At 36.5% G+C, this 57671-nt stretch carries 53 protein-coding genes, 2 pseudogenes and 1 riboswitch (2 of these 56 running past the window's edge); of the genes and pseudogenes, 17 read left to right on the top strand and 38 right to left on the bottom strand.

Annotated elements, in window-relative coordinates; genetic code table 11:
- On the bottom strand, positions 1-823 hold the 5' portion of the coding sequence (locus tag CWO92_RS00835; protein ID WP_101352291.1) for a dipeptidase. 107 nt of this gene lie to the left of the window's left edge; only the first 823 of its 930 coding nucleotides appear in the window; the start codon lies at positions 821-823; its stop codon lies off the left edge, out of view.
- A 5-nt stretch (positions 824-828) separates the two neighbouring features.
- Complete coding sequence (locus CWO92_RS00830) at positions 829-1545, bottom strand: gamma-glutamyl-gamma-aminobutyrate hydrolase family protein (protein ID WP_101352290.1); 717 nt, start codon at positions 1543-1545, stop codon at positions 829-831.
- A 269-nt stretch (positions 1546-1814) separates the two neighbouring features.
- On the opposite strand from CWO92_RS00830, the gene corA reads away from it, so the two are divergent.
- Both corA and CWO92_RS00820 read left to right on the top strand, forming a co-directional pair.
- The gene (corA, locus tag CWO92_RS00825) at positions 1815-2768 is read left to right on the top strand and encodes a magnesium/cobalt transporter CorA (protein WP_101352289.1); all 954 of its coding nucleotides are present in this window, start codon (positions 1815-1817) and stop codon (positions 2766-2768) included.
- Between the two features lie 70 nt (positions 2769-2838).
- On the top strand, positions 2839-3510 hold the full coding sequence (locus tag CWO92_RS00820; protein ID WP_101352288.1) for an SGNH/GDSL hydrolase family protein: 672 nt from the start codon (positions 2839-2841) through the stop codon (positions 3508-3510).
- Positions 3511-3710: 200 nt separating this feature from the next.
- Here CWO92_RS00820 and CWO92_RS00815 read toward each other — a convergent pair whose 3' ends face one another.
- Positions 3711-4616, bottom strand: a complete 906-nt coding sequence (locus tag CWO92_RS00815; RefSeq protein WP_101352287.1) for a cation diffusion facilitator family transporter — start codon at positions 4614-4616, stop codon at positions 3711-3713.
- Positions 4617-4972: 356 nt separating this feature from the next.
- The gene (locus CWO92_RS00810; protein WP_158175792.1) at positions 4973-5545 is read right to left on the bottom strand and encodes a GNAT family N-acetyltransferase; all 573 of its coding nucleotides are present in this window, start codon (positions 5543-5545) and stop codon (positions 4973-4975) included.
- A gap of 226 nt (positions 5546-5771) precedes the next feature.
- On the opposite strand from CWO92_RS00810, the gene CWO92_RS00805 reads away from it, so the two are divergent.
- From CWO92_RS00805 to CWO92_RS00795, 3 genes are all read left to right on the top strand, one after another.
- On the top strand, positions 5772-7847 hold the full coding sequence (locus CWO92_RS00805; protein ID WP_101352285.1) for a carbon starvation CstA family protein: 2076 nt from the start codon (positions 5772-5774) through the stop codon (positions 7845-7847).
- 5 nt (positions 7848-7852) lie between these two features.
- Positions 7853-8047, top strand: coding sequence for a YbdD/YjiX family protein (locus tag CWO92_RS00800; RefSeq protein ID WP_101352284.1), 195 nt, complete (start codon positions 7853-7855; stop codon positions 8045-8047).
- 515 nt (positions 8048-8562) lie between these two features.
- Complete coding sequence (locus tag CWO92_RS00795) at positions 8563-9549, top strand: acyltransferase family protein (protein WP_101352283.1); 987 nt, start codon at positions 8563-8565, stop codon at positions 9547-9549.
- 114 nt (positions 9550-9663) lie between these two features.
- Here CWO92_RS00795 and CWO92_RS00790 read toward each other — a convergent pair whose 3' ends face one another.
- A complete protein-coding gene (locus tag CWO92_RS00790; protein ID WP_101352282.1) occupies positions 9664-10266 on the bottom strand; it encodes a cell wall hydrolase in 603 nt (200 codons plus the stop codon).
- Positions 10267-10748: 482 nt separating this feature from the next.
- Between CWO92_RS00790 and CWO92_RS25905 the strand changes: the two genes are divergently transcribed.
- Entirely contained in the window at positions 10749-11141 is a 393-nt protein-coding gene (locus tag CWO92_RS25905) for a DUF3231 family protein (protein WP_233269784.1), read from the top strand.
- 69 nt (positions 11142-11210) lie between these two features.
- Positions 11211-11756 carry a DUF3231 family protein gene (locus CWO92_RS25900; RefSeq protein ID WP_233269783.1) on the top strand — a complete coding sequence of 182 codons (546 nt, stop codon included), beginning with the start codon at positions 11211-11213 and terminating at the stop codon, positions 11754-11756.
- Between the two features lie 317 nt (positions 11757-12073).
- On the opposite strand, the gene crcB (CWO92_RS00780) is transcribed toward CWO92_RS25900, so the two are convergent.
- From crcB (CWO92_RS00780) to CWO92_RS00765, 4 genes and pseudogenes are all read right to left on the bottom strand, one after another.
- Entirely contained in the window at positions 12074-12436 is a 363-nt protein-coding gene (gene crcB / locus CWO92_RS00780; RefSeq protein ID WP_101352281.1) for a fluoride efflux transporter CrcB, read from the bottom strand.
- Positions 12430-12825, bottom strand: a complete 396-nt coding sequence (gene crcB, locus CWO92_RS00775) for a fluoride efflux transporter CrcB (protein WP_101352280.1) — start codon at positions 12823-12825, stop codon at positions 12430-12432. The genes crcB (CWO92_RS00780) and crcB (CWO92_RS00775) overlap by 7 nt, the downstream gene beginning before the upstream one ends.
- Positions 12826-12882: 57 nt before the next feature.
- A riboswitch (Fluoride riboswitch) is annotated at positions 12883-12943 on the bottom strand.
- A gap of 95 nt (positions 12944-13038) precedes the next feature.
- Positions 13039-14517 (bottom strand): annotated as a pseudogene (locus CWO92_RS00770) (SulP family inorganic anion transporter).
- Positions 14518-15073: 556 nt separating this feature from the next.
- A complete protein-coding gene (locus tag CWO92_RS00765) occupies positions 15074-16024 on the bottom strand; it encodes a cation diffusion facilitator family transporter (protein ID WP_101352279.1) in 951 nt (316 codons plus the stop codon).
- A gap of 371 nt (positions 16025-16395) precedes the next feature.
- On the opposite strand from CWO92_RS00765, the gene CWO92_RS00760 reads away from it, so the two are divergent.
- Entirely contained in the window at positions 16396-17400 is a 1005-nt protein-coding gene (locus CWO92_RS00760) for a DUF3231 family protein (RefSeq protein ID WP_101352278.1), read from the top strand.
- A 165-nt stretch (positions 17401-17565) separates the two neighbouring features.
- Here the strand turns inward: CWO92_RS00760 and CWO92_RS26660 are convergent.
- From CWO92_RS26660 to CWO92_RS00740, 4 genes and pseudogenes are all read right to left on the bottom strand, one after another.
- Positions 17566-17759, bottom strand: a pseudogene (locus tag CWO92_RS26660) (DUF4083 domain-containing protein).
- A 220-nt stretch (positions 17760-17979) separates the two neighbouring features.
- Positions 17980-20397 carry a heavy metal translocating P-type ATPase gene (locus CWO92_RS00750; RefSeq protein ID WP_101352277.1) on the bottom strand — a complete coding sequence of 806 codons (2418 nt, stop codon included), beginning with the start codon at positions 20395-20397 and terminating at the stop codon, positions 17980-17982.
- 59 nt (positions 20398-20456) lie between these two features.
- Entirely contained in the window at positions 20457-20681 is a 225-nt protein-coding gene (copZ, locus tag CWO92_RS00745; RefSeq protein ID WP_101352276.1) for a copper chaperone CopZ, read from the bottom strand.
- Between the two features lie 14 nt (positions 20682-20695).
- Positions 20696-21022: a metal-sensitive transcriptional regulator gene (locus tag CWO92_RS00740; RefSeq protein ID WP_101352275.1), complete on the bottom strand. Its 327-nt coding sequence runs from the start codon at positions 21020-21022 to the stop codon at positions 20696-20698.
- Positions 21023-21269: 247 nt separating this feature from the next.
- Between CWO92_RS00740 and CWO92_RS00735 the strand changes: the two genes are divergently transcribed.
- Complete coding sequence (locus tag CWO92_RS00735; RefSeq protein WP_101352274.1) at positions 21270-22643, top strand: sensor histidine kinase; 1374 nt, start codon at positions 21270-21272, stop codon at positions 22641-22643.
- A complete protein-coding gene (locus tag CWO92_RS00730; protein WP_101352273.1) occupies positions 22640-23314 on the top strand; it encodes a response regulator transcription factor in 675 nt (224 codons plus the stop codon). The genes CWO92_RS00735 and CWO92_RS00730 overlap by 4 nt, the downstream gene beginning before the upstream one ends.
- A gap of 58 nt (positions 23315-23372) precedes the next feature.
- Here CWO92_RS00730 and CWO92_RS00725 read toward each other — a convergent pair whose 3' ends face one another.
- Together CWO92_RS00725 and CWO92_RS00720 are read right to left on the bottom strand one after the other, a co-directional pair.
- On the bottom strand, positions 23373-23942 hold the full coding sequence (locus CWO92_RS00725) for a YdhK family protein (protein ID WP_101352272.1): 570 nt from the start codon (positions 23940-23942) through the stop codon (positions 23373-23375).
- A 595-nt stretch (positions 23943-24537) separates the two neighbouring features.
- Entirely contained in the window at positions 24538-25953 is a 1416-nt protein-coding gene (locus CWO92_RS00720) for a SpoVR family protein (protein ID WP_101352271.1), read from the bottom strand.
- A 199-nt stretch (positions 25954-26152) separates the two neighbouring features.
- Here CWO92_RS00720 and CWO92_RS00715 point away from each other — a divergent pair, with 199 nt between their 5' ends.
- A complete protein-coding gene (locus CWO92_RS00715) occupies positions 26153-26431 on the top strand; it encodes a hypothetical protein (protein WP_101352270.1) in 279 nt (92 codons plus the stop codon).
- An 83-nt stretch (positions 26432-26514) separates the two neighbouring features.
- Here CWO92_RS00715 and CWO92_RS00710 read toward each other — a convergent pair whose 3' ends face one another.
- Positions 26515-27714, bottom strand: coding sequence for an MFS transporter (locus CWO92_RS00710; protein WP_101352269.1), 1200 nt, complete (start codon positions 27712-27714; stop codon positions 26515-26517).
- Between the two features lie 363 nt (positions 27715-28077).
- On the opposite strand from CWO92_RS00710, the gene CWO92_RS00705 reads away from it, so the two are divergent.
- Positions 28078-28338 (top strand): YhdB family protein, encoded by a 261-nt coding sequence (locus CWO92_RS00705; protein ID WP_101352268.1) that lies wholly within the window; start codon positions 28078-28080, stop codon positions 28336-28338.
- A 66-nt stretch (positions 28339-28404) separates the two neighbouring features.
- On the opposite strand, the gene CWO92_RS00700 is transcribed toward CWO92_RS00705, so the two are convergent.
- Together CWO92_RS00700 and CWO92_RS00695 are read right to left on the bottom strand one after the other, a co-directional pair.
- Positions 28405-30144 carry a phospho-sugar mutase gene (locus tag CWO92_RS00700; RefSeq protein ID WP_101352267.1) on the bottom strand — a complete coding sequence of 580 codons (1740 nt, stop codon included), beginning with the start codon at positions 30142-30144 and terminating at the stop codon, positions 28405-28407.
- A gap of 160 nt (positions 30145-30304) precedes the next feature.
- The gene (locus CWO92_RS00695; protein ID WP_101352266.1) at positions 30305-30709 is read right to left on the bottom strand and encodes a DUF5365 family protein; all 405 of its coding nucleotides are present in this window, start codon (positions 30707-30709) and stop codon (positions 30305-30307) included.
- A 161-nt stretch (positions 30710-30870) separates the two neighbouring features.
- Here CWO92_RS00695 and CWO92_RS00690 point away from each other — a divergent pair, with 161 nt between their 5' ends.
- Positions 30871-31797, top strand: coding sequence for an RluA family pseudouridine synthase (locus CWO92_RS00690; protein ID WP_367593478.1), 927 nt, complete (start codon positions 30871-30873; stop codon positions 31795-31797).
- A 574-nt stretch (positions 31798-32371) separates the two neighbouring features.
- Here the strand turns inward: CWO92_RS00690 and CWO92_RS00685 are convergent.
- The 4 genes from CWO92_RS00685 to wrbA form a co-directional block, all read right to left on the bottom strand.
- Positions 32372-33826, bottom strand: a complete 1455-nt coding sequence (locus tag CWO92_RS00685; RefSeq protein ID WP_101352265.1) for an NAD-dependent succinate-semialdehyde dehydrogenase — start codon at positions 33824-33826, stop codon at positions 32372-32374.
- A 42-nt stretch (positions 33827-33868) separates the two neighbouring features.
- Entirely contained in the window at positions 33869-35062 is a 1194-nt protein-coding gene (locus CWO92_RS00680) for an acyl-CoA dehydrogenase family protein (RefSeq protein ID WP_101352264.1), read from the bottom strand.
- 13 nt (positions 35063-35075) lie between these two features.
- Positions 35076-36263 carry a CaiB/BaiF CoA transferase family protein gene (locus tag CWO92_RS00675; protein ID WP_101352263.1) on the bottom strand — a complete coding sequence of 396 codons (1188 nt, stop codon included), beginning with the start codon at positions 36261-36263 and terminating at the stop codon, positions 35076-35078.
- Between the two features lie 190 nt (positions 36264-36453).
- Positions 36454-37065 (bottom strand): NAD(P)H:quinone oxidoreductase, encoded by a 612-nt coding sequence (gene wrbA / locus CWO92_RS00670; protein WP_101352262.1) that lies wholly within the window; start codon positions 37063-37065, stop codon positions 36454-36456.
- 336 nt (positions 37066-37401) lie between these two features.
- On the opposite strand from wrbA, the gene CWO92_RS00665 reads away from it, so the two are divergent.
- From CWO92_RS00665 to CWO92_RS00655, 3 genes are all read left to right on the top strand, one after another.
- Positions 37402-38022 carry a DUF47 domain-containing protein gene (locus CWO92_RS00665; protein ID WP_101352261.1) on the top strand — a complete coding sequence of 207 codons (621 nt, stop codon included), beginning with the start codon at positions 37402-37404 and terminating at the stop codon, positions 38020-38022.
- Between the two features lie 12 nt (positions 38023-38034).
- Positions 38035-39033: an inorganic phosphate transporter gene (locus CWO92_RS00660; RefSeq protein WP_101352260.1), complete on the top strand. Its 999-nt coding sequence runs from the start codon at positions 38035-38037 to the stop codon at positions 39031-39033.
- Between the two features lie 152 nt (positions 39034-39185).
- Entirely contained in the window at positions 39186-40484 is a 1299-nt protein-coding gene (locus CWO92_RS00655) for an NCS2 family permease (protein WP_101352259.1), read from the top strand.
- A 330-nt stretch (positions 40485-40814) separates the two neighbouring features.
- Here CWO92_RS00655 and CWO92_RS00650 read toward each other — a convergent pair whose 3' ends face one another.
- Positions 40815-41420: a TetR/AcrR family transcriptional regulator gene (locus CWO92_RS00650; RefSeq protein ID WP_101352258.1), complete on the bottom strand. Its 606-nt coding sequence runs from the start codon at positions 41418-41420 to the stop codon at positions 40815-40817.
- A 109-nt stretch (positions 41421-41529) separates the two neighbouring features.
- Here CWO92_RS00650 and CWO92_RS00645 point away from each other — a divergent pair, with 109 nt between their 5' ends.
- Complete coding sequence (locus tag CWO92_RS00645; protein WP_101352257.1) at positions 41530-42084, top strand: hypothetical protein; 555 nt, start codon at positions 41530-41532, stop codon at positions 42082-42084.
- 261 nt (positions 42085-42345) lie between these two features.
- Here CWO92_RS00645 and CWO92_RS00640 read toward each other — a convergent pair whose 3' ends face one another.
- The 15 genes from CWO92_RS00640 to CWO92_RS00570 form a co-directional block, all read right to left on the bottom strand.
- Positions 42346-43266, bottom strand: coding sequence for an iron-hydroxamate ABC transporter substrate-binding protein (locus CWO92_RS00640; protein ID WP_101352256.1), 921 nt, complete (start codon positions 43264-43266; stop codon positions 42346-42348).
- A gap of 339 nt (positions 43267-43605) precedes the next feature.
- Positions 43606-44790: a dihydrolipoamide acetyltransferase family protein gene (locus tag CWO92_RS00635; protein ID WP_101352255.1), complete on the bottom strand. Its 1185-nt coding sequence runs from the start codon at positions 44788-44790 to the stop codon at positions 43606-43608.
- Between the two features lie 14 nt (positions 44791-44804).
- Complete coding sequence (locus tag CWO92_RS00630) at positions 44805-45803, bottom strand: alpha-ketoacid dehydrogenase subunit beta (protein ID WP_101352254.1); 999 nt, start codon at positions 45801-45803, stop codon at positions 44805-44807.
- Entirely contained in the window at positions 45800-46867 is a 1068-nt protein-coding gene (gene pdhA, locus CWO92_RS00625; protein ID WP_101352253.1) for a pyruvate dehydrogenase (acetyl-transferring) E1 component subunit alpha, read from the bottom strand. The genes CWO92_RS00630 and pdhA overlap by 4 nt, the downstream gene beginning before the upstream one ends.
- Before the next feature lie 45 nt (positions 46868-46912).
- Positions 46913-48022 (bottom strand): Leu/Phe/Val dehydrogenase, encoded by a 1110-nt coding sequence (locus CWO92_RS00620; RefSeq protein ID WP_101352252.1) that lies wholly within the window; start codon positions 48020-48022, stop codon positions 46913-46915.
- Between the two features lie 86 nt (positions 48023-48108).
- Positions 48109-48504, bottom strand: a complete 396-nt coding sequence (locus CWO92_RS00615; RefSeq protein ID WP_101352251.1) for a thioesterase family protein — start codon at positions 48502-48504, stop codon at positions 48109-48111.
- A gap of 310 nt (positions 48505-48814) precedes the next feature.
- Positions 48815-49615 carry an ABC transporter ATP-binding protein gene (locus tag CWO92_RS00610; RefSeq protein ID WP_101352250.1) on the bottom strand — a complete coding sequence of 267 codons (801 nt, stop codon included), beginning with the start codon at positions 49613-49615 and terminating at the stop codon, positions 48815-48817.
- A complete protein-coding gene (locus tag CWO92_RS00605; protein ID WP_101352249.1) occupies positions 49593-50642 on the bottom strand; it encodes an ABC transporter permease in 1050 nt (349 codons plus the stop codon). Before CWO92_RS00605 ends, CWO92_RS00610 begins: the two co-directional genes overlap by 23 nt.
- Before the next feature lie 15 nt (positions 50643-50657).
- A complete protein-coding gene (locus tag CWO92_RS00600) occupies positions 50658-51659 on the bottom strand; it encodes an ABC transporter substrate-binding protein (RefSeq protein ID WP_101352248.1) in 1002 nt (333 codons plus the stop codon).
- A gap of 458 nt (positions 51660-52117) precedes the next feature.
- Complete coding sequence (locus tag CWO92_RS00595; protein ID WP_101352247.1) at positions 52118-53068, bottom strand: NAD(P)H-dependent flavin oxidoreductase; 951 nt, start codon at positions 53066-53068, stop codon at positions 52118-52120.
- Positions 53069-53096: 28 nt separating this feature from the next.
- Positions 53097-53984 (bottom strand): phenylacetic acid degradation operon negative regulatory protein PaaX, encoded by an 888-nt coding sequence (gene paaX, locus CWO92_RS00590; RefSeq protein WP_101352246.1) that lies wholly within the window; start codon positions 53982-53984, stop codon positions 53097-53099.
- A 377-nt stretch (positions 53985-54361) separates the two neighbouring features.
- On the bottom strand, positions 54362-55561 hold the full coding sequence (locus CWO92_RS00585) for an acetyl-CoA C-acyltransferase (RefSeq protein ID WP_101352245.1): 1200 nt from the start codon (positions 55559-55561) through the stop codon (positions 54362-54364).
- Complete coding sequence (locus tag CWO92_RS00580; protein WP_101352244.1) at positions 55561-56424, bottom strand: 3-hydroxyacyl-CoA dehydrogenase; 864 nt, start codon at positions 56422-56424, stop codon at positions 55561-55563. Before CWO92_RS00580 ends, CWO92_RS00585 begins: the two co-directional genes overlap by 1 nt.
- Positions 56425-56436: 12 nt before the next feature.
- Positions 56437-57210, bottom strand: a complete 774-nt coding sequence (locus tag CWO92_RS00575) for an enoyl-CoA hydratase-related protein (RefSeq protein WP_101352763.1) — start codon at positions 57208-57210, stop codon at positions 56437-56439.
- Between the two features lie 13 nt (positions 57211-57223).
- Positions 57224-57671 carry the 3' portion of an enoyl-CoA hydratase-related protein gene (locus tag CWO92_RS00570; protein WP_101352243.1) on the bottom strand. The gene runs 329 nt beyond the window's last position, so only the last 448 of its 777 coding nucleotides appear in the window; its start codon lies off the right edge, out of view; it ends in the stop codon at positions 57224-57226.

Raw genomic sequence — 57671 nt, 5'->3', positions numbered from 1 at the left:
CCTCCAAATTATGAATATATGTATCGATTCCATCAAAATCTGATCCTAAACCAATTTGATTTACACCGCCTAGGGAACAGAAATGATCTATATGCTTAATTAAATCAGAAATCGTTACATTTCTTCCCCCTTCTTTTACAAATGCTGGGCAAAATACGACGTGGATTAAACCACCACGGTCAAACATCGCCTTTGCTTGCTGGTCATATAAATTCCTTACATGTTCACATACGGCTCTTGAGTTTGAATGGCTTGCAATTGGAAAATCGGCATATTCCATGACATCCCAAAACGCATGTTCACAAAGATGGGAAACATCCGTAAACACTTTATGCTCATTATTAAATTGAACAATTTCTTTTCCTAAAGTTGTTAACCCCGCTCCCCTAGGTTCACCTGCTCCATCAGCGGCTAAGTTTGCATTATTCCAGGTTAATCCAACTGACCTGACACCTAATTGATACAATATGCTTAACTTATGCATGTCGTTTCCAATTGCATCAACTCCTTCAAGAGCGAGCATTGCCCCGATCTCTCCTGGTTTTAATTGATTAAAGTCCTCCCAATCTTTGATTTGTTTCATTTCAGGATTTTTGGCAAGCACTTCCTTATAAAAATAATCCACTTGGTCAAGTGCAGCCTGAAACTTTTGCTCCGCCTTCATATTAGGATGAATAAAGATTGCAAAACATTGGACCTTTACTCCCCCTTTTTGAAGGCGGATTTTATTAGTATCAAGTTCAGGTGCATCCGCATAATTTAATTTTCCTTTTCTATCAGCCAATTTCATTAATGCATCACAATGTAAATCAATGATATTCATGTCTATCACCTCATTTTATATTGTTTAGAAGCCTCTACAAAACTCTTGAATAAGCGCATAGATATATGATCGCCATTTAAGGATAGTGGTTCAGGATGCCATTGCACTCCTACCACAAATGAATGTGTAACACTTTCAATCGCTTCGATTACCCCATCGGATGCCTGAGCTGCAATCGTAAGCGGATGTGTAACATTTCTAACTGCCTGATGGTGAAATGAGTTTACCTTAAATTCCGATTGGCCAGCAATTTTCACCAATAGACTGCCAGGTTTTGCTTTTACATAATGGGATAGATGATATCTAGCAGCATGTTGTGAATGCTGGATTAAAGGCGTATCTATTTGATGATAAATATCCTGATACATATCACCACCAACAGCAATATTCAAAATTTGAATCCCTCGGCAAATCGCAAGAATAGCTTTATCCCTATCTAACATTTCTTGAATAAGAGCTATCTCTAAGCTATCGCGACCAGGTGAAATGCCGCCAAGATGAGGATGTGGCTCTTCTCCAAATAGTGTCGGATCAATATCACCACCTCCTGAAAGAACTAAACCATCAAGTCTATCCGCCAACTCACTAACATCTGCATCAATGCCAATAGGAAGAATAACTGGTATCCCACCAGCCTTAATGACTGCTTGAATATAATCATTAGCTAGATTATGCTTTGCATCCAACTCCACATTTGCTGTAATTCCTATCAGTGGTTTCACCAAAAGCCCTCCCTTTTTTAAAACGCGTGATGTCATTTCATTATATCGTAAAATAGCGGAACAAATAATAAAATGTTATGAATATTTTTGAAAATCATTTAAATTCCTTCCTAATTTTATAGAAGGTAAAAATGGAAAATAATACTTTCATTTTCTCAACGTATGCAAAGGATATTTTTACTAAAAATAATGATTTCCTTTTCGTACAAGGGTATATTATAAAAGAACGTTTATTATACATGAAAAGATTATGAGACAAGGTGGATAACATGTTAAGGATTGTTGCGTTAACTCACGATGGAAATTTACATAAAGATATCTCCCTAGATGAAATATCTAGTGAAATTTACAAATGGTATTGGGTTGATTTTGAAAAACCAACTCAAAATGAATCAGCACTTTTATCTACTTTTTTCCATTTTCATCCTCTAGCGATAGAAGACTGTCTTTTATATATACAAAGACCTAAGCTTGACCATTATGAAGATTATACATTTTTTGTGTTTCACGCTTTAAATCCAGATACATCAGAGGTGAAAGAAATCGATAGCTTTCTTGGGAAAAACTTCCTTGTTACTTTCCATTTTGAACCGCTTATGTACTTGGATAAAATTTATAATAAAGTCGAATCTGGAACATTGAACACTCCTCTGCTTGTGTTTCACGCTATTTTAGATGAAGCAGTAGATTTATACTTTCCAATTATCTATTCGATGGAAGATCGCTTAAACGAGGCTGAGGATAACACAAAGGGGCTGTCAACGACAGCGCTAATGGATGAAGTTTTTGATATTCGAAGTGATTTATTGCGGCTTAGAAGAACCATTTATCCTATGCGTGATTTAGTTTACCGAATTATTAACTCAAGCCGTATCCCTGATTTCCATGAATATCACGGTTATTTTAGCGATATATATGATCACTTGTTAAGATTATCAGAAATTGTGGAAGATTCACGTGAACTAACAGCAGACATCCGGGATTCCTACATATCTTTAAACGCATTTCACGGCAATCAAATTGTGATTAAATTGACAATCTTAAGCGCTATCTTTCTTCCGCTAACGTTTATCGTTGGATTATATGGAATGAATTTTGTCCATATGCCTGAACTGAAATGGAAATACGGCTATTTATTTGTCTGGATTATTATGCTTATTATCGGAATCGGACTCCCCCTATATTTTAAGAAAAAAGGTTGGTTCAATGATAGAATTGAATAAATAGATTTTCTTCCTTTAATAGGCTAAAATATAAACAATATAACCTAATCTATTTTTTGGGGGCTTTAATGTGAAGATTGTATGTTTTGGCGATAGTATCACAAGAGGAGTTTCCTTTGTAAAGGGTCGTTTAAGAATACTAAAAGATAACTATCCAGCATTTTTACAAGGATTTTTAGACAACAACTCTAATATAGAAGTTGTGAATAAGGGAGTCTTTAATGATAACTCTACACTTTTGTTAAATAGGGTAGAAAAAGATGTTATTTCAGAGCACCCAGATCTTGTTATCATTTGCGTCGGCGGTAATGACTGTAACTTTCATTGGGATGAAGTAGCAAAGAATCCAGAAGCGGATCATGTGCCAATTGTTCCAATTCAAACCTATCTTCAAAATATGAAAGGCATTGTAGAAAAGATCAAAGCATCCGGTATAAAGCCATTACTTTTAACGCTCCCGCCATTAGACCCTGTACGTTACTATCGAGCCATCGCAGGTCAATATGGAAAATCAATTAGTCATTGGATTAGCTATGTTGGTGGTATTGAACATTGGCATGGACTGTATAACCGAAGCCTTTCTTTATTAATAGAGCAACTGGAAGTGTTAAGCATAGATGTTAGAACTGCTATTAAAAAGGCAGGAGATTTAAAGGATTTAATCAGTGATGATGGAATACACTTAACCCGTGAAGGATACTTCGTTATGGGAAAAAAAATATATGAAGAATTAGAAATTTAGTAAAAGTAACTATACTAAAGGCTACTTGCAATACATTACATCTAAAAAGAGGCTGGGACATAACGCAGTGAAAATCAAAAAAGCGCATGAAATCAAATTTAAAAACCTTGATTTCATGCGTTTTTGCTTTCGTAGATTTAACCAATTTCAATGATTTTCTTACTTATGTCCCAGCCTCTTTTTGTTATGAATGGCTTGTATTAAGATGATTTTTCATCATCAGGATAATATGGGTTTAAATGAATAAGTACTTCCCGAATATTATCATTTTTCTCCATGAGTTTTTCCTTAATCTTCCTTGAAAGGTCATGACCTTCCTTTATGGTTTTAAAATAGTCCACAGAAATTCGCAAATCAACTAAAATATAGTTGCCATGCTCGCGAGCACGTATTTTATCAATTCTTCTTACTTCCGTGAATTCTGAAATAATGGAAATATAGCCTTGGAGTATTTCCATATCAATATTACGCTCAATAAGTATTTGAAAGGCCTCGTTTAACATTTCCTTTGAAATTCTAAAAATTAAGTACGCGACAAAAATACTGGCTACTTTATCCCCGTATAATAAAATTTTTATGTCAAAATGATTACCGAGATAGGAAACGAAAACCCCTATTGCAGCTGCAATGGATGCCACTATATCCGCTTTGTGATCTAGGGCAATTGCTTCTATTGCCTTACTGCTATGCTGCTTCGCAACTTTATAGGACCATCTGTACAATAGTTCCTTAATCACATAGGATAGAATCGCTATCCACATTGCTAAAAGTTTCGGAGGTTCAATCGGATGGAAAAAGCCTGTTATTCCTTCGTATAGTATGTAGAATGATATGAGCAATAACAAAATTCCTACTACTCCGGAGACAATTACCTCTGCTTTTCCATGTCCATACGGATGATCCTCATCTGCCGGTTTATTTGCAACTTTAATTACTAATAGAACAATTATAGAGGCAAATACATCCGCACTAGAGTGAATTCCATCCGCCAAGACAGCATCACTGCGTCCAAACAATCCTGCCAAAACCTTTCCAATGGTCAAGACAAGATTGCTCCACACACTTATCCAAGCAACCCTTCTCGCTAAAGATTCTCGTGCACCCACTATATAAACACCTCAATTAATAATCTTTTGTCACGCTCTTTTCTTATACTTTGTTATTTCTTTAATGTAAAAAATCCACGAGATTTTTTAGAATGGATATCCTTAAGAAAAGATGCCCGAATCTATAACTAATTGGGATTGTTAGGAATGAAGAATAATAACAATTTATAAGAAAGCAGAAAGCAGTACAGTTATCTTAACAAATCGTCAATAGGTGGGTCTAGAGAAAGATTTTTGCCCATATGTACGCTTTTAATATAAGGTGAACTATTTGAAATAATGCTAATAATGTTGTTCTTATCTAACTTTTATGCAATTGTCGAAACACCATTTTATCTCTGTAGTGTATTAATAGCTTATTTTAAATTCTTAACCATATGTAGATAAGGATGCCCATATAAATCAAACGTAGACTGAAATTCAAAGCCATTTTTCTTATACAAACGATATGCTGTTTCGTTGTCTTTATCTACATTCAAGGCCAGTTTTTGATGACCTTCCTCTTCCCCAATATTTTCAAATGCTTTTAATAGTTCACTGCCGATTCCCTGTTTACGGTGAAGCGGAGACACTGCTAATGAATCTAGATAAAACTCATCTTCCTCCGTTTCTTTCGAAAGCTCGATATCATTTAACTGAAATTCTTGTTGCAAATACTGTACAAGATGATTATCATATTCCTCCGCATTCTTACCATGATAAATAATTGCTATCCCTACTGCGTGCCCATTCAATTCTTTCACAAGCGTATTATGATAGCTAAATCGATTATTATCTTTAACATATAATTCCTTTAGGAAGTTCACTACTTTTTCTTTCTTTTGATTTTTAAGAACTTGAATGCCTAGATCCCTCAAAATTTCGTAGGTCAAGAACGCTATTTCCTCTACAAAGTATTTATCATCACTTTTTTTGCCAAGTCTAATCAATTTTATCTCCTCCTCATCTTCATCATTTTAGCAAAAAAGAATTATTTGAAAAAATGTCGGAAAATATTTGAAACAAAAAATTAGAAGTACTCTTGATAATTAAAGTTGTCTAGGTTATTATTTTTGTTGAATTAGGAATATTCTAAATCATTTGTTAAGGGGGGCAAATTGTATAGATGAATATTTCTTAATTCCAAATAGATTTTTGTAGAGAGGAGTATAGATATTGAATAAAAAGCTGCTTTCCATTTTAATTTGGACTATTATTTCTATCCTTGGCGCAGTTGCTTTTGCTCTACTTGGACTAGCGAATGGGGAAACCATTTCCGCAGCGTGGCTAGTCATTGCTGCGGTTTGTACTTATGCGGTAGCATATCGGTTTTATAGTAAATTTATTGCTTATAAGATTTTCAAGCTCAATGATAACCGTGCAACACCGGCAGAAATAAATGATGATGGAAAAGATTTTGTACCAACTAATAAGTGGGTGTTGTTTGGCCATCATTTTGCTGCCATAGCTGGAGCTGGTCCGTTAGTTGGACCGATATTGGCTGCCCAAATGGGATATTTGCCTGGTGCACTATGGATTATTATTGGTGTTGTATTAGCAGGAGCAGTCCAAGATGGTGTTATTCTAATGGGGTCTATGAGAAGAAACGGGAAGTCCCTTGGACAAATGGCAAAGGAAGAAGTCGGGCCCTTTGGCGGCATTATTGCATCCATTGGAATTTTGGCTATTATGATTATTCTTCTTGCTGTTTTAGCACTCGTTGTTGTGAAAGCGCTCGCTGGTTCTCCTTGGGGTGTATTTACAATCGCGTGTACCATACCGATTGCCATTCTCATGGGGATATATATGCGTTACATCCGTCCAGGTAAAGTATTAGAAGGATCAATCATTGGATTTGTGTTATTGATGATCGCTCTTTGGGGCGGCCAATATATTGCAGCTGACCCTGAACTGGCTAAAATGTTCACATTCACTGGCGGCCAACTGGCTGTAATGATTGGAGTTTATGGTTTTATCGCATCCATTCTTCCGGTTTGGCTATTGCTCGCTCCTCGTGATTATTTAAGCTCGTTTCTAAAAATTGGAGTTATCTTTTTATTAGCTGCAGGCATTCTAATTGTGCTTCCTGATCTTCATATGCCAAAAATCAGTAAATTTATAGATGGATCAGGTCCCGTATTTGCCGGAAACTTATTTCCTTTCTTATTTATCACGATTGCCTGTGGTTCCGTCTCTGGGTTCCATGCCCTTGTTTCTTCCGGAACTACACCTAAAATGATTGAAAAAGAATCGCATTCCCGTTTTATAGGTTATGGCGGTATGTTAATGGAGTCTGGAGTTGCAATTATGGCATTGATTGCAGCATGTTCTCTTCATCCAGGACTTTATTTTGCTATGAATGCCCCTGCTGCAGCAATAGGAACAGATGCTGCAAATGCGGCTTCTGTTATTTCCACTTGGGGATTCCAAGTTTCAGCAAGTGATATTACAAACGCTGCAAAGGATATTGGAGAATCTTCCATTCTTTCCAGGACTGGAGGAGCGCCAACTCTAGCCGTTGGTATGGCAGAAATTTTCACCAGCTTTTTAGCAGGAGCGAAGGCCTTCTGGTACCATTTTGCCATTTTATTTGAAGCACTATTTATATTAACTACCATTGATGCAGGGACAAGAATTGGGCGGTTTATGTTACAAGACTTAGTAGGAAATGTGTATAAACCATTCGCTAAAACAAATAATCTTGCGGCAAATATTATTGCTTCAGCCCTCATTACTTTAGGATGGGCCTATATTACTTATCAAGGCGCTATCGATCCATTTGGCGGTATTAATTCCTTATGGGCACTATTTGGAATCTCCAATCAAATGCTTGCAGCCATTGCACTCGCTGTTGCCACAACAATTATTATTAAAATGGGAAAAGCACGTTTTGCATGGGTAACGATCATTCCATACGTTTTCCTAACCGTGACTACTTTAACAGCAGCATTTATGAAACTGTTTTCAAAAGTGCCTGCCATTGGATTTTTTGCCCATGCAAAAATCTATCAAGATGGTATAGATAGCGGAAAAATCATAGGTCCGGCAACAAGCATGGACGTGATGAAGCAAATTGTTTTTAATGATCGACTGGATGCAATTTTAACCATTGTGTTTATTGCCATTGTACTATTAATGGTCATCGATTCTTTAAGAGTCTGGTATAACATTCTGATAAAGAAGAAAAAGGCGCAGCTTCACGAAACTCCTTTTATTCAAACTAAGTATCCAAACGTACCGATAAGTAGGTGAGTCTTATGAATTCACTTTCTGAAACCATTAAGAGAATACAGTGCAATATTAAAGTCATTTTCGGACTTCCGAATTATGACCAATACATTCAGCATCGAAAGAGAAAACATCCAAACGAACCTATCATGTCTGAAAAAGAATATTATATGTACGCATTAAAAGAAAAGTATGAAAGTGGTAAAGTAAATCGCTGTTGTTAATAGTAAACAGACTCCCATGCTCCTCGGTGTATGGATAAGTGAATTAATCCTTTTAAATTATTGATTAATAGTAAGTAGTTCAGAGCGCATCACACTTATCTGCAGAGGAGTAGAAATACGCTAGCTGAGTAACTTAACTAGACAGTATGCCAAACATACTTCATCATTGTAAAATTAATTTCGTAAGACACTTTTATCGATTACAGATATTAGTGTCTTTTTTCTTATGCCCCGCTAAAGCCTCCGTTATTTCTTATATTTCAAAAATAGCAAATTAGATATAAAATTATCATTTATTTTTAAATGTTCTTTCATGTTTATGTAATATTAATATTGTAGAGTAGTATTAGCGCTGATTGGACAATCCTTACTTTAAGATGTTTTTTCCGTTTTTAATATGATCTTATTGAATTAGGACATTTTCACTAGTTTAATACATCTAGAAACGGGTATTAAAAGAGCTATACTAAAATAGGGTTAATTTCGTTTTAAAAGTATATCAGGAGGTGTTAAGTATGGCTTCCTCGTCCAGAAGGAGTCTGTACTTTGACAACGCAAAATTCATATTAATATTTTTAGTGGTTTTTGGCCATGTCATAAGTCCATTAAAAAGCAACGATAATATTTTATTTACCTTGTATTCAGTGATTTTCTTATTTCATATGCCTGCATTCATCCTAATTTCCGGGTATTTCTCAAAAGGTTTTCATAAAAAAGGGCATCTATGGAAATCAGTAAAGAAAATTTTAATTCCCTATATTATTTTTCAAGTGATTTATTCTGTTTTCTATTATTGGAATGGTCACGACTCCAGCTTAAATATAGACCTGCTCAATCCACATTGGACATTATGGTTCTTACTAAGCCTATTCTGCTGGAATCTTCTGCTTCACGTATTTGCAAAACTAAAGTGGGTTGGACTTGGGATTGCGGTGGTCATTGGTATAGGAATCGGATATTTGGATAATGTCGGAAGCTTCCTTTCCCTATCGAGAACATTTGTATTCTTTCCATATTTTCTCTTAGGTTACTTATTAGAGCCTAAGCACTTACAACTTGTGAAAAAAGTGAAATATTCTACCCTTATCGGTTTTATTGTTCTTATTGGTACAATGTTGTTATTTGGTACTTTATTTCCTAAGGATGCCGTTCCATGGCTGCTTGGAGATACTTCCTATGCGGGAATGGGAAATAAAGAAGTAACAGATGGATTAATTCGTGCAGCTCAATATTTATTAACAGCTGTCGTTATATACGGATTTTTATCCATAGTGCCTTCCGGCGGATTTAAGTGGACAGTAATTGGAGAACGTACACTATATGTTTATCTGCTACACGGATTTATCATTAAAACAATCGAAACATTCGTTTCTGATGACACGCTAGATGCAGTTTCAGATCAGTACATTATATTACTGCTTTTCTCATTAGGAATTTGCTTAATTCTGGGAAGTTACTTTATTAAAAAATATACTAAACCTATAATTGAATTAAAAATTTAAAAGGTAAGGGATGTTTTCCCTTACCTCTTTTTTGTTAATGTTATATGGATATTCCACCAATATGTATGCTATAAAAAAAACGCCAATCAAAAGATTGACGTAAGTAAGTAAAAATTATTTTGCGAAGCGATGCTTGCCAATCGTTACCGTCACATGACGTGATAATATCCATTTGCTTTTCGCAGTTTTAGGATTGTAAAAATATAAAGAGCCTTGTCCTTTTCCGCTAAATGTAATTGCCTCATTAACTGCCCTTCTTGAGTCTGCATCGGCTGGAAGTTTAATTCTGCCATCTTGAACTGGCGTAAATGCATAATGTCCAGACACTACTTGATAAATGACGCCTTTGATACTGTTTGGGAATATTGGACTATGCAATCTGTTTAAAATAACCGTAGCAACTGCTACTTTCCCAGCATAAGGTTCGCCGCCTGCCTCCGCATGTACAAGACGTGCCATCAGCTCCCTATCCGCTGCTGAAATAGTAGAATTAGGGATTACAATATTTTGACCTGCATAAAGGGTTGCATTTGCTGCATGATTTACTTGCATTAAGTTCGTTACAGATATTCCATATTTATTGGCAATCTTCCAATAGGTTTCACCAGATTGTACTTTATGGGAAGTCGTGGCTGCATTCGATTGTAGTGATAATGGAAATGCAGACATTGATGCGAATAATCCTGCGGTAACTGCTAGTTTTATGAGCTTTTTCATTTATATAGCCTCCTAGTACTTTCGTGCTCGTCCTTATCTACTAAGCTATCAGTTGTAACATAATTATTCATTATCCAAAAACTGGTATTAGCATTTAATCTCCATTATTCATTGTTAATAAACTATTTCTCCTTCTATAGGTAATATTATCCTTTCAATCGTAATTACCGAAAATCATCCCGAAGAGGAAAAATATGGACTCTTTATTACAAACGGTTTCGAATCAATATCAGTTGAAGCTTGGAATAATATAACTAGTTATATCCAACAGCAAAATGTATAGGACCTGATCATCAATGGAAAAATAGTTGGGAAAATCGTTGAAGTGAGACTTTAATTATGAAGATTTTTTCCTAGGCTGCTGTTAAGAATTTATATCGATATCAGAAAGGATGTTCTACACAAAAGATTAACGTTTGTCATGGAATAATTATTCATTTGAAAGAACATAATTCAATTAAAAAGCATGGAGGTATTTAAATTTGATTCTTACTAACCCTTTAAGTGCATCTGAACTAGGAACCCTTTGGCTTACATATCAAGAAAAGACACTTATTTTAAGAATATTAGAGTACTTTTTAAAACATGCTGATGATCAAGAAGCAATAAATATAATGGGAGGATTATGGCAGGAGCTACATCATTATGTTACGAAAATTGAGGATGAATTTAATAGACAAGGAGCAGTTATACCAATTGGATTTAAAAAGGAGGATGTTAATTTAGAAGCACCGAAGTTATTTGACAATGGATTCGATATTATGTTTGTCCGAGTATTAAAACAAGTGAGTATGGGTCTTTATACTATTAATATGAATATGTCATACAATGACAATATTATGCAAATATACGAGGGTCTTACCTCCATCACGTAAAAAATTTATAAGCTATCCACTCTCTATCTCCTAAAAAAAGGTATTCTCACATTACCTCCAAAGGTTACCATGCCTAAAACAACGGAATTCATAGAAGGGAAACACTATTTAAATGGAATTAATCCATTTAGTGAGAAAAGAGTTCTAAATGACTTAGAAATTGGGTATCTTCATCATGGCATTGAGACCAACAATATTGGCATGCAGCTCATTACTGGTTTTGCACAATGTGCACAAAATAAAGACGTAAAACACTATTTTGTAAAAGGAATAGAGCTTGCAAAAAAACATATCCAAACATTCGAAAATATTTTATTAGACAGTAATGTACAGTTTTCTACTACTTCTGGAAGTACCGTTACAACATCGAAAGTACCACCATTTTCAGATAAATTAATGATGACTTGTGTTTACTATCTTAATGGTTTCGGAATTGTTGGCAGCAGCTTTGGAACCATCTTCAGTCTAAGAAAGGATTTATCATTGCAAACAGCATTACTGGCAAAGGATGTATATTTTTATGCTGATGAAGGAATTAAGATAATGATTAAAAACGGATGGATGGAAGAGCCTCCGCAAATGGAAGACCGTACTCGAATTATTGAAGATAAATGAATAAATATTGCAATTTGTAAAAAAATATCCTTAGTGTTATTAAATAACACTAATTATAAATGTGGAGGGATATTTGATGAGTATACTTTATAGCATATTCTCAGCATTGATTTCCTTTATGATTAAAGCCTCATTTTTAGTAAGAAATACACAAAGTAGATTTCAATACTTATTAAGAATGATGCCTTTATCGTAACAAATGACTCAATGTCAAATATCTCATCTTCATGAATCAAAAAGGCAAGCATATAACCGGCTTGCCTTTTCCAATATACTGGAAGATCTCTATTATATTTTTAGTAAGCAAAAAGAAATAATTAAACAAGATATTGTCCTATTTTGATGCCCAGGAAAGCAAGCAAGATGCCAAAAGTATAACTTACCCCTAAGTATAGGATGAGCATTTTCCAGTTTTTTTTGGAAACTAGGATGATATTTTCTAATTTAAATGTCGAAAAGGTTGTAAATGCGCCCATAAATCCTGTACCAACCAGTAATGCCCATGTTCTATCCAGATTTGCACCAATAATAACTCCTAATAAAAAAGAGCCTAATAAATTGACTATTAGCGTTGCAAAAGGAAATGAGGAGGCTGCTTTGCTTTTAATCAAATTACTTAAACTAAACCTTGAGATGGCCCCAAAGAATCCGCCAATTGCTACTAATGCTATATTTAGCATGAAGCTTCTCCCCCTTTTTTGTACATTTTCCCTATTCGATACCCTAACCATGATAATAAAAGACCACCCCAAAGACTAAAAAGAACATATATTATTGCAATCCCCCATTTAGAAGCAGCCATTAGTTGAACAGTCTCCACACTAAATGTTGAGAAAGTTGTATAGGAGCCCACTAATCCAGTTCCCAATGCAGTGATTACATGAGGGGGAATGAATTTTAATTTTGGGAGGAAGGTCGTAAACCACCCTAATATAAAACTCCCAATCATATTAGTTAAAAAAGTAGCCAATGGGTAACCGTGCAGCATTATATGACTGAAAGGCACCCCCATTAAATAACGTAAGGAAGCGCCAATAATTCCAGCAATTCCAACTAAAAAATATACCATAACATTCACCTCGATATTTTATTTTATCCGAAAATAAACAGACTCCTACCAGTGTAAGTACTGGCAGGAGTCATTAGCTTTTTAAGCGATTATGGCGAACTCCATCGCCTATTTAATTTCTAATCCCATATTAGCAAAATTTTCTATCTGGTACAATTGCTTTCTCAACATCTTTCAAATAAAACAAGCTAAAATATCAACGTGTTTTCTAGTCTAGTGATTCACAGCTTTATCCAGTCCGCGCGGTGCTTTATGAACAGCTAATTTATCAATAAGTTTAATGCTATCGTCATTTAATCCGATTAAATTCACTTTTACCCCATTTTGGTGATACTTGATAACCACTTTATCTATTGCGTTTACTGCAGAATCATCCCATAGATGAGAATTCGTTAAATCTATATCGATTTCTTTAACGTTTTCTTTAAAATCAAAATGGTTCACAAAATCGGTTACGGAAGCAAAGAACAACTGTCCAGTAACATGATATATTTTTCTTTGTGACCCTTCTACTGACAGAGTTTTGATCTGAACCTTTGAGATTTTAGAGGCAAAAAATATAGCACTTAAAATTATACCAACTAATACACCGATCGATAAATTATTTGTTGCAATAACGGTTATTACTGTTACAATCATAACGACCGAATCAGATTTTGGTGTGATTGGCAATTTCTTTAAAGATGCCCAATCAAATGTGCCGATAGAAACCATAAACATAACCGCCACTAATGCAGCCATTGGAACTTTAACCAAGACATCATTTTAAACAACAATGAGTATCATTAGAAAGACTGCTGCGACAAATGTAGATAGCCTTCCTCTACCGCCTGATTTTACATTAATTCCCGACTGACCAATCATAGCACAACCTGCCATACCCCCAAATAATCCAGAAACAATGTTAGCGATTCCTTGACCACGTGCTTCCTTATTTTTATCACTTGTTGTATCCGTCATATCATCGACAATTTGTGCAGTTAATAAGGTTTCTATTAAACCAACCACTGCGATTCCAAGTGAATATGGAAATATGATTTTAAGTGTTTCCAAATTAAATGGTACATTGGGAATGAAGAATGTTGGGAATGACCGACTTAACTGACCCAAATCACCAATTGTTTTTACTTGTGCGCCTGTTGCCACAGCAATCACAGTTATAATTATGATTGCTACGAGTGGAGATGGTATTGCCTTTGTAATCCGTGGGAATATATAAATGATTGCTAATCCACCAGCAACCATTAAATACATCTCCCATGTTGCGCCTTTAAAATGTGTTAATTGCGCGCTAAAGATTAAGATAGCCAAAGCATTCACAAATCCAACCATCACAGATTTAGGAATATATTTCATAAGACGCGCTACTTTTAATGATCCAAAGATAATTTGTATAATACCAGTTAAAATTGTGGCTGCAAGTAAATATTGAAGTCCATGTCCCTTGACTAGTCCACCCATCAATAAAGCTGTTGCTCCGGTTGCTGCTGAAATCATCGCGGGTCTGCCACCAACAAAGGCAATGACTAACGCAATACAAAAAGAAGCATACAATCCGACCATTGGATTCACACCAGCAATAATTGAAAATCCAATTGCTTCAGGAATAAGTGCCAACGCAACAACAAGTCCAGAGAGTATATTTCCTTTTATGTTACCAAACCATTCAACTTTAATTTTATTTACATTCAAATAAAAAACACCTCATTGTTATTGTTTTGTGTGACCTTCAACTCTCATGAAAGTCATGGTCCGTTGGTATTGCGTAAATTATATAGGATTGTAACCAATAAGTATAATTTAATGTAAACGTAAACATAATATATTTTCTTCGTTATGCTCCATTTATCTGTGCCATACTATTAGTTCTTTCATGTATAAAAATTAATGTTAATGCAGTGGAAATTTATCGAGGTATCAAATGTAATTGCATAACCGCTATTATAAATAATCCAGTCTTTACCTTTCGCTAGCTTCACCTAATTCCAATTATCAAGAACATCAGTACTTACTTTATTTAGGATTAAACTATATGACATAAATTTTGCACCTACCTAAAAGCACCTTTGTCTTTAATACTAGTAAAAGCCTTGTCTGTTAGAGGATATAAACGTCCATCTTAACTCAAACTACAAAAGAGATGATTACCTCTAGAAACCTAATATTACTCAGCACAAAAACAATATAAATAACCGCAATTTCTTAATGAAATTGCGGCTTTCATTAACTGTGAATGGATTAGTTACCTTTAATGACGGTGATGATCATGATTGATAGAGGAACAAACGGCATCCTGATCATGCGAATTGTCCTTATCTTCCATTTGGATTGTAACATGTCCAATTCCAAGGTGAATTAACTTGTGTTCCACTTCCCTTAATATCCTTTGACTATCCTTAAAATTAACCTGTTCATTTACGACAACATGGCATGATAATGCATTTTTACCGCTCGTAATGCTCCATATATGCAAATCATGTACATTCACAACACCGCTAACCGAAGTTATCTCTTGAGATACTTTCCCCATATCAATTCCTTTTGGCGTCCCTTCCATTAATATGCTGATAGTCTGTTTTACAATTTTCCAGGCACCAAACGCAATTAAAAGAGCAATAAGAACGCTCAGAATTGGATCTACAATATCCCATCCTGTAAATAAGATAATCAATCCTCCAACTATAACACCTGCTGATGCCAGAGCATCTCCAATCATGTGAAGTACAGCACTTTTGACATTAATATTATTTTCTTTTCTCATTCCTAATCCTAAATAAAGATTCATCAGTAAACCAATCAATGCACTTATAAACATCCATGTGCTCTCTACTGGCTGCGGATTTTGAAAGCGGTCAATGGCTTCAAATAGTATTACCACAGCAATCACAATTAACGTCATCGCATTAATAAACGCAGCTAGAATACCAGAACGATGATACCCATATGTGTAGTTTTTTGATGCTGGTTTTTGAGATTGGTGCATGGCAAACCAGGATAGTCCGATTGCAGCGATGTCAGTTAGAACATGACCAGCATCAGAAAGCAGTGCCAAACTATGAGAAAGAATTCCTCCGATTAATTCTACAACAAGAATAATGATGGTTAGGAAAAAGGCTAATTTCATTTTTTCGATAGGGGCGTGAGTATGGAAAACATCCCCGTGATCATGGGGTCGATCACTGTTATGACTTTCTGGCATTACAAGAAACACTCCTTTACGATAATAGCGTTGACTAGTATGATCAAATGCAATCTTTAATTGATTTTAGAATACTAATTGGTGATACCTAATTTTTCAATGGTTTCTTTATGAGAAAGAAGAAGTGCGCTTTTGATTTTTTATTAGGGGATACCTAATAAAAGTCCATCGTGTTTCGATAACCTTATTTTTTACTTTTCTTATCACTAAGTAATACTGGAAATGATAAACACACAAATTAGAATATGAACATATATTCATATTACTTTGTTTCAAATTTTACATGATTACTTCATCCAGTTCAAGTATCGAGATGGAATATATATTTCCTCAAAGGCAAAACATATAAAAAAAACTGTTGAGGTGTCATAATGATTTCCAGTCATAATCCAGGATTAACATCAGGTGAGATTGCAGCGCTATGGTCACAATATCTCAGTGATTCTGCTTCCGTTTGTTTTAACAAACATATGCTAATGCATTTGAAAGATCAACAAATAAAAGCCATTTTTGAACAAGCGATTTCACTTAGTGAAAACCACCTAGAGAAGATTAAAGCGTTTTTTAAAAAGGAAAACTATCCAATTCCTATTGGTTTTACAGAAAATGATTTAAAAGAGGATATTAAGCCTCTTTTTTCCGATAGTTTAAGTTTACATTTTATCAACATTATGGCTATCCATGGATGTCATGGTTATAGTGGTGCAGTTACTACATGCACGCGCAAGGATGTCCGTGATTATTTTACACAATGTATGATTTCTGCAATGGAAATTTGTAATCGAACAAAGGATGTTTTATTGGACAAAGGTTTGTATCACAGACCCCCATCACTACTTCCACCTGATAAACCAGAATTTGTTAAACATGATCAATTCCTCGCAGGATGGCTAGGTGACGTAAGACCTTTAAGTTGTATTGAGATTACTGATATTTATTTCAACTTAAAGAAGAGTATATTGGCAAAAGCAGTAACTCATGCTTTTAGTCAAGTTATCCAATCGAAGAAACTTAGAAAATTTTTATTGAAAGCAGTGGATACAAAAGATAAACATATTAAAACCTTTTATGAAATTCTAAATAAAGAGAATCTTCCTGCGCCACCTACATTAGATGCAGAGGTAACGGACGTAACTACCTCGCCTTTTTCAGATAAATTGATGATGTTTCATGTAGGTTTTTTATTTTCGACGGCGATGGTTTATTACGGAACAGGATTTGCCTCATCCCCAAGACGAGATTTAGCACCGAAATATTTATCTGCAATTGCAGATGACACACAAGTAGGCAATGAGTGGATGGGGTTAATGATTGACAACGGGTGGTTAGAGCAACCTCCATTAGGGCAAGATAGAGATAAATTAACAATGAAGTGATTCAAAAAATGATGTGTTTAACGATTATAAGGCCGAGGATTAGGTGATTTCCACCAGAAGCTCCTGATCCTGTAACAAAAGAAGGAGGAGTTTTTGACTCCTCTTCAACCACTTTATAATACTCTATACAGAACAATATCCATCATATGGATACTTAATTCTATATTAGAATTTCTTTTCCTTTTCAAGTAAATCTATAATTTTATCTAGTTTTTTTCAATATCTTCTGAATGGGTATTTTTTAAAGAAGAATTAACAAGCATCCTTCTGATAAAAAGCGAAAAAGATACTACAAACAATAATATAAGTAGTATCATTATTGTCATAAATATTATTGAACCATAATCTGCATTCCCCATATATCTTCCCCACTTCCCCGTTTTACAATTTTAACATATTCTAACAATCATACTTTAATGATTCAACCTTCCTACTACATTCAATTTCCCCTCTCATTCTGACCGCTCTTCTCCTGTCTTACGATTTCGGCATATAGTCTATTGTTCTTCGAAAATAAGCAAAAAAAGATTGCTGATTCCTCAGCAATCCAATATATCCACTAATTGATTGTAACATGTTTTATAACTTTACTTTCTGCAAGCGCAATGCATTCAATACAACAGAAACGGAGCTAAATGCCATGGCAGCACCTGCAAGCCAAGGAGCTAGAAACCCTGCTGCCGCAATAGGAATACCGATTGTATTATAAGCAAGAGCCCAGAATAAATTTTGTTTAATGTTCCGAATGGTTTTCTTGCTCATAAAAATGGCGTCTGCAATACTGTTTAAATCCCCTCGGATCAGGGTAATATCGGCTGCTTCCATTGCTACATCTGTCCCTGTTCCAATTGCCATTCCAATATCTGCGGTAACCAAGGCTGGGGCGTCATTAATTCCATCTCCAACCATCGCCACTTTTCTCCCTCGTTCCTGTAGTTTCTTCACTTCTTCAGCTTTCCCGCTTGGCAGAACTTCTGCAATAACTTTATCCACTCCGACTTCTTTTCCAATTGCCCGTGCAGTACGCTGATTATCCCCTGTCATCATAATGACTTCAATACCGATGTTCTTTAAACGTTGAATCGCAGCTATTGACGTTTCTTTGACGGTATCCGCAACGGCAATCATTCCTGCATATTCCCCATTTACTCCAACCAACATCACTGTTTTTCCATCTGATTCTAATATGTTCATCGTTTCAAGAGCAGATTCTACTTCAACATTGTTTTGTTTCATCAGTTTTTGTGTTCCAACTAAGATGGAATTGCCCTTTACCGTCGCTTGGATTCCATAACCTGGAATAGCGTTAAATTCACTTGCATCGGTTAAGGATATGTTTTTCTCCTTTACACCATTTACAATTGCTTGCGCTACTGGATGTTCCGATTGTTTTTCGGCAGTACCTACCAGTTCTAATAATAAGTTTTCAGTAAATCCATCCCTTACCACAACATCTGTTAAAACAGGTTCTCCATTCGTTACCGTTCCTGTCTTATCCAAAATAACCGTATCGATTAGATGCGTTTTTTCAAGGTGCTCCCCACCTTTGAAAAGCACACCTATTTCAGCTGCCCGACCAGAGCCTGCCATAATGGAAGTTGGTGTCGCAAGACCTAATGCACAAGGACAAGCAATCACTAAGACCGCGATAAATTTTTCAAGTGCGGAAGGAAAATCACCAGGATTTACCCAGATCAACCAGATTAAAAATGTAATAACTGCTATTCCCACAACAATAGGGACAAAGATACCAGAGATTTGATCTGCAAGGCGTTGAATAGGAGCTTTAGAACCTTGTGCGTCTTCTACTATCTTAATGATTTGAGCCAATGCTGTTTCTTTGCCAACTTTTGTTGCTTTAATCTTTAAAAATCCATTTTTATTAATGGTCGAACCGATAACAGCGTCACCAATTGCTTTATCGACTGGTACACTTTCACCAGTAATCATCGATTCATCAATAGCTGAATTTCCTTCCAAAATAATACCATCCACAGGTACTTTTTCACCTGGCTTTACAAAAACAATATCGTTAATTATTACTTGTTCTAGAGGAACCTCTTGTTCTACTCCATTCCGTTCCACGACAGCTGTTTTTGCTTGTAAACCCATTAGTTTTTTGATGGCCTCAGAAGATCTTCCTTTTGCTTTTGCCTCAAACAATTTTCCAAGAAGAATTAAGGTAATTAAAATTGAACTCGTTTCGTAGTAAAGTTCAACTGTTCCATGTGATCCAATGGACATAAAAGTTAGATATAAACTGTAAAAGAATGCAGCCGAAGTTCCTAAAGCAACCAGTACATCCATATTGGCACTTTTATTTCTCAGTGCTTTATAAGCACCGACATAGAACTGTTTTCCAATGATAAATTGAACAGGGGCTGATAATGCTAGTTGAACCCAAGGATTCATGAATACCATTGGAACATAGATAAAGGATGTAAAACTAAAGTGCCCCACCATCGCCCACAGTAACGGAATAGACAAAATGGCAGAAAAGATAAGCTTTCCTTTTTGACGCGCTATTTCTTTTTCTTTATAATTAGCAGCCTTTTCGCTGTTATTTTCATCTTTTAAAATCGCTCCATAACCAAGCTTTTCTACAGTTTTAATCACATCTTGAGCAGAAACTTCAAGAGGATTTAATTCTAGCGTTGCGCTTTCTAGCGCAAGATTTACGTTTGCATTGGATACTCCATTTAATTTGTTTAATCCTTTTTCGATTCGATTGGCACATGCCGCACAGGTCATTCCTGTAATGGCAAACTCGGTTTTTTCGGTGACAACATCATATCCTAAGCCTTTAACTTTCGCTTGAAACTCCCCAATATTCGTAACATCAGGATTATATTTAACTGTAGCATTTTCCAAAGCAAAATTAACATTGGCGGATTCTACGCCCTCTACTTTATTTAATCCCTTTTCGATTCGATTGGCACAAGCTGCACAGGTCATTCCTGCAATTTGAAGATGGACCTCTTTTTTATTTTCACTCATTTAACCCACGTCCTTTTATACCTAATGGGGGTATATATTTTTGAAAAAGAAAGCGCTCATCAAACATGAGCACGTTCTCCTTTTACTTCATACCCTTGATCGTCAATTGTTTCTTTAATTTGTTCAAGAGTTACTGCTTCAGGATTGAATTCGATATCCACTAAGCCTTCTGATAAATGTACTTTTACCATCTGTACTCCATTTAATGCACCGACATTACTTTCCACTGCATTAACACAATGTCCACATGACATTCCTATTACTTCTAAAGTTACTTTTTTCATTTTAAACACTCCTTTTATTTTTTCATTAGTTTTTGAACAGTGAGTAACAATTCATCTAATACTTCTATATCTCCTTCTTGAAGTCGGTCGACTACACAACCTTTTAAATGACCTTCCAGAAGAATTTTTGCTACGCTATTAAGAGCAGATTGTGTGGCAGCAATCTGGGTAATGACATCATCACAATAAGTATCTTTTTCAATTAGCCCTTTAATCCCTCTAATTTGTCCTTCGATACGATTTAACCGTGTCGCTAAATTCTTTTTTACATTATCAGAATGATGGCTTTTTCTGTCACAATGTTCTAGTTGGCCATCGATGAGCTCATTTATTTGTTCCATGCATAAACACCCTTTCTACTTTTACTATACCCCCCTACTGTATGTGGTATATCATCATCATACATTACCCCCCTACCCTATGTCAATAATGAAATTTCATTAAATTTATATTCATTCGGTCTGGTTTATTATGTCCTATCTCTTATATTTTACTTTTACGAGAGATTATTCCACTATTTTGCTCATCTGCATACTTTCTTCACATTTTTAGGATAAAATAGTTTTATTTAAGGTACAGGTGATTCAAATGAAGATTTCTTTGAAATTAGGGTTATGGTTTTTTGTATGCATTATTTTAATTGAGACTATTTCTATGCTTTATTTACACAATCATGTGATTCATTCACGAGTAAACCAAGAATTACAGTCCCTTAAAGCAAGAGGAAATAGCCATCGTGATGTATTGGAAATTTCATTTAATGATAGCACTCTAAATCATATAGGGTTAATGGAATCTCATACTGATACCGAAGTGGTGATTACCAATAAAAATGGAAAGGTTCTCCTCTCCTCAGGACCAGTCTCCGAAAGTATCGATAAGATTTTACATAAACCAATTGGAAAATTAAATCGAAATGGTAAAATCATTCAAGCCGATTGGAGAAAAGAACACTTCATTTCAACTGTTACGAACTTTAAAGTAGACGATGGTAATCAGGGCTATGTTTATATGTTTAAAAACACGAATGATGTACGAAGGCTCATTTCTCAACTTAATAGGCATTTTATATTCGCCTCGATCCTCATATTATTGTTTATGTTGATTACCATCTTCTTTTTATCCAGGGCGTTAACGAAACCTCTAATTTCCATGAAGGAGGCAACGAAGAAGATCAGCAAAGGAGATTTTTCCGTTACCCTTCCTCCCCCTTCAAAAGATGAATTAGGGGAACTTTCAAGATCGATTCAAACATTAGCAAATGACTTGAATTATTTAAAAAAAGAGCGGAACGAATTTCTTGCTAGTATTTCTCATGAACTGCGTACCCCTATAACGTATGTCAAAGGGTATTCGGACATTGCAAAAAGAAAGGGATTAACCGAAGCGGAACGGGTTTATTATCTAGAGATTATTCATGAGGAAGCGGCGAGAATAAACATGCTTTTAGAAGAATTATTTGATTTTGCAAAGTTAGATCAAAATACATTTACAATCACAAAGGAAAAGGTTCATCTCAGTTCCTATTTGCAATCTATCTATGAAAAGGTTTTACCAGCGTACCAAAATAAAGGCATTCAATTATTGCTGAAATGCCAAGAAAGTATTTTTATTGAAATAGATCCTACCCGTTTTGAACAGGTATTGATGAATCTATTAGACAATGCTTTAAAATATTCAAATAATCCTGCGACTACTCATATTAAGGCATTTATAAAAAACAGGGAGGTCCATATATCCATTTGTGACCAAGGAATAGGAATTCCCCAAACAGATCTTCCTTATATTTTTGACCGTTTATATAGAGTAGATAAATCTCGATCAAGGGCTTCAGGAGGGTTTGGTATTGGACTTGCTATCGTGAAAGAGTTAGTTGAAGACCATTGTGGAGACATACTCGTTAAAAGTGAAGTTGGAAAAGGAAGTTGCTTTACCATTGTATTAAAGGAGAATTTCAGATGAGAACTGTACTATTGGTTGATGATGAACAGAGAATGCTTGATCTCTTATCCTTGTATCTAACTCCCAATCACTATCGCTGTATTAAAAAAAATTCTGGAATAGATGCATTAGCCTATTTGGAAAGAGAAGAAGCAGAAGTCGTTCTTTTAGATATTATGATGCCAGAAATGGATGGTTGGACCACTTGTCAAAAGATCCGTGAGATATCAGATGTACCTATTATTATGTTAACTGCACGAAACGCCAAAGAGGAAATTATTAAAGGCTTAAAAATGGGTGCTGATGATTACGTTTCAAAACCATTTGATGAAGAAGAATTACTGGCGAGAATCGAGGCGGTCATTAGAAGAACAAAGGATAAAACAGAAAAACGGCTACATTTTAAAGGATTAACTATTGATAAAAATGCATTAGAGGTCTGTTATCAACATCAAAATCTATGGTTGACTCCTAAGGAAATCTCCCTTCTTTCCTTTTTTTTACAATACCCAAATAGAGTCTTTTCCAGGGATCATTTACTTTCAAGCATTTGGGGATTGGATGTTGAGACTGAAGACCGAACAATAGATTCCCACATTCGTAATATTAGAGATAAATTACGGCAAGTTAGCTTCCCCGTAGATCAACACTTAAAAACGGTTTGGGGAGTAGGGTATAAATGGAGTACTTAATTTGAATAATTGGATAAGGAAAACAGCTAATGCACCTGACATTAGCTGTTTTCCTATCTTATTTAGAAGTTACTTCTTCTTCGGTTACCCATTTGTGATTTTTGACCTCTGGACCACCAGTGGTAGGTTTGTAATCAACCATATAAACCGTTGTCTTTTCTGACGAGACGATTTCACCTATTGCCCCTTTCATCCCTTCCATGTGATCTGCCTCTATCACAACCTTTGTTCCGGGTTTCAATGTCTTATCTCCAGCTTCTTTCAATTCTTCTTGGATAACCCATTTATGATTTTTCACCTTTGGTCCACCAGTTGTAGGCGTGTAATTCACAACATAAGCGGTTGTATCAAAAGCTCCTGAAATAGTGGCTTCTGCATCCTTCATTCCTGCCATGTGACCCTCTTTAAGGATTACTTTATCACCTACCTTATACTTTGGATTTTCGGCAACTTTTAAGCCTTTTGGAACTTCACCAGAACTCGAGTGCTCCATATGATCCATTTTCATATTGCTGACAGACTCAGATTCCATATTTTTATTGTCTGTTGATTCATTGCTTTTACCACATGCTGCTACCCCAAAGATAAGCATAAACAAAGCAATTACCATTATGAATTTTTTTATCATTTTAATTCCTCCCTTTTAATAAATCTCGTTTCGATTTATTAGAATAACAGATAAATTTGCAGAAAATATGCACTTACTTTTACAAATTTCTTATGTAATGAATATAGCTTCTTGTATTCCCTATATTCTATCTAAATAAACAACCCTGAATAAATGAAAAGCAAGGGGAGCAGCCCCTCCCTTGCTTTTGGATCCTACCTAAACTTTATAAAACAAAATACAAGTTTCGTTTTTCTTGTCAAAATATCCTGTTAACCTTGCCTCCATTTCTCAATATATCCCCTATATCTCACCACTTACAGAAGGAGAAAATACGAAATAGACGGCAAAAATGTTCTTATCAATAGAAAAAGCCAAAATAGTGTAAAGGATAAACCAAACCTGAAAACGCCGACATTTCCCAAATAAAGATAACAAAACCTTCTCATACCCTACACATTATTATCAGGTAATGCACGCATTTTCGCTACTAACCAATTTCTCCCTCACCTAAAACATTGATACGTTCTTAAAGAATATGACTTAATTCTTGCTGACTTTTTTTATATGGATTCACTCGAAAAAAGCCGGCATTTTTATGCCGACTTTTTCAACACTATAGATATTTCCTTTGAACACTCCTGCCATCATAACTAAACAGCATTTCTTTACCTTCCACTGTCGACTCCAGATGGACCGGTCTTCCCCAAAGCTGATGCACATATGGAAGCACTTTTTCTAAATATTTCAAATCGAGTTCAATTCCCTCAAACCAATGTTTCAAATAAAGTTCGCCATTTTTCATATAATCTCCGTCATTAACCGTTATATAGGGGAATCCTCCATTAACTCGCATGCTGACGAGCTGATCTCGTACCTCTTTCCATTCCTTGTCAATAACTTTATAATCGCGTCCTTGCTTTTGAAATAGATACATATCTTCACGCGTTACAAGGTCTTTTGTTAAGTAATTTCGTAAAAACGAGATATCTGACTCTATCTCTCGAACTTCAAAGATTTTTTCACGGCCAGAGTTTGGTTTTTCTCCCCGTTTAATCATTTCCTCCGTTGGATTATTCCAGCGTTCTTCGATATCCTCAAAAATTTTCAAGCCCAGGTAATATGGATTAATTCCGGTTTTAGAAGGTACTACTACACCCGCGTTTAATTTAGCAAATTCAATGGATTCATCACTTGTCAGGTCCATCTCGCGGAGTATTCGTTGATGCCAGTAGGATGCCCAGCCTTCATTCATGATTTTAGTTTCCAGCTGTGGCCAGAAATAAAGCATTTCTTCTCTTATCATCGTCATAATATCTCGCTGCCATTCCGTTAATTCACGGCTATATTGTTCTATAAACAGCATAATATCTTTTTCTGGCTGAGGTGGAAACTTCTTTACTTTCTTCTTTTCCACCGGTTTTTTATCCCTATCATCAATAGCCCATAAATCATCATATGGAGTAACAGGTTTTTGTTCCTCTTCTTCCCATTCCTCTTCATCCTCGATACTCCATGAAAGTTTTGGCCGCATTAATGATGGATCAATATGTTCTTCAATAGATAAAACTGCATCGATAAACTTTTCCACTTCTCTTTTTCCATATTTAATTTCGTATGCCCTAATTCTTTCAGCCGTCGCTGCCATACTTTCAACCATATCACGTTTCGTATTTTGAAAGCGAACATTGTTTTTAAAGAAATCACAATGTGCCAATACGTGGGCAACAATTAGCTTATTTTGTATTAATGAGTTGGAATCAAGTAAGAATGCATAACAAGGATTCGAATTGATAACAAGTTCGTAAATTTTGCTGAGACCTAAGTCATAATGTAGCTTCATTTTGAAAAACTGCTTACCAAAGCTCCAATGGGAAAAGCGTGTCGGCATTCCGTAAGCACCAAATGTATAGATAATATCAGCTGGACAAATTTCGTAGCGCATCGGATAGAAATCGAGACCAAATCCGCTTGCAATTTCAGTTATCTCCGCTATCGATCTTTCTAAGGCATTTTTCTCATCGAGATTCAACCACGTCTCCCCCTTTTCCTTATAAAATCATTTCTTGCTCTTACAACAATGTATGAGAATAAAGGAAAAATCATGTAGTACATTTTGTTTTCAAACTGTTTCAAATGTAAATTTCTAATTAGGGGAAGGATAATGTTGCTATTTTATTTACATATTCGAAACCTATTTTATGCTACTATTATGAAGGAGGTTGATTGAGATGTGGCTGTTTATCGCCGTTTTTATTATCATTATCGTAGGAACCATCATCGGTTCTCGCTATTCCATAAAATTATTTAATGAAAACAGCAAGAAGAAATTCCTTCCTTTTGGAATTGCTTTTATCATTGCCGTTGTGTCAGAAGTTATTTATTTTTTTGGGGCAAAGCATATGAAACTTTCCATTGATGTTTCTCTTAGCTGGATGTTTTTCAATATGGCTCTATTTTTCGCTGCGGGGGTCATTTATTTTTCAGCATACCTTATAAGAAAAGATTAAACCCTTAACCATTGCTGATAGGGCATTAAAACTTGAGAAGAAAAAACGAACGGACTGGTTCTCGCCAATCCGTTCGTTTTTTTTTATATATTTTTTCTTAACCAATACATTGGAATGATACTTATAAATAGAAGTATGGACGCGAAAATATAAATATTCCGAACCCCCGCAATTTCTACTGCGGCACCTGAAAACAAGGATGCTAAACCAAAAGTGAATGCGGCTATTGCCCCTTGGGTTGCATATACTTTTGGTAATCGGTTTAAATCTGTCTTCATTTGCACCAAAGTCTGCAAAATAACCGCCTTTTGCTGATCAAATACACCAAACAGAAAGGATAGTACTAAAGCTAGAATAGGAATGCCATTAAGCCCAAAGGCCAAAGTAACACATGCTGTACCAAATCCACAAAGGATTAATATTTTCTTTTGATGAGTACGGTAAGTGGCATGATATTTTAACAAAATAACACTAGCGATGATGAGACCTGCAATAAAAGCACTGTTTATAAAACCCCACCATTCCTCACGGACATGCAGCCGTTGATCTACAAATATGTACATGATAGCCGCTATCCATACAACACTTGCAATCGTTTCCATCCAATTAATCCCTTGAATTTGCAGAAGTGTTTTATTTCTCCAAATTTCCTTCCAGCCTTCTGATAGCTGTTGTATATAGGTTGAAAAACCTTGTTCACTTTTTTGTTGTACATGTTTTTCATGAAAGAAAGGAATACTATACATAAAAACAGTACTAATTAAGTAGAATATGCCAGTAATCAATAAAGTACCCTCTGGCTGTATTAATGCTGTTACCAGTCCTCCTGCAGCCCACCCCGTAAATTGGATAGATTGTTCCATCGTCGACAAGAAGCCATTTGTTTTCATTAATTCTTCCCTTTTTACGATAGTCGGTACAAGTGCATTGGAAGCGGGAAATGCCCACCCGTCTAAAAATGCAATCAAGGCGGCCAATAAAAACAGAATCCATATAAAAGAAACACTTTTTAATACCACAAAAAATAAGCAAAAGATGAAAATCGTTTTTATCGCTTGCGAAGTTGCTAATAAATGTTTTAGGGTATAGCGATCTAATAGAATAGGCGCGATTACGCTGCTAATAAATTTGGAAAAAGTTATCACAAAAGGGACAAATGTCATTTGAAACGCCGAACCGGTTGTTTGATATATAGCAACTATCAGAGCAACTATATATAAAACATCACCTGCGTTGGCAAAGGATTGCCCGACCCATAAATATCGGAAGGCTTTCGAACGCATTGCTTCTCCTCCTTAGTATTATTTATTTTTCTGTTTTAGAGGAAAAACATCACATTGGATAATCACCTTTCGTTTCTTTTTCATTATTTTAACATATTCGGTATTTTTACGAAGAACATTTTATAAGTAAATGATTTAAATGTTGTATCATTCCACCTCATCCAATCGAGATACCTCGCCCATTTTTATGATTTGCCTTTTTTCAATCCAATATCCCCAACTTTTACTGCGTCACTATATCTTTTTTTTGCATACACTAAAAACAACTCCTAAAATAATGCTTTCAATGATGGGCTGGAAAATTCCCATTAGTGTTAGTTAGCGAGTTCTTTTTTAGGAAAAGAACTAGATAGGAGGGAAAAAATGAACAGTGTTGATTATGATCGTGCGCTTTACTATACCCATCGATCACAATGGGATAATTTGCTCATTTTAATGGTGAGAACGAAAGATGATATGCTTTCGAAGCGAATCGAACGATTATTGCACGCTTATCATTTTTCTCATGATTATTCCGTTATAGAACGAAATTTGTATTCCCTTCTACGGTATATTGACCATGCCAATGAAGTAGGAAGACATGACGAAACTGTTATCGAAGATGCCTATTCAAATATGAGATAACAGTTAAAACGGCTTTCCTGATGGAGAGCCGTTTTTTTAATGACTTTTTGATAATAATTGACCAGTCTAGTGGATTTCTTCGAGTTCTACATGAACTTTCTTCATAAAATCTTCCACAAGATTTTGAAGTTTATTATTACTTTCCTCTAAACTTTTCGTATGAACACTAAAATAAAATTTTACCTTTGGTTCTGTTCCTGAGGGACGCAAACAAATCCAAGAACCGTCTTCCAAATAATATTTTAAAACATCGGATTTAGGCAATTCAATAGCTTCTGTCGTGTTATCACGCACATATATTCGTTTGCTTGTTTTATAATCCTCTATCATGGTCAAATTACTATTATTTAATTGGGCTGGCGGTTCTGAACGAAAACGTTCCAATAACTGCCCGATTTTCTCTGCACCTTCTTTACCTTTTAAGGTTAAAGATTTAAGGTCTTCTCGGTAATAGCCAAACTGCTCATATATATCAAGCAGAGCATCATATAAAGTCTTACCTTGTTTTTGATAATAGGCACAAGCCTCACATGCTAAAATGGCGGCTTGCACAGCATCTTTATCGCGAGCAAAATCACCGATCAAATAGCCATATGATTCTTCATAGCCGAATAAAAATTTATACTCACCGGTTGCCTCGTATTGCTTAATTTTCTCACCGATAAACTTGAAACCAGTTAATACATCTTCTGTCGGGATATTATAATACTGTGCAATTTTCCGGCCGATTTCGGAAGTGACAATGGTTTTAAAAACTTTTCCATTCGCAGGGATGGTTCCTTTTTCTGCTTTTTGAGATAACAGATAATGTAATAAAATAGCTCCAGTTTGGTTACCGGTCAATAATACATATTCCCCATTTTTATCTTTTACAGCAACCCCTAACCGGTCAGCGTCCGGATCCGTAGCAATTAATATATCCGCGTCATGTCTTTTTCCATAAGAAATAGCAAGCTCAAATGCTGCCTTTTCCTCTGGATTTGGTGATGCTACTGTTGAGAATTGCGGGTCTGGATCCTCTTGCTCTTTTACAATATAAACGTGTTGGTATCCAAATGCCTTCAATGCATTCTTAACCGGCTGCTCCGCTGTACCATGTAATGGAGTGAACACAACACGAATATCGGTTTCCTTAGCAAGCTCTGGATTCTCACTAATCATGAATAATTGCTTTAAATAAGCTTGATCTATTTTTTCCCCAATGATGGTGATGAAACCTTTGGATTTTAAATCCTCCTCTGGGTCCACCTTTATTTCGAGTTCATTTTCAATTTCATTTACTTTTGCAATTACCTGATCTGCATCGGCAGGCGGCAATTGCGCACCATCTTCTCCATAAACCTTATAGCCATTATATTCAGGAGGATTATGACTAGCTGTGATAACTATTCCTGAAAAAGCATGTAAATAACGGACAGCAAAAGATAATTCCGGAGTTGGACGAAGTTCTTCAAATACATATGTAGTGATTCCGTGTGTTGCCAAAGTTTTGGCAGCTTCCATAGCAAACTCCGGAGATTTATGACGGGAATCATACGCAATCACAACCCCGCGCGCTTTTGCCACATCCCCAAATTCTTCTATGTATCTGGCAAGGCCTTCCGATGCTTTACGAATGGTATATATATTCATTCGATTGGTGCCCGGCCCTAATTCACCACGCATTCCGCCAGTTCCAAATTCTAAATTTTTATAAAAAGCATCTTCTAATTGGAGTTCATTCTTTTCCAATTCATTTAACTGGCTGCTTAATTCCGCGTCCAGTTTTTCAAACTTCTTCCACTTCAAATACGAATTTTTCCACATATCAATATCCCCCTCTAGGGTTTGTACTAGATACTATATATACTAATGAATTTACTTTTTTAATTCAATGAGAGAATATGTCGAGAATAAAAAAAGCGGACGGACGAGTGGAAGATTCTTGTGAATAACTGAAAATAAAAAACCCGCATTGGTGGCGGGCTTAAATTAATAATTCATTTGCAGCTTTTTTATATATACTTAATGAAAGTTTCGATTTTACCGTAGCATTGAATTGGCAATAATAAAACGGGAAAAATATATCATATTTCTCCAAGATAGTAACATTATGATTAAAAATCTCTTCATAATTGGTTCCTGATGGATAATCCAATTTGTACTCTAATATAGAGATAATCGTTTGTAGTCCTGTTATTACTTGATATGCTTCTTTTAACGTATTGAAACATTCAAAGTGACGTTTTGACGTATATAGCACTTTAATTTTTTTGAAACTAGCAATTTCATCATCCTCATAATAGTTAGGGAAAATAAAAGTGTACATATACTCAGTAAGTTCTTGTATTTTCTTTTCCTGTTCTTGAGTCGATGCAAAAACAACTTTCAATTGAAACCCACCCTTTTAAAACTTCTCTCATTTTGGAACTTTTTCAAAGTTAAATAAAAATTTCTCCTCTATCCAAAGAAAATAATTAAAACAATTTCGTGGAAACATCCCTTTAATTATGTTAAGAATAACATAGAAAATACTGCAAAACTGTGGTAATTATGACCATGCGAAAGGACTTTCATTTTAAAATGGAGAAAAAAGATATATGGTTCGATCTAGAAATACCAGAAAAATGGGATAAGATTACGGTTGATCACCTCTTTAGAAAAATTTGGCTTGCCCCCAAAAAATTGATTCATCAATTCCGTATGGAAAAAAGTGTTAAGGTAAATGGAGAAAATGCAATATGGGAACGTCCGCTTCAAACAGGAGATATCTTACAGATTGCTTTGTTTCAAGAGGAAGATTATGGAGTCATACCAGATGCCATTGAAATTAATGTATTGTATGAGGATGAACATCTCCTGGTAGTCAATAAGCCTGCAGGGATGGAGACACACCCCAATGAATCAGAACAAATTCATACATTAGCAAATGCAGTTGCTTATCATCTTCAACAAAATGGAGAAAAACTCCGTGTCCGTCATATTCACCGATTGGACAAAGATACTACTGGGGCGGTATTATTTGCAAAACATGCATTTTCCCATGCATTGCTTGATCGAATGTTAAACGAAAGAACAATCAAACGTACTTATCTTGCTATCGTTCAAGGGATTATCAAAGAGCATACAGGAGTTATTGACCATCCTATTGGCAGGGATCGTCATCATCCAACAAGAAGACGCGTTTCCAAAACTGGCCAGAATGCAGTAACCAGGTATACATTAGTAAAAACATTCCCATCTAAAAATCTATCAATGATTGAGTGCATTTTAGATACAGGAAGAACACACCAAATTAGAGTTCACTTAAGTTCCATTGGTCATCCGCTTGCTGGGGATGTGCTATACGGTGGTAAACCAATATATAAAAGACAGGCGCTCCATGCCAGAAAACTAGTTTTCACTCATCCTTTTACGGAGAGTAAAATCGAATGTGTTGCACCGTTTTTAGATAAGCCACCAATATTTCCAGAGATATAAAAAGAAATCGGCCAATTCACCGATTTCTTTTTTATTTTCTTGGTGATATTTTTCCATTGAAACCTTTGTTTCCACAATTTTTACTAGTATCACAGAAAAATTTCAACATCAATTCCTTACTATTGCATCGCTTATCCTATTTTTTCCACACTACACCTTTATTTCATCAATTCTCACTTCTTTTTCATCGCTTCATCAAGAAAATTCCACACTTTTCCCTAATTTTTCATCATTTCTCCGCTTTTTTCCCACACCACATCTTTATTTCATCAGATCTCACTTCTTTTTCATCGCTTCTTCAAGAAAATTCCACACTTTCCCCTAGTTTTTCATCATTTCTACTCTTTTTTCCCACACCACATCTTTATTTCATCAGATCTCACTTCTTTTTCATCCCTTCACCAAGAAAATTCCACACTTTTCCCTAGTTTTTCATCATTTTTACTCTTTTTTCCCACACTACATCTTTATTTCATCAGTTCTTACTTCTTTTTCATCGCTTCACCAAGAAATTTCCACACTTTCCCTAATTTTTCACCGTTTCTCCTCCTTTTTCCCACACCATATCTTATTTCTATTGTTTTATCCCCATCGATACATATTTCATTTCAAGATATTCCATGATTCCTTCGCGTCCGCCTTCTTTTCCCAGTCCGGATTGTTTGATGCCGCCAAACGGGGCTTCTGCTACTGCAGGGAAAACATCGTTTATCCCGACTATTCCATATTCCAGTTTTTCCATAACTCTTAATGCACGATTTAAATTTTCCGTAAATAAATAGGCGGCTAGACCATATCTGTCATGATTCGCTAGTGCAATAACCTCTTCTTCCGTTTCAAAGGATTGAATTGGCAACAGCGGTCCGAATGTTTCTTCGTTCATCACTTTCATTTGATTAGATACATTGGTTAACACAGTTGGTTCAAAAAAATATCCGTCAAGCTGTCCCTTATGCACTCTTCCTCCTGTTGCAGTAACCGCACCTTTCGAAATGGCATCTTCGTACTGATCTTTTACCTTTAATAGGGCATTTTCATCAATTAATGGACCAATATTTACTTGTTCGTCAAGGCCTGCTCCTATTTTCAATGCATCGATTTGTTCTGTTAATTTTGAGGTAAATGCCTCTTGAATCGAGCGCTGTACATAAATACGATTTGCACAAATACATGTTTGACCGCAGTTTCTGAATTTACTCATAATCGTCATCTTCACGGCCTGTTCTAAATCAGAATCTTCAAAAATTAGAATTGGGGCGTGGCCACCTAATTCTAATGAGAGCTTTTTCACCGTATCAGCACTGCCTCTCATTAATAGTTTCCCAACTTCCGTCGATCCTGTAAAAGTAATTAAACGGACATCCTCGTTACTCATGAATTCTTGACCTATCGATACAGGGTCTCCTGTCACTAAATTTAGTACCCCTTTTGGCAATCCTACTTCCTCAAAAATTTTCACTAATGCTATTGCGGACAGAGGTGTTTGCTCTGCTGGTTTTAAAACAACCGTACATCCAGCTGCGAGTGCTGGACCCAGTTTTCTTGCAATCATCGAGGAGGGAAAATTCCATGGAGTAATGGCGGCAACGACTCCAATTGGCTGTGGAACAACAAATAATCTCTTTCCTTTGTTCGAGGAAGGGATGATTTCGCCATACGTCCGATTTCCTTCCTCCGCATACCATTGCAAATAACTTGCAGCAGAAGCAATTTCTCCTCTTGCCTCTGCAAGTGGTTTTCCCTGCTCTGTCGTCAAAATTCTTGCCAGCTCTTCTTGTTTCTCCATCATTAATGTATAGGCCGCATATAGATATGTCGAACGCTCCCTAGCAGAGAGATTTGCCCAATCTGGAAATGCCTTTTTCGCGCTTTTCACAGCCTTCCGTGCATCTATCCCGTTTCCATAGGAAAAAGATTTTATTTTATTCAAGTTGGCTGGATTAAAAACATCCTCTTGATTGCCATTATCTGCATCAACCCAACTGCCGTCAATATAGATACTTTTTGTATATTGACCATCTAACTGCATGCTGATCCTCCACCTTCTTTATAAAATTATCTAAAAGAATAATTACTCCTCAAAGGGCCATGAAGGAAGTGTTTTATTTAAAGGTTTATCTACCCTATAGCCGAGTGCGTATTCCGCCTGCATAATAGTATGAATTTCCCGAGTACCCTCATAAATGACAGGTGCTTTCGAGTTTCGTAAGTAGCGGGCAACAGGATATTCATCAGAATAACCATATGCACCATGTATTTGCACCGCATCATCAGCAGCTTTATTGGCAAAATTACAGGACTGCCATTTGGCTAATGAAGTCTCCCGCGTATTTCGTTTTCCCTGGTTCTTCAATTCACCCGCTTTATATACAAGAAGCCTGCTCATTTGCAAACCTGCCTCCATATTAGCAATCATCTGCTGCACAAGCTGGTGTCTTCCAATCTCTTTACCAAATGTTGTTCGTTCATGACAATATTTTAGAGATGCCTCTAAGGATGCCATAATGAGGCCGCATGCTCCCGCTGCAACGGTAAATCTTCCATTGTCAAGCGCAGACATGGCAATTTTGAATCCTTCCCCTTCCTCCCCTAATAAATTTTCCTTAGGAACCCTTACATGGTCCAAAAAGATTTCTCCTGTATTTCCTGCACGAATACCATGCTTTCCTTTAATTGCCTTAGAAGAAAACCCCTCCATCGTTCTCTCCACAATAAAAGCAGATATTCCATGATGTTTTTTGCTTTTATCTGTATAAGCAAAAACGAGAAAATGATCTGCTACATCACATAAAGAAATCCACGTTTTTTGCCCATTTAAAATATAGGTATCTCCTTCTCTAGTAGCTGAGGTATTGATAGCAGCCACGTCAGATCCGGCACCAGGTTCCGTTAAACCGAAAGCTCCAACCTTTTCTCCCTTTGCTTGCGGAACTAAGTATTTTATCTTTTGTTCCTCTGTCCCCCATTGCAGAAGGGTCATACTGTTCAACCCAGTATGTACAGATACGGCAGTGCGATAGGCGGTATCTCCTCTTTCCAGCTCTTCACAAACGATTGCTAAAGCATTATAATCCATTCCGCCTCCACCGTATTTCTCTGGGATACAAACTCCCATTAGTCCAAGATCTGCCAACCTTTTCATAATCCTTGGCTCGAAATGTCCGCTAGAATCCCATTCTCCAATAAACGGCATTATTTCTTTATCGACAAAACTTCTAACCGTTTTCCTTAGCAATTGCTGCTCCTCTGTAAAATCAAAATTCATTTCTATCACTCTCCTAAACGATATTATTATCCATCATTTGTTGGATTTCCCTTTCCGAATAACCCATTGATATTAAAATTTCACGAGTATGTTCTCCAGGCAATGGGGGATGCTGTGTGACCTGAACTGGTGTTTTAGACAATTTTAAAGGACTCCCCACTAAATTCACTGTCCCTGCTGCCGGATGATCGACATGTATTAACATCTCTCTAGCTAATGCCTGAGGATCTTCAAACACCATTTTTAAGTTATTGATTGGTCCACACGGTATTCCATGTTCCTTGCATCTTTCCAACCAATACTCTGTTGCATAATCAGACAATCTATTTTGCAAAATAGGTATTAGCTCTTTCTGGTTTTCTACCCTATTAGCATTTGTGTTAAATTTTGGATCACTGTACAATTCACCTAGAGAAAGAATCTGGCATAGTTTTTCAAATTGCCGGTCATTTCCAACGGCAATCACCATTTTTCCGTTTTTAGTTTCAAATGTTTGATAGGGGACAATATTAGCATGTAAATTTCCTAATAAGCTTGGAAGCTTTCTTGTCATCAAAAAATTACTGGCAATATTCACTAGCGAGCTGATTCCTGCATCAAAGAGAGCCATATCTAATTTTTGTCCAGTCCCAGATTTCTGTCTTTCCAGCAACGCTGCTTGAATGCCAATGCAGGCATATAAACCGGTTAAAATATCTGTAATGGCAATCCCCACTTTTTGCGGCCCTGATTCATTTGAACCAGTGATACTCATCAACCCACACATTGCTTGAATGATGTAATCATAGCCAGCTAGATTTTTATATGGACCGGTTTCTCCAAATCCAGTGATGGAACAAAATACTAGTTTAGGATTTAACTTTGATAGCACATCATACCCTAGTCCTAACCGTTCCATCGTCCCTGTTTTAAAATTGTGTATGACTACATCACTTTTTAATACAAGCTCTTTTATCAATTGCTGCCCTTTATCGGATTTCAGATCGATAGTAATACTTTTTTTATTCCGGTTAGCGCATAAGTAATAAGCGCTTACTCCATTTTGAAATGGCGGTCCCCAATTTCTTGTATCATCACTGCCCCCGGGTGCCTCTACCTTCACTACTTCCGCGCCTAAATCTCCTAATATCATCGTACACAGCGGCCCTGCCAGCACCCGCGTCAAATCCAACACTTTTATTCCATCTAATGCTCCGGCCAAATATCATCACTCCTTTCAGAATTTCTAGTAATGCATAGCTTGACCTAGAATGCTGAATTACAGTTTCTTTCCTTACCATATTTACGAAAATGCGTTCATATTTATGCCAATGCTTTCCGCTTATGGAGTTTATGGCAATAAAAAAAACCCGCATCTTTAAAGATACGAGTTTTTAATCATCTTTTATTTATTACTGTTGCCCTGCTTTTACCCATTCTGCAACTTGAACAGTGCGCTTTGCCTGATGTTTAACAGCTGCTTCAGCATCTTCTACTATTTTGCCATCTTGCCCTTGAGTTACTGTTGTACCATAAGGATTTCCTCCGGCTGCATAGATAGATTGATCCGTATAACCAGGAGGAACAATGATTGTGCCCCAATGCATCATAGATGTATAAATAGCGTGGATAGTTTGCTCTTGGCCACCATTTGAATTTCCAGCAGAAGCCATAGCGCTTACGACTTTGTTCACTGTTTTTCCTGACGCCCAAAGACCGCCTAATGTGTCTAAGAATTGTTTCATTTGCGATGGAATATTTCCAAAACGAGTTGGTGCACTGAAAATAATCGCATCTGCCCATTCGATGTCAGCTGCTGTTGCAACTGGGACATTTTGTGTTTCATCATAATGCTTTTTCCATGCTGGGTTGGATTCAATTGCAGCAGCTGGTGCAAGCTCTTCTACTTTTAATACCTTTACTTCTGCACCCGCTTGCTTAGCAGCTTCTTCAGCCCATTTTGCTAATTGATAGTTCGTTCCTGTTGAACTATAGTAAATAATCGCTAAATTTACGTTCGTCATTTAAAAGCTCCTTTACTTAATATTAATAGCAGACTTACAACACTAATAATATTTTATTAATGTATATATTTTATGCCTACTTATGTAAAATTTATCGAGAGCATACTCGTTAAATTTTACTTTTAGAATTCAATTATCTCGAATTCAAGATAATTGTATCCTTTCTAAAATGCATCGTCAACAATCATGCTCGACCCAAAAATTAGTGTGTATTTTTTCCGTATTGTGTAAAACTAATAATTATTAATAGGTTCTTCAGACTTTTTTCTTTTAACTTGTTAAAAAATCAGCTAAAATAAATACGTTTGGTATACCAAGCTTTCAGGAGGTTAGGTAATGGTATTTAAAAATAAAAAGGATAAGTTTGCAGTTCTATTAGAAAACATTGCTGCGAATTTACACGAGAGTGCAAACTATTTTGCTGATTACAAATTAAATAATGAGAGCAATTTAAAAGAATTTGCACAAAGAATGAAAGAGTTTGAAACACAAGGCGATACATATGTGCATGAAATGATTATGGAGCTCAATGATGCTTTCATCACACCAATTGAAAGAGAGGATTTACTTACCCTTACAAATGTATTAGATGATGTGCTTGATGGTCTTGAACATTGTGCTTATATATTTGAAGTATATGTAATTCTCCATGCAGATGAGTATATGTATAAGTTTGTAGAGGCTATACGGAATTGTACAAAGGAAATTCAAAAAGCTATCGAATTTCTTTTTAACAAAAAACTACCGAATATGCGTCCACATGCGATTAAAATTAAGGAATATGAGTCTTTATGTGATGATATTTTACGTGAATCTATTAAGGAACTATTCCAAAAAGAGAAAGATCCTATTCGTTTAATTAAGTACAAGGAAGTTTATGAAAATCTAGAAGAGATTGCAGATGATTGCCAAAGTGTGGCAAACATATTAGAAAGTATTATTATGAAAAACGCATAAGGAGCATAAGCAATGGACAGTGTCTTTATAATCACCTTGTTAACAGTCATCTTTGCTCTTGGCTTCGATTTTATTAACGGTTTTCATGATACTGCTAATGCAATCGCAACTTCAGTTTCAACGAAGGCATTAAAACCAAGACATGCTATTATCCTTGCTGCATGTATGAATTTTCTTGGAGCATTGACTTTTACAGGGGTAGCCCAAACTATATCAAAGGATATTGTGAATCCATACACCATACACAATGGAGCAGTTGTTATCCTTGCTGCATTAATTTCAGCTATCGCCTGGAATTTACTTACATGGTACTTTGGAATTCCCAGTAGTTCCTCTCACGCTATTATCGGTTCTTTATCAGGTGCAGCAATTGCCGCTGCAGGTTTCTCAGCTATAAAATATAGTGGATTTATTAAAATTCTTGAAGCTCTAATTATTTCGCCAATTCTTGCATTTATCATTGGTTTTATAATTTATAGCATTTTCAAAGTCGCATTTAAAAACTTTAATTTAGCAAAAACAAATAAGCGATTTCGTCTCATTCAAATTTTAACAGCTGCTATACAATCCTATAGCCATGGTACAAATGATGCACAAAAATCAATGGGTATTATTACGTTAGCTCTAATATCCAGCAACATGATTAAAGGTCATGATATTCCTTTATGGGTACAAATTGCTTGTGCAACTGCAATGGGATTAGGTACCTCTATTGGAGGGTACAAAATTATCAAAACAGTTGGCGGAAAAATTATGAAGATTAAACCTATCAACGGGGTAGCGGCAGATTTAAGTTCTGCATTAATCATTTTCGGTGCAACATTTATACACCTTCCTGTAAGTAGCACCCACGTTATTTCCTCTTCAATTCTTGGAGTAGGGACGGCCCACCGAGTAAGAGGTGTAAAATGGGATACAGCGCAAAGAATTGTATTTACATGGATTATTACTTTGCCAATTACGGCTATATTATCAGCTATCGTTTACTTTATTCTCAATCTTTTTATTTAAAAAGGCACAAAAGAGGCCTTTTTTTTTTTATTTGTAATGATTTCTTTTAATAAAAATGGAGAAACTACAATAAAAACTATTGCTTACCAGCTCAAAAACGAATAATATATAATATGTGTTTTTTAATCGTTCGTATTTTTCGGAGGTATTATATGTTTAAATTGAAAGAGAACGGCACGAATCCTAAGACGGAAGTTGTTGCTGGATTAACTACTTTTTTAACCATGGTTTATGTTATCGTTGTTAATCCTGTCATTCTTCATAATGCTGGCGTGCCTTTTAATGATGTTTTTATGGCTACTATTATTGCTACTGTTATCGGTACATTATGGATGGCCTTATGCGCTAATTATCCAATTGCCATCGCTCCCGGGATGGGGATGAATGCTTATTTCGCCTATTCCGTTGTCGGAAGTCATGGACATGTTTCCTATACCACTGCATTTGCTGCCGTTTTTGTAGCAGGTATCATTTTTATCATCTTATCTTTAACCCCTTTTCGCCAGAAGCTAATTGAAGCAATTCCTGATAATTTAAAGCATGGTATTACAGCCGGTATCGGTCTGTTTATTGCCTTTATTGGTTTAAAGCAAACAGGGATTATTACTGGAGATAAAGCTAATTTAGTGAAACTTGGCAACTTGCATGATCCGTCAACGATTCTAGCAATAGTCGGGCTAGTCATTACTTTAATTTTATTTGCAAGAAAAATTCATGGGGCACTATTTATCGGCATGATAATTACTGGAATTATCGCCTTTTTCACTGGACAGCTTAAATTTGATAAAGGGATAGTAGGAATACCTTCTCTGCCGCATTTTATGATTGTTAACCCAATCTCCGCTTTTAGTGATGTAATTCATCATAGCTTATATGCTGTAGTCTTTTCCTTCTTACTCGTAACGATTTTTGATACAACTGGTACGATGGTTGGCGTCGCGGAACAGGCAGGCTTAATGCGTGGGAAGAAATTGCCACGTGCACGTCGAGCACTACTTTCAGATTCTATCGGTACTACGATTGGTGCTGTTTTCGGGACGAGCCCCACGACCGCATTTATTGAATCGACTTCTGGTGTAGCTGCCGGTGGCCGTACAGGATTAACGACAACCATTGTAGCCATACTTTTTATTATTTCTGCTTTTTTTAGCCCACTCGTAAATGCCGTATCTGGTATATATGCAATTACGGCTCCTGCATTAATAATTGTAGGAAGTTTAATGATAGGCAATGTCGCCCATATCAAATGGAATGAAATCGATGAAGCATTTCCTGCATTCTTAATTATCTTAAGCATGCCGTTAACTTCCAGTATTGCTACAGGTATTGCACTCGGCTTTATTTCTTACCCTATTTTAAAAATAGTTAGAGGAAAATGGCGCCAAGTTCATGTGCTTGTATATATATTCGCAGTGTTGTTTATCTTGCAGCTTGCGTTTGTTCCGCAATAAAACAAATGCGCCTTGCTATCTGCATACAAATAAGTGAAATGTTGAAGTACCAATTTCCCTTTCATAATATTAACTGAGCTATAATAATATGCCCAAGTAATTCTTAAAATCATACACACTTTCCGTTTAATAATAGTAAGTGAAGTGAAATGAGTTTGAAAATGACTTTTTTATAGTAAAAACACGTAGACAATTAAATGATTCAATTTCTTTTAGAGATCAAATCAGTATATTGATTTGATCTCTTTTTGTTCCTGATATATCAACAAATAATGATTTTAAAGGATGATATTTGATTCTTTCGTACCCAAATTGAAAAAGACTCACTACTTAGTAAGTCTTTTCAATCTCATCAATACAAATTGAATTTAGATGGTAAACGAGTAACTTGTGGATTCGACCTTTATCTAACCTGGTAGGATCTAATAATGCATGCATAGCTGTGCCGTCAACCAATGAGTACAATCTTTCAACTTCAAGTTCTGTATTAAGGTTTTTCTTTAACAGTTTCGCTTGGTCTAGATAATGTATTAGGTTACGGAGACCATCATAAATTCCATCATGTTTTGCATCAAAAGTATCTTTTTTATGTCTAGCATACGCAACAAATGCAAACCATACCTCCATTTCTGCCATCTTTTCAGAGTCAGTTGGGATAATTTCAAGCAGGATTTGCAATATTTTTTCCTTGGGAGGTAATTCATTAAGGGCTATTTTGTTTATTCGTTCTGTTACTCTTTTAATAACAAGATTCATAGCAAATTCTAGTAACTCATCTTGAGTAGAAAAATAATGGCGCAAAGCTCCTAATGAGAGACCAGCCTCTTTTGCTATATTCCTAACTGTTGCTCCTTCCATTCCCTGTTCTAGAATAACCCTCCATGAAGCTTCTGCAATTTGTCTTTTTCGTAAGTCATGATCAACTATTTTAGGCATATCTCTATTTTAGCACAATGTTAAGTTTTAAATAACACGATTGTATTATTTAAAATAGAATGTTATACTTTGTTTATATAATACATTTGTATTAAAAAGGAGTGGTTATTTGACCATTATTGGATGGATGATCGTCTTTTGTGAAATCGCGTTTTGGGTTGTCATTGTATTGGGATTGATGACAAGATATATCTTCAAGAAAAAACAGTTAGGGATCATTCTGCTTGCACTAACTCCGCTTGTTGATTTAACTTTGTTAATTGCAGCAGGCATCGATATATATCGTGGCGAAGTCGCAACTACAGCACATGCAATTGCTGCTGTTTATATAGGTATATCCATTGCCTACGGTAAAAGTATGATTGAATGGGCGGATCAGCGTTTTCAATATTATGTAACAAAACAAGGAGAAAAACCAAGAAAACGTTACGGAATTGAATATTCAAAACACTATTTTAAAGGTTGGATTAGACATTTCATTGCTTATATAATTGGTGGAGGTATATTAGTGGGATTGATCTTTTGGATCGATGATATATCTAGAACCCAAGCCTTAAGTGGAGTAGCAAAAATTTGGTCAATAGTATTAGGGATAGATCTAATTATTTCGATTACTTATTTTATTTGGCCCCCAAAGGAAAAGGGGATCTCTTCGGGAACTTAATGGAATCGTTTAGTATCTTTGTTTATTGTACAAAATGTATGCCTTAACTAAGAACCATAGGAAGACTTGAGGTTCTGGCTGCCATATTGGTAGCCTTTTTTACACATGTATGTTTTAACCGATGAAGAAAGGAAAATCAAGAATACTATACCTTAATGGGCCTTGATTATCCTTCTTACCTTCGATAGGATATCAACATATCCTAAAGTCTTTGTTTAAGCACTCGCTTCACATAAATCTCCTGGTTTGTCTTGGGTTAGTCTAATCTAAAAAATGTTCTTTAAAGAAATGTAGTTGATAGTCTAATGTTATTGGATCATTAAACATAAATGTATAAGCATCTGCTTCAAATACATGGTTGTTCTTTACAGCAGGTATTTCTTTATATAATTTAGTCTTTTGATATGAATTATCTTGATCCATATATTTACTTATAACTAAATAGTCACCAACATATTTAGGCAGCACTTCAGAGGAAATAGTGTAATACCCTTCTTTATTTGTAACTTTTTGTACATTATCAGGGATATTTAACTTCATTGCTTGATACAGAACTTCTGTCCCTCTTCCCCAACTTTTTCCAAGGATGCTCATAGTTTTGTCATAGCTTTCCATTACAGTCACCGTTGCATTTTGTCCAATTCTTTCCTTTATTTCTTCACCAATAGTATTTGCTCGTTCCTTAAAATCAGTAATCCAAGCTTGAGCTTCTTTCTCTTTGTTTACCAGTTTACCAATCTCTAAATGTTGTGTTAGGTAATCCAATTTATTATAAGTGTATGTAACCGTAGGAGCTATTTTTTTAAATTTGTCTAAATTTTTGCTAGTACTTGATCCTATTATTAAATCTGGCTTTAATTCAATAACTTTTTCTACATTATCATCAGATACAGTAGGTACATCTTTTAACTCTTCTTTAAATAACGGACTTTTTTTCGACCATTCTTCAACCCCTACAATATTTACACCAAGGGAAATTAAATCTCCCGCATACCCAGACAATAAAACGACTCTTTTAGGATGAGCAGGAACCTTAATAGGTCCATTTTCTGACTCATATGTAATCAGTTCATCTTTAACCTTTTTGCTTTCTTTTCCAACTGACTTTTCCGTTTCATGCGTACTACATGCCGTAATAACCAGCATCAAAATGAAAAACACTGGAATAAAGAATTTTTTCATTCAAATATCTCCCTTTTGTTCCATTTTCAAATGATATTGATAATCATTTTCAATTAATAAGCTATCATATTATTATTTTTATTGTCAATACCACTGAAGAAAATTTAAATTAAAAATAATTTACATGTAGCTAGGAAAAGGTATTGCAGTCATATTTCAACTAAATGGGAGATTTGTGAAAACATGATTTTTCTATAAAGGAGAGGTAGTGAAAAAGCGGATATAGAAACGGAGCGCTTGGATTTAGGTTCCAAGCGCTTTTATTTACCCTTTATGATGGAAATATAGACATGTTTAAGCTACATTTCATCCATATAAATGAAACTACTTCATTTGCTTTTATTGCAACTCCAGTATCATTTTAGATGGATTCTCAAGCAATTCTACCAGTCTGTTGGTAAACGCTACTGCTGTTGCCCCATCTGCCACACGATGATCAAAGGACATGGATAGATTCATAATGGAGCGTACAACGATTTCATCATTTATTACTACTGGGCGTTTTTTCGTTTTATGGAAAGAGACTAGTGCTGATTCTGGATAGTTGATAATTGGTGTCGCTCCAATTCCTCCGAGCGGACCAACATTACTTATGGTAAAAGTTCCGCCAGTAATGTCTTCCTTTGTCAGCTTGTTATTTTGAGCTTTTTGTATACAATCCTTCATTTCCTGATAGATAGTAGTAATGTTTTTTTGTTCCACATGATGAATAACTGGAACAATTAAACCTTCCCTGGTATCTACAGCAATCCCAATGTTATATTCGTTTTTTAATAGAATCCTTTCTTTTTCCACATCCAAAACCGAATTAAAAATTGGATAGTCTTTTAATGCCAGATAAATCGCTTTGATAAAAAAAGCTGCAACAGATATATTAGTACCATCATTCTTCAGTTCATTCTTTAAAGAAAGCAAGTTGGTTACATCAACTTCCTCAAAATGTGTGACGTGAGGAATCGTATATAGTGATTGAACCATTTTTGCTGCAATTTGCTTTCTTCTACCTTTAAATGGTATTTCTTCCTTATTAATTTTAGGTAATGAGGTACTTTCTTTTCGCGTTTCTACCATTGTTTCTTCTTCGGTAGTAGAAGAAGAAACTTCAGCCTTTCTAATAAATTTATAAATATCCTCATCCGTCACCCTGCCGATAGGACCTGTTCCTATGACTTGTTCTATATTTACACCGAGCTCTCTGGCAATTCTTCTCGTATGAGGTGCTGCGATAATTCTCTTTTTAGGCAAAGGTTTTTCCGGTCTATCTGAAAAATCTAGATGCATTTCTTCCGTATCAATGATTAATAATGTTGTCCCAACGGATACATTGGTTCCTTCTTCTATTAAAATATCACGAACGACACCAGATATGGGGGATGGAAGTTCGGCGGTCATTTTGTCCGTTTGAACTTCTACTAGCGGCTGGTCAATCTTTACTCGATCCCCTTTTTTTACAAGGTAATTCAATACTTCTCCCTCTGTCATTCCTTCTCCAATGTCATGCAGCTTTACTTCAACCAACATCATCACCTTCTTTCCTGCTAGAAATGCATTACTTTTTCAATTGCCTTTGTAACCCTTCCTTCACTAGGTAAAAAGTGGTTCTCTAATGCGTAAAAAGGTACAGGGACATCGAAACCGGCAACTCTTTCAATAGGAGCTCTCAAATATAAGAACGAGGTCTCTTGGATAACGGAAATGATTTCCGCACCTAAACCGCTTGTTGCAGGCGCTTCATGAACAATAATGGCTCGACCCGTTTTTTGCACTGATTCCGAAATCATCGAATGGTCTAAAGGGTATAAGGTTCGTAAGTCAATGACTTCACAACTGATACCTTCGCCCTTTACCTTTTCGGCGGCTTTCATGGCAACAGGCACCATCGCCCCCCATGCGATAATCGTAACATCTTCCCCTTCCATTAAACGATTTGCTTTTCCAATTTCAACTGTATACTTACCTATTGGTACCTCTTCTTTAAAAGCTCGATAAGATCGTAGAGATTCCAGAAATAGTACTGGATCCGGATCTTCAATACTAGAAATTAATAGACCTTTAGCATCATAGGGATTGGATGGACATACTACTTTGATTCCTGGCATATGGGTGAACAATGCTTCCATGCTATCTGAATGAATTTCAGGAGCTTTTACACCTGCTCCATATGGTGCACGAATAACAATTGGAACATGGAATCTACTCATTGTCCTCATCCGAATTCTCGTTGCATGTGCCATAATTTGTTCAAAGGCTGGGTAAATGAATCCTAAAAATTGGATTTCCACAACAGGTAAAAAACCATTAATCGCAAGTCCTATAGCTGTTCCAACAATACCTGACTCGCTTAATGGTGTATCCAATACTCGCTCTTCTCCAAACTCATCTATCAGGCCATCGGTTGCACGAAATACACCGCCATTGCGTCCAACGTCCTCCCCCATGATGATGATTTCCTTCTTTTCGCGCATCATCGTTTGCAGGCCATCGGTTACCGCCTGCACAATGGTGAGCTTCTGTGATTTCATTACATCTATACTCATTGGCTTACACCTCTTAAGTATTCGTAATATTCGTCCTTCTGCTGTTTGATGGTCCAAGTTGGCTCAGCAAAAACATGATCAAATAAGTCTTTCACATCAGGTTTTGGGAACGCTTCCATTTCTTTGATTGCTGATTCAATATTGCCATTTATTCTCTCCTGTATCTGGCTTAACCAACTTTCATCCCACAATCCTTCATTTTTTAAATAACGTTCTAAGCGGAGAACAGGATCAGTGGTTTCTCTTTTTGCTTTACTTTCTTCTTGATTACGATATTTAGTTGGATCGTCTGCGGTGGTATGTGCACCATATCGCCAAGTGACAGCTTCAATAAGGGTAGGTCCTTCTCCATCTCTAGCTCTTTCTAATGCCTTTTTTGTTTCTAAATATACGGAAAAGATATCATTTCCATCAACGCGGACACCCTGTATTCCGTAAGCTACTGCCTTTTGGGCGATGGTTTCAGAATTCATCTGCTTGTGAATAGGTACAGAAATTGCATATTGATTATTTTGATTAAAAAAGACAACAGGAGCTTTATAGACACTCGCAAAGTTTAATCCTTCATGAAAATCCCCTTCTGATGTTGCTCCATCTCCAAAATAAACAATTGCAGCGTTTTTAGTGCCCTTCCACTTTTCTGCAAGTGCAGCGCCGGTAGCATGTAAGAGCTGTGTTGCAATTGGCACTGCCGGCGGGAAGATTTTTCTTTCATCAGGCGGTACACAGCCTTCCACTCTACCATTCCAGTAAAGGAAAATGGTTTTTAAGGAATGCCCAAATGTTATGCTTGCGGCATGATCTCTGTAGGTAGGAAAAAGCCAATCTTTTTCATGTAATGCAAATGCACTGCCTACTTGAGCTGCTTCCTGCCCCTCAAAAGGTGCATATGTGCCAAGTCTTCCTTGTCTTTGCAGGCTAATCGCTTTCCTGTCAAACGTTCTAACTAATAGCATTTTTTCATAAAGGGTTAGTGCAAGTTCACCTGTAATCCATTGTTTCAACTCATCATTTGTGACCCTTCCATTTTCATCTAAATATTGCTTAGTTTTATATTCCTTCACTTCCTATACATCCTCCTTTTTTAGCAGGATTAACATATTCCCTTACTAATGCCGCACATCCCATTTCGGACGCCTATGATGGGAAAAAAAACTATTTCTCTGCTTTCTCATTTCTAAGCGCTGTTCGCAAAATTGGTTCGCAGATTGAATAGTAGAAATATGCATATTTTCAGCAGTACGATAAATTTCAAGTAATGAAGTATATATTGCTTTTGTTTTCTTCATCACTCTTTGTTTGTTTGGCCCATATAACTCATCTGCCACTTGAATAAGTCCACCGGCATTAACAATATAATCTGGGGCATAGAGAATTCCTTTTTTTAATAAAACATCGCCATGATAATCTTCTAACAACTGATTATTAGCAGATCCGACAATAGCTTTCACTTTTAAGCGTTCAATCGTTTCATCATTTATAATTCCGCCTAATGCACAAGGAACAAAGACATCTGCATCTACTCCATAAATGTCGTTTCCTGAAACAACTTTAATAAATTCATTTCCAATTTCTTTGCCCCGCTTTATTAGAGCATCAATAGCATGCGGATTAATCTCCGAAACAAATAAAGAGGCACCTTCTTCTAATAATTGCTCTGCCACTTTGAAGCCTACTTTTCCAAGACCTTGGATTGCATATGATTTTTCCCCTATGGATTTGGAACCATCTAACACTTCTGATGTTGCCTTGATGCCATAAACCACTCCATGTGCTGTAGGGATGGAAGAATCACCGCTGCCCCCATATTCTTCCGGTAAACCAACAATACAATTTGTCTCTTTCATCGCATGAACAAAATCCTCTGGTGTTGTTCCCATATCTGTTCCCGTGTAATAACGTCCATTTAATGAGTTAATATATTGACCTAGTGACCGGAACAATTCCGGTGTTTTGTCCTTTGCGGGATCACCGATAATCACGGTTTTCCCACCCCCAAAATCCAAATCTGCTGCAGCACATTTATAGGTCATTCCTTTTGAGAGCCTTAGGGCATCATTAAGTGCAGCATCAAAAGATTTATAAGGATACATTCTGCATCCTCCTGTAGCAGGTCCGAGTGTGGTATTATGTATTGCAATAATTGCCTTTAATCCAGTGTTGGGATCATTACAGATTACAACTTGTTCATGACTCTTGATTTCAGTAAAAATATCCACCTTGTATTCCCCTTTCTAATAGATGGAGATTAGAATGGAGCAGAAGTTGATTCAATTGCCATTTCTTATCCTTATATATCAATTTATTATAGGATTGAAGATTCTAATCTCTCTTGAATTTGAGCTTTAGGGAGGATTACTTGTTTTACTTCCCCTTTTCCTATTAATCCTTTTTCAGTCCATGCTTCAGTTTCAGTTATGATTATATTATCTTTTATTTCCGTTAACTTCGCCTTTACGGATACAATCGTACCTTCTGTTGTTGGCGCTATGTGCTTTACTTGAACAGCGCCGCCAATTCCTTCTTCGTGGTTTTCAAGGAAAGGCAGAATAATTTGCCTGGATACCCATTCCATATGATAAACCATAGAAACCGTGGAATATGCCTTATGAACCACATTTCCCTCAAATTGCGCAAACATATCTGGTGTAACTTTAAAGGAAATAGAAGCAGTCTGACCGATTTTCATGCCTTTTTTCATTACATCTCCCCTTTTCTATTTAGAAAAGTGTAAGTGCTTTACCCAGCTGCGTTAGGATTTCGTAGTATTCGACTAAGATAAAGGAAACCGTGCTAAGGTAGATCGCGAGCTATTAAAAATACGACTTCCATTTTCACCTGATGTAGACTTATCAAAGAGTGGACGGTGAAATCCTTTAGCTGAAAGGCAAAAGCTAGACAGCATCTAACTTGTTATATTTTTTTGATATAACAAGTTATACGCCTTTTTAATCGAGCAAAAATAGAAGATACTTGCAGATTTGGTACCCGATGAACCAAAATCCTAGCTATTAATCTACTGATAAAAGAGCCCTGTCGCTGGTCATTTTGGTACCTCGAATTCTTTGGAATTCCGCCATCAACTGATCTATGGTAAGACTTCTTTTTTCATCCTCATTCACTTCGAGAATAATTTGTCCCTTATCCATCATAATTAGGCGATTGCCAAGATCTAATGCCTGTTGCATATTATGCGTTACCATAATGGTGGTCAATTTATCTTTTTCTACAAGCTCTTTTGTCAACTCTGTAATCAGCTTTGCTCTTGAAGGGTCAAGCGCAGCTGTATGTTCATCCAATAATAATATAGATGGGTTAGTAAAAGTGGCCATTAATAAGGAAAGTGCCTGTCGTTCACCTCCAGACAGTAATCCTACCTTTGCGTTTAAGCGGTTTTCAAGATTTAGATGCAAAACAGCGAGTGACTCTTTAAAGAAATCTCTTCTCTTTTTGTCTACCCCTCTCCGTAGTTTTCTTTTTTGATTTCTCGCATAAGCCATTGCTAAATTTTCCTCAATTGTCATAGAAGGAGCAGTTCCTGCCATTGGATCTTGAAAAACTCTCCCAATTAATTTGGACCTCTTATATTCTGGTAATTTTGTAACATCCTCAGAATCGATATATACGGTACCTACGTCTGGGGTAAGTACACCAGAAATCATATTCATTAAAGTAGACTTGCCTGCACCGTTACTTCCAATTACGGTTACGAAATCGCCTTTCTGTAAGTTTAGATTTACCCTGTCTAAGGCGATCTTTTCATCCGGGGTAGATTCATTGAATAGTTTGCTAATCTGATTGAGTTGCAGCACCTGTATCCTCCTCTCCCCTGATTTCTGTTTGTAATGCTGACATTCTTTCTTCATGCCGTTTAGCTTTTCTTCTTTTTTCACGTTGCGTCTCGATTATCTTTGGAAGGACTAAAGCTAGTATTACAATTACGGCGGTAATAAGCTTCATATCACCTGTATCTAAAATATCCAAGCGAAGCGCAAATCCAAGGATGATTCGATAAATGATGGCACCGAATATTACTGCTAAGGTCGTTCTTACGATTGATTTCGTACCAAAGATAGCTTCACCAATAATAACAGAAGCAAGACCAACAATTATCATACCGATTCCCATTCCCACATCCGAAAACATGGAATACTGAGCTATTAATGCACCTGCAAATGCCACAAGCGCATTGGAAATTCCAAGGCCCAGTACAATATACCAATCAGTGTTAGCTGAAAAACTCCTAATCATTCTTTGATTGTCACCAGTGGCCCTCAATGCAAGACCGATCTCTGTTTGCAGAAACCAGTCTGCAAACTTTTTCACCAAATATGTCACAATCAGCATCAAGACCAGGGTTCCCCAGGTGGTCGGTAGGTATTTAATACCTACGTTACCAAGCATAGTATTTAGCCAATTATCAATTCCCAATCGTACCCATACTTGGTGAAATATCGTAAATACAGAATCTGAGTTTAATAAAGGGATATTTGGTCTTCCTACAGACGTTTCGGAAGTCATTCCCATAATACGTAAATTTATAGAATACAGGGCAATCATCATTAAAATTCCTGAAAGGAGCGGATTGATTTTTCCCTTTGTGTGGAGAAAGCCTGTAACACAACCTGCTGCGAAACCGGCAACAAATGCCAGAAGAGTAGAAAGAATAGGGTTATAACCAAAGGTAATCATCGTTGCCGCAACTGCCGCACCGGTCACGAAACTTCCATCCACCGTTAAATCAGGAAAATCCAGCACTCGGAAGGAAAGATACACTCCAAGTGCCAGAATAGCATAGATGATTCCTTGCTCAAGTGATCCAAAGATCGTTGCAAACATTGAATCATCTCCTATTTATTCAGTAGTTTCTGCATTCCAGTCATCTTTAATATCAATACCAATCGTATTAGCCGTCTTTTTATTGATGACAAGCTTTAGGTTTTGCGGAACTTGAACAGGAAGGTCAGAAGGCTTGCTTTCGCCTTTCAAAATTTTGACTGCCATTTGTCCGGCTTCATAACCAATATCATAATATTCAAAGCCATATGCTCCTAAAGCACCTTTTCTTACCGAATCAAATTCTGCAGCCATCATTGGAAGTTTATTTTTATTCGCGACAGAAATAACTGATTCTAAAGCAGAAACGACAGTATTATCTGAAATAATATAAAATCCGTCCACTTTACCTACTAATGACTCTGTCGCTTGTTTAACATCTGCAGAAGTTGCTACTGAAGCTTCTACTATTTTCAAACCTATTCCACTTGCTAATTTTTTCACGTTATCTACTTGCGCACGTGAATTTTGTTCTCCTGAGTTATAAACCATACCGACCTTTGTCATATTCAGTTTTTCTTTCATAAATTTCAAGGTGTTTGGAATTGCATCTGGATGGGTATCGATTGTTCCTGTAATATTCGCGCCTGGATTCTCCATAGAAGAAACTAGTTTTGCTCCAATTGGATCCGTGACGGAAGTAAAGACAATCGGAATATCTTTTGTTTGACTTGCTGCGGCTTGTGCACTTGGTGTAGAGTTTGCGAAGATGAGATCAACTTTTGAGTTTACTAAATTTGTTGCGATGGTGGTATTAGTACTATTATCGCCTTGTGCGTTTTGTATATTATATTTGGCTTTTATTCCGCCTTCTTCTATTGCCTTCTTGAAACCTTCAAATGCGGCATCAAGTGATGGGTGTTCGACAATTTGGGTTACCCCGATATTATACGTTTTTTTCTTTGATTCTCCATTATTTGCTTGTCCCCCAGATGATGAAGGTGTCGATGTTTTGGAACCACAAGCAGCTAGTAGAATGGTACTTAATAGGACAACAGCAGTTTTTTTCCATTTCATCATTCCAGTACCCCTTTGAAATAAGTTTTTTAAGGCTTTTCTCTTGAAAGTTGTTACTTTATAAAATTCTTAGTTCTACTTGTCAAAAGTATTTTTTAGAAAATGCCCCGAAACTATTCTGTTTCAGTATTTTATACAAAGAGCGTGCAGTGACATTTTGTTTCGAAAACAGTCCTGTTGAATGAGAATTGCGTGTTGTGTGAAAATCTCTGTACCTTTTTCCATACTAAAAACCTTCCTGATGGATTGAGGAAGACAGATTCCTACTAAACTAGTCTTAAAATAACCCCTCCTTTGTAAACGGTTTCATATCTTTTTAATTTGCATCAATTAGCTTTTATTAACTAGCTGCTCTGCTATTACGAAATAAAAGCTAACGTTTATTTAACGTTATATTAACATTTTATGTGATAGACGGTCAATTTAATTTAAAAATTTCAAAAACTCTATATAATCTTGTATTATATCTTTAGGCCTGATAAATACTTTAATTGTTGTTCGTATTCCTCCATCATCCTATTGATCACTTCTTTAACAGTTGGTATTTTTTTTATTAGCCCTGCGATTTGGCCGCTATTCATAAATCCCTCTTGTTCATTGCCCTCTAAAGCACCGATGCGATGCTGTTTCTCTGTTGTTAGTTCCTCATATTGCTCAATGGTTATACCGCTTTTTTCCCTGTAAAAAATTGATTTAGCATACTCCCCGTCTAATACCCTTCTTACTCTTCCGATAGACCGTCCTACTACCATGGTACTATGATCGGTTGCATCTACTATTCTCTTTTTATATTCCTCAGAAAAAGGTGCTTCTATCGTAGCTACAAATCTAGTTCCCATTTGTACCCCTTGAGCTCCTAGTGCAAATGCGGCTAACATCCCTCTGCCATCTGCAATCCCCCCTGCAGCAATAACCGGTATAGTAACTGCATCCACAATCTGGGGGATTAAGGTCATGGTTGTTGTTTCAAATGGGGAATTTATGCCAGCAGCTTCTACCCCTTCTGCAACAATGATATCTGCTCCCGACTCCTGCGCCTTTTTTGCATGTTTCACGCTGCCCGTTACTACCATCACTTTCACTTTCCTGTCATGTAATACTGGAATATACGGGGATGGGTTTCCAGCAGATAAGGATACAATGGGAATGGAGTGTGTAAAAATAAGTTCTATTATTTTTTCTGCTTCCGGATGTACGGATATAGGAATATTTATTGCAAATGGTTTATTCGTTAATCTCTTTGTTTCTAGGATAATCGCTTCGATTTCCGATACATTCATCGTACCTGTTCCTATAGTTCCTAAACCACCTGCTTCCGAAACTGCTGCAGTAAGCTGAGCATTGCTAATATTCCCCATGCCACCTTGTATAATTGGCTTTTTGATGCCGAGAAGTGTTGCTACTTGACTCATATAACTGCCCCCCAAAACAGATATTTTGCTATTCTTCGATAATGAGTGGATGCTGATACATATCATAATCTTCCTTTATCTTCATTTCATTTCCATCCTTAAAAACGGATTCAAAGAAATGAGATGCTGGTTCAGTTAATTCCCGATAATATTCAGTAAATAAAGTAGCCGCTTTATTACCCAGCCACTTTTTAGGCAGCAATTCCTCCGGCAATCCAGGGTCGATAAATAAAAATTTTCGATACTCATGGACAAGCTTCGTCCTTTCCACAAAGCACTCTGCTGCTGTCATTTGGTTCTTAGATATTTTCTTTTTCTCCTTGTGGAACTTTTCACCATAAAAGTCGATAAATGTTTTATAGTGTTCATTAATATCGTTTAAGTCCCAACATTCTCTTACGATTGTCTGATTTTTCCTCGGTCCATTATTTTCCGCTATAAAATAATGGACATACTCTTTAATATTATATTTATCGATTAACAGGTATACTTGCTTCGTCAAATCATTAGGCGAAATAAAACTGCTGTTCGCAATGGATCCAAAACCGCTCCATTGCAGTTCCTTTCGTAACTCATCTCGGATATTTCTTTTTTCCTCGGGAATGGAGTATATGAGCATTCTCCATTTGCCGTCCCATTTATCAGGATTTAGTTTAAATATACGTTTTGCTGCTTCATCCATTCTCTCTATGCCGCGTTCAGTCAAAAAGTAAAAACTTTTATTCCCTTCTTTTCGTGAATCTACCCATCCTTGTTTATACATACGGGAAATCGCAGCACGAACAGATTGCTCATTATGCCCGAATTCTTTTAATAACCTAATTAAGCTGCCAATCCATATTTCATTTCCATAATGGCGAATGTAATCTCCATATAAAGTAAATATCATCGATCTAGTATTCAAGCTGCTGTTCATGTATGAATTCACTACCCTTTTTATCTTTTAGAAGACTATAAAATATAGAACTATCACTATTTTCTACTCTAGCTACGCGCCTATATGCTTGCAGATGAACAAGGCGCATTTCGCATTTGTTTGTATTCTACCAAATTCATAACTTTTCGACAATGAACAGCGATTAAGAAGAAAAGCAGAGTTGCCGTGACCACCGGTGTAGGGATTTAGGAGGTTTCGGCTGAAATAAGAAACCGTGCTACTGTAGTTCACAAGCTATTGAAAATTGCTCTACCATTTTCACCTGTTGCTGGCTTATGCTAGGGATGAGAGCGGGAAATCTGCTAGTCTATTAGCGCTGGAGCTACACACTAGTCAGTGTCTAGACATGTTTTTAACTATATATTTTCTACAAGCGTTGCAATGCCTTGACCAACTCCGATGCACATTGTAGCGATTCCTAAGTCTGCATTTCTTCGTTTCATTTCATAAATTAAGGAGGTTAAAATTCTTGCCCCACTTGCACCTAAAGGATGCCCAAAAGCAATAGCACCTCCGTTTACATTTACAATGTCCGGATTTACTTCGATTTGCTTGATACATTCCAATGATTGTGAAGCAAAAGCCTCATTTAATTCCACTAATGAAATATCTTTTATAGAAGTTCCTGCTCTTTTTAATAGCTTTCTTGTTGCATATATAGGTCCCAAACCCATAACCGCTGGTTCAAGCCCTGCTACTGCACATGCACGAAATTTTACTAAAGGTCTAAATCCAAGCGCTTTCGCCTTTCTTTCACTCATCATTAATAACGCGGAAGCGCCGTCATTCACACCAGAAGAATTTCCTGCAGTTACAGTGCCTCCTTCAAATAAAGGCTTAAGTTTTGCTAAGGCATCCATTGTTGTTGTTGGTCTCGGGTGTTCATCCAAATATACCTCTGTCTTATTCCCTTTTTTATCCGTTACCGTAACAGGGATAATTTCTTTTGAAAATATCCCTCTCAACATGGCATTTTTTGCCTTCATTTGACTTTCATAAGCAAACAAATCCTGTTCTTCCCGGGAAATGTTAAACCTTCTGGCAACATTTTCCGCTGTTTCTGGCATAGAATCTATCCCATACATTTCCCTCAAACGCGGGTTAATAAAGCGCCAACCAATCGTGGTATCATAAAGCTCCATATTGCCGCGAGGGTACTCCGTTTCTGCCTTTCCCATAACGAACGGAGCTCTTGTCATGCTTTCCGTTCCACCTGCGATAAAGATATCACCTTCCCCTAAGGCGATGGCTCTTGCTGAGTAGTTAATGGCGTCAAGGCCAGACCCACAAAGTCGATTGATAGTAGTAGCTGCTGTTTCAACCGGCAAACCTGCTAATAAAGCGGACATTCTTGCTACATTGCGATTGTCTTCCCCCGCTTGATTGGCGTTTCCAAGGACGACCTCTTCTATTTCTTGTACTGGAAGTCTTGGATTTCTATCTACCAAAGCTTTGATGACCTCGGCACCTAGATCATCAGGACGTACACTTTTCAAAGCACCCTTATATCTTCCAATCGGAGTTCGAACTGCATCTACTATAACGACCGTTTCCATTACTCCCCACTCCTATTAGTGTAATCATATACCCCTTTGCCAGACTTTCTGCCGAGGCGACCAGCTTTCACATATTGAACTAACAATGGGGCAGGGCGATACTTTTCCCCTAATGTCTTGTGTAAATATTGTAGATTGTTGAGTCTAGTATCTAGACCAACTAAGTCTGCTAGTTCGAACGGACCCATTGGATAATTTAAACCAAGCTTTATCGCTTTATCGATATCTTCCGGTGTACCAATTCCCTCCTGCAACATATAAAATGCTTCGTTTCCTACAAGAGCACTTATTCGGCTCGTCACAAAACCCGGAAATTCGTTCACGACTACGGTTTCTTTCCCCATTTGCTCGGCAATACATCTTATTTGATGCACCGTCTCTTCCTCTGTTTCCAACCCTTTAATAATTTCCACCAGTGGCATTTTATGAACTGGGTTAAAGAAATGCATGGCAATCACTTTATTTGGTCTTTTTGTGAAAGACCCTAATTCAGTTGGACTCATTGTGGAAGTATTTGATGCAAAAATACAAGATGCTGGAGCGAGCGAATCCATTCTTTCGAACACATTTTTCTTTATCTCGTGTTTTTCAGGAACTGCCTCTATAATTAAATCTGCTGATTGAACCGCTTTTTCAAAATCAGCCGCATATGAAAGATTTTTTTTTGCTATCTCCATTTGATCCGTAGTTATTTTCTTTCGTTCGATTCCTTTTAAAAAAATCTCTTCTATTTCTAACTGAGCATGTGTAAGTGCCTTTTCGCTTACATCAAATAGGTAAACGGTAAACCCGCTTATAGCCGCAGTATAAGCTATTCCTCTCCCCATTACCCCTGAGCCGATTACAGCTATATTTTGTACCAACCGATTTCCCTCCTACTCCCCTTGAAAATGAGGTTTCCTCTTTTCCAAAAAGGCCGCAATACCTTCTTTATGATCGAGTGTTTGCCCAGCAATTTTTTGTGCGTAAGCTTCCTTTTCCAGCATTTCATAAAGGTTGGATTCCCAACTTTGATACATGTATCTTTTTATCAATCCAATTGTTTTCGTTGGCATGCTTGCTAGTCTTTGTGCAAATATTGCTACTTCCTCATCCCAATTTTCAATGGAAATTACCTTCGTAACCAGACCAATTTCCTTGGCCGTTTCTGCCGATATTTTTTCCCCTAAGACGGCTAATTCCATCGCTTTTGCATGCCCCACCATTCTCGGCAAATAATAAAAATTACCGGAATCAGGTACCAATCCTACATGAATGAAAGCTTCTAAAAAACTAGCTTTTGAAGAGGCTAATCGAAAATCACATGCTAAGGCGAGGCTCATTCCGGCACCGGCAGCAGTTCCATTCACAGCGGCAATAATTGGCTTTTCAGTCGAAGCTATCTGTCTAATCATTGGATTGTAGTATTTTCTTATTAGTTCCCCATAATCCGTATCAGCTTCAACATCCTGAAGATCCTGACCGGATGAAAATGCTCTACCTGTTCCTGTAATGACGATGGCCCTTACTTCTATATCATTTGCTGCCTGTTTAATAGACTTTGTTATTTCTTCTTTCATCTTGCTATTAAATGCGTTCAAGCTTTGTGGACGATTCATCGTAATCCAAGCTACATGATCTCTTACTTCATAAAGAATCGTGTCAAACATCCAAACCCCACCTTTATTGACCCTTAAAATTGGCCTTTCTTTTTTCCATAAATGCATTCATGCCTTCTTTTTGGTCTTCGGATGCAAATAATAGGTAGAAATTTTTTCTTTCAAATTGCATCCCTTCATATAAGGAATAATCTAAGGCTTTCGATACCGATTCCTTAATTAGACGCACAGAAAGAGGTGGTTTATTGGCAAGCATTTGGGCATATTTCATCGTTTCATCCAACAATACCTCTTTAGGGAACAATTTATTTACAATTCCCTCTCTGCATGCGTCCTCCGCGTCCCTCATTTCACCTGACCAAAGCCACTCTAAGGCTCTCGTTTTTCCAATAAGTTTTGTGAGCCTTTGTGTTCCACCTGCACCAGGCATAACCCCTAAATTGACCTCTGGAAACCCAAATTTAGCATCCTCAGCAGCAAATAATAAGTCACATGCTAGTGCTAATTCAAAC

The sequence above is a fragment of the Heyndrickxia camelliae genome (assembly GCF_002844575.1).
GTDB lineage: Bacteria > Bacillota > Bacilli > Bacillales > Bacillaceae_C > Margalitia > Margalitia camelliae.
The sequence above is the reverse complement of the archived record's forward strand: the minus strand, read 5'-3'. Positions and strand labels throughout refer to the sequence as shown.

What these genes read in the sequence shown, in the direction of transcription:
- crcB (WP_101352281.1), bottom strand. Translation starts at nt 12,436, where the DNA reads ATGCTAAATATAGCATTAGTAGCAATTGGCGGATTCTTTGGGGCCATC.
- CWO92_RS00660 (WP_101352260.1), top strand. Translation starts at nt 38,035, where the DNA reads ATGGACAGTGTCTTTATAATCACCTTGTTAACAGTCATCTTTGCTCTT.
- CWO92_RS00630 (WP_101352254.1), bottom strand. Translation starts at nt 45,803, where the DNA reads ATGAGTATAGATGTAATGAAATCACAGAAGCTCACCATTGTGCAGGCG.
- CWO92_RS00575 (WP_101352763.1), bottom strand. Translation starts at nt 57,210, where the DNA reads ATGTTTGACACGATTCTTTATGAAGTAAGAGATCATGTAGCTTGGATT.
- CWO92_RS00585 (WP_101352245.1), bottom strand. Translation starts at nt 55,561, where the DNA reads ATGGAAACGGTCGTTATAGTAGATGCAGTTCGAACTCCGATTGGAAGA.
- CWO92_RS00790 (WP_101352282.1), bottom strand. Translation starts at nt 10,266, where the DNA reads ATGAAAAAGCTCATAAAACTAGCAGTTACCGCAGGATTATTCGCATCA.
- CWO92_RS00760 (WP_101352278.1), top strand. Translation starts at nt 16,396, where the DNA reads ATGATTTCCAGTCATAATCCAGGATTAACATCAGGTGAGATTGCAGCG.
- wrbA (WP_101352262.1), bottom strand. Translation starts at nt 37,065, where the DNA reads ATGACGAACGTAAATTTAGCGATTATTTACTATAGTTCAACAGGAACG.
- CWO92_RS00765 (WP_101352279.1), bottom strand. Translation starts at nt 16,024, where the DNA reads ATGCCAGAAAGTCATAACAGTGATCGACCCCATGATCACGGGGATGTT.
- CWO92_RS00705 (WP_101352268.1), top strand. Translation starts at nt 28,078, where the DNA reads ATGAACAGTGTTGATTATGATCGTGCGCTTTACTATACCCATCGATCA.
- CWO92_RS00685 (WP_101352265.1), bottom strand. Translation starts at nt 33,826, where the DNA reads ATGCAGTTAGATGGTCAATATACAAAAAGTATCTATATTGACGGCAGT.
- CWO92_RS00650 (WP_101352258.1), bottom strand. Translation starts at nt 41,420, where the DNA reads ATGCCTAAAATAGTTGATCATGACTTACGAAAAAGACAAATTGCAGAA.
- CWO92_RS00735 (WP_101352274.1), top strand. Translation starts at nt 21,270, where the DNA reads ATGAAGATTTCTTTGAAATTAGGGTTATGGTTTTTTGTATGCATTATT.
- CWO92_RS25900 (WP_233269783.1), top strand. Translation starts at nt 11,211, where the DNA reads ATGCCTAAAACAACGGAATTCATAGAAGGGAAACACTATTTAAATGGA.
- paaX (WP_101352246.1), bottom strand. Translation starts at nt 53,984, where the DNA reads ATGAACAGCAGCTTGAATACTAGATCGATGATATTTACTTTATATGGA.
- CWO92_RS00750 (WP_101352277.1), bottom strand. Translation starts at nt 20,397, where the DNA reads ATGAGTGAAAATAAAAAAGAGGTCCATCTTCAAATTGCAGGAATGACC.
- CWO92_RS00800 (WP_101352284.1), top strand. Translation starts at nt 7,853, where the DNA reads ATGAATTCACTTTCTGAAACCATTAAGAGAATACAGTGCAATATTAAA.
- CWO92_RS00690 (WP_367593478.1), top strand. Translation starts at nt 30,871, where the DNA reads ATGACCATGCGAAAGGACTTTCATTTTAAAATGGAGAAAAAAGATATA.
- CWO92_RS00635 (WP_101352255.1), bottom strand. Translation starts at nt 44,790, where the DNA reads ATGATGTTGGTTGAAGTAAAGCTGCATGACATTGGAGAAGGAATGACA.
- crcB (WP_101352280.1), bottom strand. Translation starts at nt 12,825, where the DNA reads ATGGTATATTTTTTAGTTGGAATTGCTGGAATTATTGGCGCTTCCTTA.
- CWO92_RS00615 (WP_101352251.1), bottom strand. Translation starts at nt 48,504, where the DNA reads ATGAAAAAAGGCATGAAAATCGGTCAGACTGCTTCTATTTCCTTTAAA.
- CWO92_RS00710 (WP_101352269.1), bottom strand. Translation starts at nt 27,714, where the DNA reads ATGCGTTCGAAAGCCTTCCGATATTTATGGGTCGGGCAATCCTTTGCC.
- CWO92_RS00725 (WP_101352272.1), bottom strand. Translation starts at nt 23,942, where the DNA reads ATGATAAAAAAATTCATAATGGTAATTGCTTTGTTTATGCTTATCTTT.
- CWO92_RS00605 (WP_101352249.1), bottom strand. Translation starts at nt 50,642, where the DNA reads ATGTTTGCAACGATCTTTGGATCACTTGAGCAAGGAATCATCTATGCT.
- CWO92_RS00665 (WP_101352261.1), top strand. Translation starts at nt 37,402, where the DNA reads ATGGTATTTAAAAATAAAAAGGATAAGTTTGCAGTTCTATTAGAAAAC.
- CWO92_RS00730 (WP_101352273.1), top strand. Translation starts at nt 22,640, where the DNA reads ATGAGAACTGTACTATTGGTTGATGATGAACAGAGAATGCTTGATCTC.
- CWO92_RS00700 (WP_101352267.1), bottom strand. Translation starts at nt 30,144, where the DNA reads ATGTGGAAAAATTCGTATTTGAAGTGGAAGAAGTTTGAAAAACTGGAC.
- CWO92_RS00600 (WP_101352248.1), bottom strand. Translation starts at nt 51,659, where the DNA reads ATGATGAAATGGAAAAAAACTGCTGTTGTCCTATTAAGTACCATTCTA.
- CWO92_RS00595 (WP_101352247.1), bottom strand. Translation starts at nt 53,068, where the DNA reads ATGAGTCAAGTAGCAACACTTCTCGGCATCAAAAAGCCAATTATACAA.
- CWO92_RS00715 (WP_101352270.1), top strand. Translation starts at nt 26,153, where the DNA reads ATGTGGCTGTTTATCGCCGTTTTTATTATCATTATCGTAGGAACCATC.
- copZ (WP_101352276.1), bottom strand. Translation starts at nt 20,681, where the DNA reads ATGAAAAAAGTAACTTTAGAAGTAATAGGAATGTCATGTGGACATTGT.
- CWO92_RS00655 (WP_101352259.1), top strand. Translation starts at nt 39,186, where the DNA reads ATGTTTAAATTGAAAGAGAACGGCACGAATCCTAAGACGGAAGTTGTT.
- CWO92_RS00795 (WP_101352283.1), top strand. Translation starts at nt 8,563, where the DNA reads ATGGCTTCCTCGTCCAGAAGGAGTCTGTACTTTGACAACGCAAAATTC.
- CWO92_RS00740 (WP_101352275.1), bottom strand. Translation starts at nt 21,022, where the DNA reads ATGGAACAAATAAATGAGCTCATCGATGGCCAACTAGAACATTGTGAC.
- CWO92_RS00680 (WP_101352264.1), bottom strand. Translation starts at nt 35,062, where the DNA reads ATGAATTTTGATTTTACAGAGGAGCAGCAATTGCTAAGGAAAACGGTT.
- corA (WP_101352289.1), top strand. Translation starts at nt 1,815, where the DNA reads ATGTTAAGGATTGTTGCGTTAACTCACGATGGAAATTTACATAAAGAT.
- CWO92_RS00640 (WP_101352256.1), bottom strand. Translation starts at nt 43,266, where the DNA reads ATGAAAAAATTCTTTATTCCAGTGTTTTTCATTTTGATGCTGGTTATT.